Genomic DNA, 54,971 nt, shown 5'->3' on the forward strand with positions numbered 1-54,971 from the left:
CAACCCCGTGGTCGTCGCGGCGATGCTCGAGGAGGGCATCGACATCCGGAGCGAGCAGCCGGCCCTGCTCAGCACCGATGCCGTGCGCGCTGCCGACGTCGTCATCACGATGGGGTGCGGGGACGCCTGCCCGGTGTTCCCGGGCAAACGCTACGAGGACTGGGAGCTCCCCGATCCCGCGGGGCTCGACCTCGACGCCGTCCGGCCGATCCGCGACGACGTGCGCGCACGGGTGCAGGACCTCATCGCCCGGACCGCTCCCTGACGCGGTCGAGCAGGCGGTCGACGAGCTGCTCGCGCCACGGGACCGACGACCAGACGTGGTCCGCACCCTCGACCGCGGTGAACGTCGCCCCGCTGAGCAGTTCGCCGTAGCGCCGGCCGTACTCGACCGGGACGATCTCGTCGGCGGTGCCGTGCAGCACGTCGACCGGCCCGTCGTACCCGCGGGCCTGGGCGTAGACGTCGAGTCCGTCCCGGACCTCGTCGACGAACCCGCGCCCGAGGGCGGTCCCACCGAAGTCGAACCAGCCGCGGTCACGGACGGGTGCGAGCGGCTGCCCCTGGATGGCGTCGTGCACGGCGATGTCGTCCACCACGACCCCGGCCGGCGACCACAGGGTCAGGCTCCGCACCAGGTCGGGGGCCCGGGCCGCCGCCATCGCCGACTCGACGGCGCCCAGGCTGTGGGCGACGACGTCGATCGGTGCCCCCTGGTCGGCCGAGAACGCCCGGATCATCGTGACGACCTGCTCGACCTCGTCGCCGATCGAGATGTCCGCGAACCGTCCGTCGCTCGTGCCGTGCCCGAGACGGTCGTAGGAGCGGACCGTCAGACCGGTGTCGGTCAGGACGGTCGCGGCCTGCACGAAGAGCTGGCGCGGGCCGATCGACGAGTCACCGAACCCGTGCACGAACAGCACCGCGCCGCCGGCAGCCGCGGGCGCCGATGCCGACGCCGACGCCGACGCCGACGCCGGGTGGTACTCCCACCCCCGGAGCGCCCCGCCCCGGTGCTCGAGCCGGATGCTCGTCAGGGCACGCTCCAGCGGACGTTCCGCGGTCATGCTCAGTTGCTCCGGTCGGCGAAACCGGCCGGCAGGTCGGCGGGCGCAGTGTCGACGACGGTCTCGTCGTCCTGGCCGACGAACTCGAACAGGGTGATGTGGGCGAACTCGGGGACGACGTAGATCGGGTAGGTGGGGCCGGCGTCGCGGTACTCGCGCATCCGGTCCAGGTGGTCGTTCTGGAACAGCACGGTCTTGCTGCCGTCCTCCTCGACCCAGTGCGGGAAGAAGATCGTGCCGTGCAGCACGCGCTCCCCCGGCACCACGGTCACGACGACGCTCGTGCCGGTCGGCTCGTTCCACGACACCTTGTAGACGCCGGCGGTGAGCACAACGAGGTCGACCTGCTGGTCCTTGACCCAGCGCCCGCCGACCATGCCGGAGTGGATGCGGTAGTCGATGGTGGTGGCGTTCTTGACGTACATCTCGTACTGCCAGCCATTGGCGTACGTGTAGATGAACCGGTGTCCGACGATGCCGGAGAGGTCCTGCGACGGGACGGGCTGTGCAACTGAGGTGGTGATCGTCATGCACTCATCCTGCGCCAAACATAGTTTTGTTGCAAACCTTTTTCGAGGATCTAAGCTGAGGACATGGGCAGCGAGCACGACACCGCAGGACTCCGGGACATCGCCCGGCGGCTCAGCGACCAGGTCGGCCCGTTCCGCCGCACCCTGCTGAACGCATCACGCCGTGACGGTGCGCTGCCGGAGCTGCCCGATGCCCAGATCGAGGTCCTGCGACGACTCGACGAGGCCGGGTGGCTCACGCCGACGGCGCTCGGCCGGTCCCTCGGCCTCGCCCGCTCCACGGTCAGCAACCTCGTGACCGCGATGGAACGCGGCGGGCTCGTCCACCGGCGGCTCGCCACCGGCGACGGCCGCAGCACCGAGATCGCCCTGACCGAGCTCGCGTCCGAGCGGCTCCGGGTCTACGACGCCTCGGCCGAGCACGTCCTGGTCGGCGCGCTCGAACGCCTGGGCCCGGACGGGGTCGACGCGCTGCGCGCCGCGCTGCCCGTACTCGCCGAGCTCCGTCTGGCCATCGACGAGCCCGGAGCGTAGGGATCGGCTGACAGTGCGCGTGAGCCGTCGCACAGGTCCGGCTCGTCGATCACCAGCGCGAGCGGGTCAGCCTGGCAGCGCGTGCACAGGCCACCCTGGAGGCGCGCACCGCGACTGAGAAGCCGGTCACGGTCGCAGCGCGTGGCGGCTCCACGGCGCGCGTCGGCTTCCAGGGTCCGGTTCCATCGTTCTGCCGTGCAGACGACATCACTTCTCCCCATCATCGCCAAGGCGTGTGCGGTGGCAGCTCCGGTCGCCATCGCCGTGTCGCTCGTGGCCGGTCCGGCCGTGGCGGCACCCCTCCACACCTCCACCTCCGACACCACCGCGACCGCCGCGCACGACACGGTGACCCGTGCGGCGCGGACGACCTCGGGCGGCACGGCCGTCTCACGGCTCGACCGTCGCGCCGAGCAGCGCAACGAGGCCACGGTCCGGCACCTGTTCCGGTGCGCGTTCCGGTCCCCCGGGTCCGCGCAGGCCCGTGCGGCTGCCCGGACCGCCGTCGCGACCGGTGCCGTCGCCCACGGTGCGACGAGCGCCTCGGGTCCGTCCGCGTTGCTCGCCGAGTTCACCGCGGACCGCTCCCGGGTGCCCGGCGCCCACGCCGTGATCAAGCACGTCGCCGGGGACGCGGACCTGTTGGCCGTGCACTGGCAGATCACCGCGAAGCCGACGGACGAACGCACCGGTGACGCCGCCGTCGACCTGTTCCGCATGCGCGACGGGCGCATCAGCGAGTGGTGGGCACTCCGTCAGACGGTGCCGACGGGGACCCCGGCCAGCGGCAACACGAACAGCATGTTCAGCGACCTGTACCCGGCCGCGAAGCGTGACCGTCACCTGACCGAACAGCAGGAGGAGCACAACCGGGTGCTCGCCGTGACCGCGTACGACCGACTGTTCCGCGACCACGACGTGTCCGTGCTGGACGAGGAGTTCGACCCGGCGTACCTGCAGCACAACTCGGTCGCGGCGAACGGCACGGCCGCGCTCAAGCAGTTCTTCGCCGGCAGCGCCGCACAGAGCCTGCCGAAGCAGGAGTCCGTCATCTCGCTCGCCGACGGCGACCTGGTGTGGACGTTCTCGAAGCCGGTCGGGGCGAAGGCCGACGCACCGTTCGGTGCGGCCGACCTGTTCCGGGTCGACGGCAACCTGATCCGCGAGCACTGGGACGTCGTCCCGACGAGCTGAGGCTCGGCCGAAGGAGCCGCGCGTCTCAGGACGCGCGGCTCCGTCGCGCCCGCTCCTTGATCGCCGTGATCACGGCCGTCTTCGCGTCGGCGTAGGCGTTCATGTCGTCCCAGCTCCGGTCGAGCAGCTCCCGCTTCGTCCGTTCGTACAGCGCCCGGTCACCGGCGTCGGCGCGCAGGTGGTCACGGAGGAGCAGGTACTCGTCGACCGCCGCCGCGCCCCGCTCGTAGACGTGCACGTGGACGTCACGAGCCGGCGTCCGGACCAGGCGGTGGCCCGGCTCGCGGACACGGAGCTCGTACCCGGCGGCCAGGAGCTGGTCGAGGTAGGTGGCCTCGGCGGTGACGTCCGGGACGGCGACCACGATGTCGACGATCGGTTTCGCGGCCAGGCCGGGGACGGCCGTGGAGCCGATGTGCTCGACGACCGGGGCGTCCGTGCCGGAGCCGGGGAGGGCCTCCAGGATGCGTCGCCGGTGGTCCGCGAAGACCGCAGCCCACCCGCTGTCGGCGGGGTGCAGGGTCACGGTGACCGGTTCCGGGCCGCCGATGATCTCGACGGTCGTGACGTCCGGGCGGGTGTGGTCCTCGTCGTGGTGGTGCACCCGGACATGATCGCAGCCGGCGGTCGCGGTCACGGTGGCTTTCGCGGTCGCGGTCGCGTCAGAGCTTCGCGGGGAACGCCGATCCGCGACCGATGACGGTGAGGAGCGCCGCGACCGCCCCGAACACGATCATCACCACGGCGAGCACGAGCCCGTCGAAGGCAGTCAGCAGGGCGGCGCCGAACAGGCCGGCCGCGAAGATCGCGATGTTGAACGCGACCGGCAGGAACGCGCTCGCGACGTCGGCGTCCTCGCCGCCGGCGGTCGTCAGGGCGGCCTGCAGCTGCGTCGACGAACCGCCGAAGCCGATCCCCCACAGGCCCGCGGCCACCAGGACCGCGACCGGCGACGTGTGGCCGACGAGGAGCACCACGCCGGCCAGGACGAACAGGCCGACGCTGCCGTGCAGCAGGGGTCGCGGGTGCCGGTCGAGCAGGGCGCCGGTCACGACGACGCCGAGGACGGCGGCGATCCCGTAGACGAGCAGCACCAGCCCGGCGCTCAGGTCGGTGCCGGTCGCCCGCAGGTACGGCGAGATGTACGTGTAGATCGTGTTGTGCGCCACCATCCACGTCGCGATCACGGCGAGGATGACCGCGATGCCGCGGATCCGGAACACCTTCACGACGGACAGCTTCGCGGCGCTCGTCTGCCCCGGGGCATCCGGCACGAACAGCGCGATCAGCGCCAGGACCACCACGCCGACCAGGCTCAGCCCGATGAACGACGACCGCCAGCCCAGGGCGTCGCCGATGAAGGACCCGAGCGGCGTGCCCAGCGCGAACCCCACCGGCGCGCCCGTCGAGACGATCGCGAGCGACACCCCGGCGGAGCGGGCCGGGCTGATCCGCCGGGCGTAGGTGGCGAACATGCCCCAGATCGTCCCCGACATCGCGCCGGCGACGAACCGGGTGACCAGCGCGACCGCGACGTTCGGCGCGAACGCGGTCAGGGTGTTCGCGACGAGCAGCACGGCGATGGCGGCCACGATGAGCGGCTTGCGGCGGAACCCGCGGGTCAGGGCGATCGCCGGGACCGTGGCGATGACCGTGCCCATCGCGTACGCGCTGACGAACAGGCCGACCGTGCCCTCGCTCGTGCCCATCCCGTCGGCGATCGCGGGCAACAGCCCGGCCGGCATCGTCTCCATGGCGACGAGGAGGAACCCGATCGCGGCGAGCAGGGCGAGCGGGAACCAGGGCAGTCGGCCGTCGGTTGCCCGGTCGGTCGTGGGCAGGTCGGAGGTCGTCGTGGTCACGGACCGACGGTAGGGGCATCGTCCGGCGGACAGGGAGGTTCTGCAGGACCCCGTTTCGCCGGAGCCTCACTGGGCGGGTGGCGGTGGGGCTTCGATGGTGGGTGTCCACCAACTCAGGGAGCTCCGATGCACATCCGCACCAGACGCCGTACCGCCGAGGGTCCGCTCGTCGGGCTGGGTCCGCTCGCGTCGGCTCCGGTCGTCGCGCTCGTGGTGGAGGCGCTCGCCGGGTGCAGCGGCGTCGAGCGCGCGGAGTCGCCTGCGCCGTCAGCTGCGACGTCGACGGTGTCTGCGTCTCCTTCAGCAGCTCCGACGATCACCACCCCGACGGAGGCCGACCCCGTGCACATCACCATCGAGCTCGACGGCGAGACCCTGACCGGCCGGTTGACCGACAACGCGACGGCGCGCGCGCTGGCCGCTCAGCTGCCGGCGACGCTGACGTTCGGCGACTACGGCGGCCAGGAGCAGATCGCCCGGCTCCCCACGCCGCTCGACACCACCGGCGCCCCGAGCACGAGCGATGCGCCGGCAGGCACCATCGCGTACTACGCGCCGGACCAGTCGATCGTCCTGTACTACACGGACGTCGGCAGCTTCTCGGGGATCGTGCCGATCGGCACCGTCGACGACGTCGGAGCGGTGCGCGACCTGCCGTCCGGCGCCGCCACCGTCCGAGTGCGCGGCTGACGGGCGTCCGTCCCTTCTTCGCAGCCTCGTCTTCCCCTCCCCTCTCGAACAGGAGCCACACACCATGACCGGGACCAGCACCTTCCTCATCACCGGCACGAGCCGCGGGATGGGCACCGACTTCGCCCGGGCCGCCCTCGACGCCGGGCACCGGGTCGTGGCGACCGGACGCGACCCCGAGCGGGTCCGCGCCGTCCTCGGCGACCACGAGCACCTGCTCGCCGTCGCGCTCGACGTGACCGACCCGGAATCGGTCCGGGCCGCCGTCGACACCGCGACCGACCGGTTCGGCGGCGTCGACGTCCTGGTGAACAACGCCGGGAGCTTCCAGGCCGGGTACTTCGAGGAGATCTCGGCCGAGCAGTTCCGTGCGCAGATGGAGACGAACTTCTTCGGAGCGCTCGCCGTGACGCGCGCCGTGCTCCCGGTCATGCGACGGCAGCGCTCCGGGCACGTCATCAGCATCAGCTCCACCGCGGGCATCGTCGCCGGCGCCGGTGGGAGCGCCTACTCGGCGTCGAAGTTCGCGCTCGAGGGCTGGATGGAGGCCCTGCACGACGAGGTGGCACCCTTCGGCATCCACACCACCGTGGTCGAGCCCGGCTTCTTCCGCACCGACCTGCTGGCCGAGGGCGACTCGACCTTCTGGGGCGACGTCGTGATCGACGACTACGCCCCGCTCTCGGCCGGGTCGAAGGAGTTCTTCCGCGGCATGCGGGGCAACCAGTCCGGCGACCCCGCGAAGCTCGCGCAGGTGCTGCTGACGCTGATCGCGATGCCCGAGCCGCCGCTGCGGTTCGCCGCCGGCGCGGACAGCGTGGCGGGGATCGTGCAGAAGGGACAGCAGCTCGTCGAGCAGGCGCAGGCGTTCCCCGAGCTGTCGACGACGCTCGACCTGGATGCGTGACACCTGCCCCTTGCCAACCTCGGCTACGGGTATTAGCCTTTCAGTTACTACCCGTAGCCGAAGGAGCCACGACATGCTCGAACACCTGGACACCGAGGGCGGCACGATCGCCTACGACCTCTCCGGAGCAGGCCCGCTCGTGGTCCTCGCCCACGGCATGGGCGACAGCCGGCACGCCTACCGTTTCGTCGTGCCGGAGCTCGTCGCGGCCGGCTACCGCGTGGCGAACGTCGACCTCCGCGGCTGCGGCGACTCGAGCACCGGGTGGGCCGGCTACGAGCGCGCCGACATCGCACGCGACCTCGTCGCCGTGGCCCGCCACCTCGGTGGCCCGGCCGTGGTCGTCGGGCAGTCCATCAGCGGCGGTGCGGCGACGATCGCCGCGGCGACCGCCCCGGACCTGGTCGCGGGCATCGTCGAACTGGCGCCGTTCACGCGCAAGCAGTCCGTCGACCTGGGCGGACTGCTGCGCAACCGCCGACACCGCGCCGGCACCGTCCAGCTCGCGCGGGTCATGACGAGCGGCAGCCTGCCCGGCTGGCTCGCGTACCTCGACATCGCGGTGCCCACCAAGCCCGCCGACTGGGCGACCGAACGCAGCCGCATCGAGACGACCCTGCGGCAACCGGAGCGGATGGCGGTCCTCCGCGCCATGACCCGCACGTCACCCGCCGACGCCGGCGAGCAGCTGGGTGCCGTCCGGTGCCCCGTGCTCGTCGTCGAAGGCAGCGCCGATCCGGACTGGGCCGAGCCCCGCGCCGAGGGCGAGCGGATCCTCACCGACCTGCCGGACGGCCTCGGCGAACTCGCCGTGATCGACGGTGCCGGTCACTACCCCCACACCGAGACGCCGGCAGCGCTCCTCGCCCTGCTGCTGCCGTTCCTCGCCCGCACGCTGCCCGTCGCAGGTCCCGTTGCCTAGGGCGGGGCTCGACCCGGCGACCGTCACCGAGGCCGCGGCGACGCTGGCCGACGAGATCGGCCTCGCCCAGCTGAGCATGAGCGTCGTCGCCGATCGCCTCGGGGTGAAGGCACCGTCGCTGTACAAGCACGTCGACGGACTCGGCGACCTCACCCGCAGGATCGCGATCCTCGGCGCGAACGAGCTCGGTGACGCGCTCCGCGACGCCATGCAGGGGCGCAGCGGTCGGAGTGCGCTCGAGGCGGCGGTGCAGACCGTGCGCCGGAGCGTCCAGGAGCACCCGGCGCGGTACCAGGCAGCCGTCAGCGTCCGGCCGACCGGTGCTGATGACCCCCTGGCGGTCGCTCTCGGCCGCACCCTGGCGTCCTTCGCCGCGGCGCTCCGCGACTACCCGCTCGACCCGGACGACGAGATCCACGCGCTCCGGGTGCTCCGCAGCGTCCTGCACGGGTTCGCGACGATCGAGGCGTCCGGTGGGTTCCAGATGGACACGGACGTGGATGCGAGTGCCGCGTGGATGGTCGACTTCCTGGATCGTGGCTTCCGTGCCGCGACGACACGGTGACCGCATCCACGGCGGCGCGCCCGTGGAGGCCCGTCGGTCACGACCCGCTCCGTGGTGGCCTGCGGTTCCTGGCGGAGCTCGTCGCGTGGGTGGGCGCCCCCTGGGCACTGTGGCCCCACTCGCCGGTGCTCGCGATCGCCGCCGTCCTGGTCCTCGTCGTGCCGCCGGCGGTGTTCGGGACCCCTGGTGACCGACCCGGCGGTGACCCGCCGGTCGCGGCGCCGGGAGCGGTCACGATCGCGTCGGTCCTCGCGCACCTCGTGGGGGCGGTCGCTGCGGCCTGGATCCTGTGGCCGACGGCGGTCGCGATCGTCGTCACCGTCCTGTGCGTCGCCGTCGTCGTCTCGGAACAGCCACGGTGGCGCGCACTGGTCGGACACGGGCGCTGAGTCGTTCGTAGGCTGACGCCATGGCAGCAGCAGACGAGACCGGTCCGTTCTGGCACGGCACCGTGGCGGCCCTGCGACCCGGGGAGTTCCTCTCCCCCGGTTTCCGCTCGAACTACCGCCCCGACGTCGTGATGAACCACGTCTACTTCACGGCGACCCGCGACGGAGCCGGGCTCGCGGCCGAACTCGCGGCCGAGCTCGTACCCGGCGACCGTGAGCCGCGCGTGTACCGTGTCGAGCCGACCGGTCCCTTCGAGGACGACCCGAACGTGACCGACAAGAAGTTCCCCGGCAACCCGACCCGGTCGTACCGCAGTGCCCTCCCGCTCCGCGTGGTCGGCGAGGAGACCGGGTGGACACGGCTCACCCCGGAGGCGTTGCGCCGGTGGCGGGAACGGCTCGTCGCGCTCCCGCCCGAGGAACGCGGCGAGATCGTCAACTGACCGACGTCAGGCCGCGATGAGGTTCGGGGCGAACCGGCACCAGTAGTCCGTGATCGGCCCGTCGGACTCGCGGATGCCGACCCCGAAGGACTCGCCGCCCACGACCCACGACCCGAGCACCGGGTGGTTGTGCCCGTTCGACCCCGGGAAGTCCGGGAGCTCGTGGTACTGCTGCCACACCCGTTCGGCCCCGGTGCCGGGGCGCCGGTACTCGCGACCGTTCGTCGTGACCGAGCCGTCGGCTCGGTGCACCGCGATGCCGTCGCCCTCGCGCCCGAACACGGGCTTCACGACGAAGTCGCGCATGCCGTTCGGACCGTCCGCGAAGGCCGGCAGCAGGTTCGGGTGGCCCGGGAACAAGCGCCAGAGCGCGACGAGCAGCAGCTTGTTCGACAGGAACATCTTCCACGCCGGCTCGTACCAGCGGCCGAGCCGCCCGCGGTCGCTGACCAGGAAGGCGCCGAACTCCTCGTCGCCCTGCGCCCGGTCGTCCCCGGAGACGAGGTCCTCCCACGGGTACAGCTTGAAGAGGTTGCGGATCACCGGGTACTGGGTCCCCGGCTCGTCCCCGGGCAGCGTGAACACGCTCCGCGACGAACCGGCCGGCTCCTGGTCGCCGACGAACTGGCGGGCGGTCGCGTGCCAGCCGATGTCCTTCATCTCGATGCCGGTGTGCTCCCACCCGGCCTCCCCCGCCAGGTCGCGCATGTAGGCCACCGTGTCCCAGTCCTCGCCCGCCGTGTCGAGGTCGGAGTGCGCCACGAACAGTCGGCCACCGTCCTCGGCGCGCAGGGACTCGTGCAGCAGTGTCCGCCAGCGCGCCACCATCGCCTCGTGGATGCCGTTCCACTGGTCGGTCTCGGCGGAGAGTTCGCCGGTCGCGAGCCGGTCCTGCATCCAGTGCCACTGCGTGACCGATGCCTCGATCAACCCGGTCGGGGTGTCCCCGTTGTACTCGAGCATCTTGGCGGGTGAACCGTCTCCGGCGTAGGCCAGGTCGAACCGCGCGTACAGGTCGGGCTCATCGTGCTCGAGCGACCAGGCGGCGAGGTCGAACCCTGCTCGCGTCAGGCCCAGCGTGCCGAGGGCACCGGTGGCGAGGTACCGCGCGGCTTCGAGGCACATCCGGTGCAGTTCCTCGGTCTGCCGCTCGAGCGCCTCGACCTCCGGCAGCGTGAAGACGTACGCGGCGGTTTCGTTCCAGTACTCGACGGGCGTGCCGTCGTCGCGAACGGATCGCGAGTAGATCAACCCCGTCTGCTGGATCCGGCGCCGCCAGTCCGGACGCTCGGGGAACTCGATGCGCTCCATCAGCCGCCGAACCCACCGTGTCCGCCGGCTCCGCCGAAGCCGCCCTTGGTGACGGAGCTCCCACGGGACGAGACGCCGGCCTTCGCGGTCTTCCCGGCGGGCAGGGCGCTCGTGCCGCCGGAGACCGCGTCCCCCACGCCGGGGACCCTCGTGGCACGGTTGGCGAAGAGCGGCAGGAAGTACCAGCCGGCGTGCCCGCCGTGGTTGTTGCAGTCGTCGTCCGGCAACCGCTTCTCGGTCGCGTTGTCGCGGCAGATCTTCGCGTAGTCGCTGTCGACGCCGGCTCCCTCGCCGCACCCGGTCAACGAGGCTGCCAGGGCTGCGACCACCCCGATGGAGACGACACGGGAAGCACGGCGACGAACACTCACGAAGGGGAACAGTACCGCTCACCACGAGCTGGTGTCCGCGTCGGCACGTCGGCCAGCGCAGACGATCGTCTGGCGAACCAGTACCGTGTGCGGTGGCGGCACCCGCCGCACACCGTCCACGAGAGGGTCGACCATGTCGCGGAGCACCGATCGGGCCCGGGTGGCACCGATCGCCCTCGCCGTCGGAGTCGCGGCGCTCACCGTCGCCCTCGCGCTGCCCGCACCGGCCGCGCCGGGACCCGAGGCGCTCGGGGTGGGGGCATCCGGCGCGCTCGGCACCGCACTCGGCGCGCCGCCCGCGGCGAACAGCACGCACCGGTTCGCGATCAGGTCTCCACGGACGGTCGGCACGGACCGGGTGGTGCGCGTCCGGTTCGCCGGCTCGGGGAGGCCCGGCGCCGTCGTGGTCGTCCACTACGCCGCCCCGGAGAGCCAGGTCGCGGCCGTCCACGTCGCGGAGGTCGAGCCGGGCAGCAGCACCGTCGGCCCGACCGGCCGGTTCGCCTTCACCGCGGCGTTGCCCGAGCTGCCCCGCGGCGCTGAACGGGCATCCTGGAGCGCCCTGCTGATCGACCCCGCGTCACTGGCCGTCATCGGCCGCGTCGAGGGCGTCCACCTCGTCGAGCAGACGGACCACTGACGCCTGCTCCGTGGCCCCGCTCGATGAGAGGGCGCGCAGGGTGCTGGCCGCCGCACCATCCTGCGGTTACGTTCGCTAGACGAACGTCTGGCCAGCATTCAGCGGCGAGACCTGACCACGAGGAGCCCCCGTGTCGACACCCCACCGCACCCCGTCATCCCGACCCGTGTCCATCGCACTCGGGGCCGCGCTGCTCCTGGCCCTCGGCCTCGCCGGCTGTTCCACGGCCGGGTCCGCGACACCGTCACCCTCACCGTCCCCCGCCGCGCAGGGCGACGCACCCGCGGGGACCGACTCGTCACCCTCGGTCGACGTGACCGTCGCCGCGACGTCGCTCGGCAAGGTCGTCGTGGACGGCAAGGGCATGACCGCCTACTACTTCGACGCCGACGTCAAGGACTCCGGCACGAGCACCTGCACCGGTGGATGCGCGACCGCGTGGCCCGCGATCGAGGCAACCACGACGACGCCGAAGGTGTCCGGCATCACCGGCACGGTCGGCACCATCAAGGGCGTCGACGGCGGACGGCAGATCACCATCGACGGTCGGCCGATCTACACCTTCGTCGGGGACGAGAAGGCCGGCGACGTGACAGGGCAGGGCGACAAGGGTGTCTGGTACGTCGTGAACCCGGACGGGACCGAGCAGAAGAAGTAGGCCGGAGGCCCCGGCGGGACGGCAGACATGCCGGCACCGCCGGGGTCAGTTCTCGGCCAGGCCCGGGTCCCCGCCCACGCGCACGGGCTCCACCCGCTCGAGCAGCGCATGCACGCCGGGCAATCCGAGCCCGGTGAACAGCGCCGCCCACAAGTCACGGAGCTGCCCCTCGGTGTCCCGCGTCAACCGCACGCTCGTCCGGGCCCACATCACCCCGAAGGTGGACGTCAGCACCAGGTCCGCCGCACGTGCCCACTCGGGATCGGAGTCCGGGCCGACACCTCCGCTCGAAGCCGACAGGTGCCGACGGACGTAGTCATCCCAGGTGAAGACCCGCGGGATCACCTCCCCCGCACCACGGAGTTCGTGACTCAGCCGGATGGCCCCGGCCGCCACCGAACACCGCATCGCGTCCGAACAGGCGGACGTCAGCATGACGAGCAGGTGCTCGAGCCCCGCGGGCTGCCTGATCCGCGAGTCGATCGCCGCCCAACGCACCTGCTGCCGCTCGATGACCGCGAAGGCGAGCTCGTGCTTGGACGAGAACACGTGGTAGCCGATCGCCGACTTCGGCCGGTCCATGGCGGCGGCCACCCGCGCGAACGAGGTCCCCGCGTAGCCGTGGCTCGCGAACTCGGACGCCGCGGCCTCGATGATCTGCTCGCGGGTCTTGGTCTTCGCCTGCTGCCGCTGGTTCATCGCACTCCTCGGTCGGGCTTTGGTTCATCATACGAACGTCTGACCAGGCATGGGCAGTGGTCACACCGGGGGCGATGCCTCTGATCTCCTCAGGTTCACCATTTCGCTAGACGATCGTCTGACGCGTTGTTAGCGTTCACGCACACCGAGCCGCCCGGCCGCACCGCCACGAACCGAGGAGTCCCATGCGTTCCACCCCGTCCACCCACCGCACCCCGTCGGTCCGCCGACTGACCGTGCTCGCGACCTGCGTCACCCTCGGCGGTGCGCTCGCCGCAGGCGTCCTGGTCCCCGCGCAGGCCGGAGCCGCCACGATCTCCCACACGACGCACACCACGCACACCTCGGCCCAGCCTGCGGCCGTGGCGTTCACCGCCAAGACCTACGGCGGACCCGACCGGAAGAGCTTCACCGGCATCACCTTCGCCGGGACCGGCAAGCCCGACACCCTGGTCATCGTCTACTACGACGCTCCGGGCAAGCCCCGCGGCCTGTTCGACAAGCACATCGCCGAGGTCACGTCGGGGAACGACTTCGTCAGCGCCAGCGGCCACTACCGCTTCACCGCGGCGTTCCCGGACCTGCCGCGCGGGACGACGACGCTGCACTGGCACGCCCGGCTCGCCGACCCGGACACCCTGTCGGTGATCGGACGCGTCAACGGCACCCGCACGCTCGGCTGACCCTTGACCAGCCACGCGCACCCGGCGCTCGTCCGCGCCCTGGCCGTCGCCGTGTCCCTGGCGGCCGTCGTCGGGGCCACCCTCACCTGGGCTCCTTCCGCCTCGGCCACCACGAGCGACCCCGACCGGGTCGCAGCGCCGATCATCGCCGGCACCGAGGTCGGGGTCCCCGGCGGCACCTGCACGGTCGGTGCCGTGCTGGCCGCGAAGGGGTTCCGCAGCCAGTTCACGCAGTACCAGCGGGCGACCCGGTGGGTCGTGCTCGCGAAGCACTGCGCGCCGCTGCAGGCACCCGTGCAGCTCGGCGGTGCGACCGTCGGCAGCGTGGTCTGGCAGTCCGCGGAGTCGGACCTCGAACTCGCGGTCGTCCCGCCCCTGGCGTGCACCCGGGCCCGGGCGGCGACCGGGTCGTGCGACCCGTCCGTCGCGACCTGGACGCCTCGGGCATCGGGTCGCGTGTTCAACCGGGTCGGCGGGGTCCTGGCACGTCCTGCCGTGACCGGCATCGGCCAACCGGATGCCGCTCCCTTCTGCACCAGCGGGGCGTCGAGCGGGCTGCTGTGTTCCTGGACCTCCACGCGTGTGCCGGCAGCAAGCCGTCCCGGCGCGCAGCACCTCGCCGCCGCGCGCGCCGAGGCCGGTGTCGGCGCCGGCATCGAGCCGGGCGACGCCGGCGGACCGGTGATCAGCACCACGAACCGGCTGTACGGGATCATCTCGGGCAGCACGACGACGAGCACGACGGGCTCGACGGTGCTGCTCTACACGCCCGTCCAGCAGGTGCTGACCGAGCTGTTCCGGTACCGGCTGGCCCCGGCGTCCTGAGGCGCGGGCCGCCGAGTGGGCGACTGAGCGCTGCCTCATGACCCGGACACGCCCCGGCCACCTCGCCGCCACACCGCCGACGACCCGCGCCGCGATCCTGCGGGGAGCCGGACGCCACCACGTCCGGCTCCCCACGACCCCCGGGTCCTGATCAGATCGAGGTTCCCCGTGTCCCCGCTCCGCCACTCCCCACTCACCCGCTCCCCACGCCTCCACTCCCCGCGCACCACCCGCGTCGCCGCGACCGCCCTCGTCGGCTTGGCCGTCGTCGCCTCCGCCGCGTTCTCCGTCACCGCCGCCCGCGCCGACGACACCCTGCAGCCGGCGTTCACCGCCGCCGACCACCCGATCACCGACGTCCCCGGGCTGGTCAACGGCCGTGAGCTCGCCGCGGTCCACGGCCGGGCCGGTCAGACCGTGAACGCCCCGCGGCTGATCCGCTCCGAGTCACTCGACAAGATCACCGCGGCCGGGGCCACGACCCTGGCCGACGAGTACCACGTCGACCTCGTCGTCGACCTGCGCACGCCGTCCCAGATCGCCGCGAAGCCTGACGTCCCGATCCCCGGCGCACGACACGTCGACATCTCGATGTTCGGCGCGGACGGCGACTACAGCGACGACACCGCGATGTACCACGACCTGGTCGACAAGGGCTGGGTCGACCAGGCGACACCCGGGTCGATGATCACCGCGTACCGCCGGGTGCTCCGGATCCTCGCCACGCACACCAGCGGCACGGTCCTGATCCACTGCTCCCACGGCATGGACCGCACCGGCACCGTCGTGGACCTGCTCGACCGGGTGCTCGGCGTCGACAGCGCGGACATCCTGCACGACTACCTGCTCTCGAACACGCAGCTCGGGGTGACCTGGGCCACACCGCAGCTGCTGCAGGGCACCTTCGAGCAGGACATCGCGACCGAGTACGGCGGCATGGGCTCGTACCTGAGCGACACGATCGGCGTGACGAAGCACGAGGCCGCCGCCCTGCGCGAGCGCTTCCTCGTGTCGAACGACCCCACCGCGTCCTCCATCACGGTCGCGGGTGTGCGCGTCCACCTGCCCGCCGCTGCCTCGTCGCAAGGCGCGACGGTCACGGCCCCGGTCCGGACGCTGCGCGCTGCGGACGTCCACGTGCACACCACGAACCCGAACGCGGTCACGAGCGTGCACGTCTCCGGGCGGACCGCGCACATCACCGTGACGGCCCAGGACGGCACCACGACCAAGGGGTACCGCCTGACGGTGCGGCACCCGGCGACGAAGCGCTAGTCCGGCACCGCCGCCGACCGCCCGCGCGCCGCGCCGGCGGTCGGCGTGACCAACTGTTCACCACCACCGTCGTCCGTTCCGGGCATCCCTCCGGCTACCGTGACACTCGTGCAGTCCTCCAGACAACGGCGCCCGCGGTGACCGGACACCCCGCCGTCCCGACCATCCACGACGTCGCCGCCCTGGCCGGTGTGTCGAAGTCGGTCGTCTCCCGAGCCCTCGCCGGCGCGTACGGCGTGGCTCCGTCGACGACCGAGCGGGTCAAGCGCGCCGCCATCGACCTCGGCTACGTGGCGAACGCCAACGCCCGCGGCATGTCGGCACACCGCACGCACACGCTCGGGGTGTTCGTCCGCGATGCCTCCACCCCCTTCTACGGGCACCTGCTGACCGCGTTCCAGCTGCAGGCCGCGGCGCGCGGGTACCGCGTCGTCACCGCCACCGGTGCGGGGTCGTTCCCGGTCAGCGAGGAACGCCGGGCGTTGGAGACCCTGGTCTCCCTGCGCGTCGAGGGGCTCATCGTCTGCAGTGGCGCCCTGCCGATCGCCGACGTCCTGCCGTTCGCCCGGCGCATCCCGACCGTGGTCTCCGGGCGCCCCGAGACGAACGATGCGGTGAGCAGCGCGTACTGCGACGAGCGCGGCGGCGGACGCGGGCTCGCCGACCACGTCGCCGACCTCGGACACCGCCGCGTCGCCGTGCTGACGGTCGCACCGACCGGGTCACTGACGCAGTCGGCACGCACCGACGCGATGGTGCGCCGGCTGCGTGCGCGCGGCGCCGAGGTGCTCCGGATCCGCTCCGAGGACCACGGAGCGGATCCCGAGGACCTCGACTCATTCGTCGAGCAGGTCCTGCGGGCCGGTGGCGTGACGGCGATCATGGCACCGAGCGACCGCTGGGCCGTCGGCGTGCTCGAGTCGATGCGCCGCCGCGGCCTCCGTGCGCCGGACGACCTGTCGGTCACGGGCTACGACGGGGTCGCCCCACTCGCCACCGAGCTGCTCGGCATCACCTCGTGGAGACAGCCGCTCGGCCTGATCGGCCGCCTGTCCGTCGACGACGTGGTCGACCAGATCGACGGCCGGTCGACGGGCGTGACCCACAACGCGGTCGACGGCACCCTGGTACCGGGCCGGACCGCCGCCCGGGTCTGAGCGCCGAGCGGAGCGACGAGAACGGCCGACACGGCGCCGCCGACATCCATCGTTCACCGTCCCGTCACGGACCGACGGGTGAGATCCGGGCCCGTCCGGTCGATCATGGGGAACGTTCCCGATCATCGGGAACGTTCCCGATCATCGGGAACGTTCCCCATCCCCGACCACGGACGGACCCATGCCCCAGAACGTCACCGCCAAGCTGCCGCGCGACCCGAGCGACCCGTACCGCCACGGCATCTACCTGCGCCCGGACGCCCGCACCTGCCGAGCCGTCACGGTCGTCACCGATCAGCTCCGCGCGCAGTACGGCCTGCTGTCGGCCGGCGCCTTCCCGCCGCACGCCACACTCGTCGGCAGCCAGCCGTTCGGCAGCCACGAGGACCAGGTCATCGCGGCCGTCTCGGCGCTGCTCGACGGCCGACCGGGGTTCGACGTCCACAACGCCGGCGTCCGTGAACAGGGCATCGGGTTCGTCTACGACGTCGCGACCCGACCCGACGGCTCCCTCAACGACGACTTCGTCCGGCTCGCCGCCGACATCGAGACCGTGGTCGCCCCGTTCCGGCAGCCGATGCAGGTCCCGCTGGCGAACGACTACGACCCGGAGCAGTACCGCGCGCACCTCTCGCTCGCCTCGCACGACCTGTACGGCCGACCGGACCTGCACGACGAGGTCGGCGCGTTCATCCGCGAGCTCGACGTCGACGTGCCGACCGGGTTCCGCGGCGACACCGTCGTGCTCTACCGCACCGCGAGCCCGGACTGGTCCGGTCGCTGGTGGCAGACGATGACCTGGGAGCACGTCCACACCTGGAAGCTCGCCTGACCGTGGCCGCGACCCTCCGCGACGTCGCCGAGCGGTGTGCCATCTCGCGATCGCTCGTGTCACTCGCCCTGCGGGGCGACGACGGTGTGTCCCGGCCACGTCGGGAACTCGCGGTGCGGACGGCGGACGAGCTGGGCCTCCCGGTCGGTTCGCTCGCCCGGCGGCGCGCGCAGGGCGCGCCGCTCGTCCTCGGGGTGGTCGTCACCGAAGCCGCGAACCCGTTCCACTACGAAGCACTCCGGAGCGCACGCGCGACCGCGCAGACCCTCGGGTTCGCGCTCCGGGTCGTGGACGGGTTCCGTGACCCTGCCCGGTTGGCCGACGGCCTGGAGGCCCTGCACGCCTCCCGCGGATCGGCCGACGGTGTGCTCGGGGTCGCGGTCCTGAGCAGTCGGCTCGCCCCGGCACGGCTCGCTGCGGTCGCGCGCGACCTGCCGGTCGCGGTCCTCGGATCCAGCGGCTCGGCGCTCGCCGGTCTCGGACTCGACACCGTGCGTGCAGACGAGGAGTCGGGCATGCGCGCGCTGGTGCTCCACCTCGCCGCACTCGGGCACCGACGCACGTGCTTCGTGGCGGAGTCCGACCACCCGTCGACGACCCGTCGTGCCGTCGCGCACGCCGCGGTCACCGGGCAGCTCGGCGCACCGGGCGAGCACTGCGTCGACGACGTCGAGGCCCTGGCGGCGGACCCGGCACGGATCGCGCGGCACCTCGGTGACGGGGTCACGGCGTTCGTCGCGACGAACGACGCGACCGCGGCGCGGCTCTTCGCGATCGCCGACGGCGCGGGGCTCGCACTCCCCCGGATGGCGGCGGTGACCGGGTTCGACGGCACCGGTCTCGGCGAACGGCTCGACCTGACGAGTGTCGACCAGCCGCGCGTCCGGATGGGCGCGCGGGCGGTCGAGCTCGTGGTCGAGCGGCTCCGGGGTCGCCGCGGCGACCGGCACGAGGTGCTCACGACGCACCTGCTGCCGCGTGGGTCCACCGCGCGGGCGGTCGCCGGGCACCCGCTCGGCTGACCGCTCGCGACACCCGCGCCGGGTAAGTCGGCGGGGCAGACCGACGGGCGGGCCGACTGGCGGCCCGGTCGGCGGCTCAGTCGGCGGCGGTCGTGGCCGACAGCTCCTGCACCCGGCGCACCAGCTCGGCGTGCGATCCTCCGGCACCGGCGGCGACGTAGTCGTCCGCAAGGTGTGCACGGTCGACGACGTCGCCCCGACGGAAGCCCCGGAACCACCCGCCGGCGCGCTCGAGCACCAGGGCTCCGGCGGCGACGTCCCACGGGTGCGTGGCGAAGCCCATCGTGGCGTCCGACCACCCGGCGGCGACGTGCACCAGGTTGAGGGCACCGCTGCCGAGGCTGTGGTGGTGGCGGTACCGGAGCGTCAGGTCCCGGAGCAGGTCGAACGCCGCGGCCTCGCCGAGCAGGTCGAGGTCCTGCTGCACCGGGAAGCTCGTCAGGACCGTCGCTGCGTCGTCCGGCCCCGACGACGAGTGCATCGGGGCGCCGTCGAGCCAGGCGCCGTCGTCGTCCGCCGCGAACACGTGGTCCGCGACCGGGTCGAAGACCACCCCGGCAACGACCTCGCCGTCGACCTCGGCCGCGATCGAGATGCACCAGTACGCGAGTCCGCGGGCGAAGTTCGCGGTGCCGTCGATCGGGTCCACGATCCACCGCACCACGGGGTCATCGGTGCTGCCGGTGTCCCCGGTGCCGTCGGTGTCCCCGGTGGTGCCGGTACTGCCGGTGGTGCCGGTTTCCTCGCCGAGGACGACGGAGCCGGGCACGGCTGCGGTGAGCACCGCCGTGATCGCCTCTTCCGCCGCACGGTCGTGCAGGGTCACCACGTCGTGCGCGTCGCGCTTCGTGCTGATCGTCATCGGGGCGCGGAACACGGCGAGCAGGTCGGGAGCGACGGTGCGCGCGGCCTCCTCGGCGATCGCCCGGAGTGTCTGGGGAGCAGGAACGGTTCGCATGGTCCCCGGTTCTACGACGTCGAGGCTCCTGGACGGCGAACCACGCCGGTCGACGGACCGAACCCGAGGTGAACACGCGGCGTGCGGCGGTGCACGTCGGCGCCCGATCGGCGGAGGGGTTGAACGCGGCGTGAACGGGTGACGGCGGGTGGTCGACGTGCCTTGACCGGTCTCCGACCCCCGCCGCACAGTGGAGTCGTTCCCGGTTAGGGAACGTTCCCTACTCGGAGGAGTCCGCCCCATGACGGTCCCCGTCAGGTCCGGCCTGGTCGCCGGTCCCCCGCGTGCCGCAGGGTCGCCGCAGTCGCGGCGGCCACCCCGGACGACCCGGACGACCCGGTCCTCGTTGCGCTCGGACCGCCGACTCGGTCTGGTGCTCCTCGCACCGGCGCTGCTCGCGTTCGCGGTCTTCGTCTTCTACCCGCTCGGCCGCGTCCTGGTCCTCAGCACCCAGGGCACCGACATCTTCGGTCAGCCGGCGGGCTCGGTGGGGCTGCAGAACTACGTCCGCACGTTCACCGACCCCGCGTTCGGACGGACGATGCTGACCACCGCGGTCTTCTGCGTCGGCGTGGTCGTCGGCCGGATCGTGTTCGGTCTGCTCGTGGTGATCCCCCTGACCGTGAAGCTCCGCGGCCTGCCGGTCTTCCGCGCACTCCTGACGGCGCCCATGGTCGTGTCCGTGTCAGCGGGGTCCGTCGCGTTCGCGGCGATGCTCGCACCCGGCAACGGGCTGCTGAACACGGTGATCACCCAGTTCGGCGGCGCGCCCGTCCCGTTCCTGACGAGCACGCAGTGGGCCCTGGCGAGCGTCATCGTCGTGACGATCTGGGGGTCGCTCGGGTTCACCGTGCTGCTCCTGCTCGGAGCGTTCGGCGCCATCGACCAGGACGTCATCGAGGCGGCGCACCTGGACGGTGCCGGGCCCGTGCGGACACTCTGGTCGATCTCCCTGCCGCTCGTCACGCCGACGCTCTTCTTCGTCGTCGTGACCGGCACCGTCGAGGCACTCACGACCTTCGGGCAGATCCAGATCCTCACCGGCGGCGGTCCGGCCGACTCGTCGAAGACCCTCGTCTACGCGATCTACCAGCAGGCGTTCGGGTCCGGCAGCGCGAACTTCGGCCTCGCCGCCGCACTCGGGGTCGTGCTGTTCCTGCTGGTCCTCGGGCTGTCGCTGGTGCAGTTCGGCGTGCTCGAGAAGCGGGTGAACTACTGATGCGCCCCGTCACCGCACGCCGGCTCCGGAGCCTCTTCGTCTACGCCTGGCTCGTCATCGCTGTCGTCGTCGTCTGCTTCCCGCTCTACTACGTCTTCGAGGGCGCGCTCACCCCGACCCGGTACCTGGACCAGGGCCTCGCCGGTCTCGTGCCGATCCACCTGACACTCGACAACATCGTCCGGGCCACGCAGGTCGTCCCGCTCGGGCAGCAGTTCCTGAACAGCGTCGTCGTCACCCTCGCCCAGACGGTGCTGCAGGTCGTCATCGGCATCATCACCGCCTACGCCCTGGTGTTCTGTCGGCTCCGGGGCACCCGCGCCCTGTTCCTCGTCCTGCTCGCCAGCATGATGATCCCCGGCGAGACAACGCTGATCGCGAACTACCTGACCGTCTCGTCGTGGCACCTCATCGACACGCTCCTGGTCGTCTTCCTGCCGTTCGTAGCCTCGGCGCTGACGATCTTCCTGTTCCGCCAGGCGTTCCTGAGCTTCCCGGACGAGCTGCGCGAAGCCGCGGTGCTCGACGGTGCCGGACACTTCCGGTTCGTCCGGTCCATGCTCCTGCCGCTCACCCGCCCGACGCTCGTCTCGGTCACCCTGGTGAGTGCGACGGCCGCCTGGAACGGGTTCTTCTGGCCGCTCCTCGTCACCAACTCGCCGGAGCACCGCACCGTGCAGGTCGGCATCGCCCAGCTGTCCGACGCCGAGGCCGCCGACATCGGCGTGGTCCTCGCCGGCGCCGCCATGGTGACCCTCCCCGTCCTGGTGCTCGTCCTCGTCGCCCAGCGGTTCCTCGCCGGCGGCCTGACCGCCGGGGCACTCAAGTGACGACACGTTCGCTCCCCTCCCCGACCCCCGCCCGCCCCACACCCGAAGGACGCACCATGCCCGCACGTCGTTCCACCGCCCTCACCGCACTCGCCACCGGGGCCGTCGCGGTCCTCGCCCTGACCGGGTGCTCAACGTCGAGCTCCGCATCGGACAGCTCCGGCCCCGTCACCGTCGACTTCTGGCACGCCATGTCCGGGCCGCCCGCGACCGAGCTCGACGCGCTCGTCGCCCGCTTCAACAAGGAGAACGACCAGCACATCACCGTCAAGTCGTCGTTCCAGGGCGACTACGCGGCCGTCCAGACGAAGTACACGGCGGCGGTGCAGTCCGGCTCGACGCCGGACCTGCTCATGATGAACGACGTGTCGACCGGATTCATGATCGACTCCGGCCAGACGGTGTCCCCCGCGACGATCAGCAGCTCGAAGTCAGGCACCGACACGATCGCGCCGGCCGCCGCGACCTACTACAGCGACGGCAAGCAACTCGCGGCGATGCCGTTCTCCGTCTCGATGCCCGTGCTCTACCTGAACAAGGCGCTCGTCGCGAAGGCCGGCCTCGACGCCACGAAACCGCCGAAGACGCTGGCGCAGGTCGCGACCTGGGCCGAGAAGATCCACGCCGCGACCGGTGGCTACGGCATGAGCATGAACATGGGCGATTCGTGGATGCTCGAGGAGCTCACCGCCTCGGGCGGTCAGGCGTTCTGCACGCCGGAGAACGGGCGGAAGGGCAAGCCGGTCACCGGCGTCTCGCTCACCTCGGACACCCAGGTGCAGTTCATGACCACGCTGCAGAAGCTCTACCAGGACGGCGCCGCCCTGAACCCCGGTACGGACTCGACCGTGCAGAACTCGGCGTTCTCGAGCGACAAGGTCGGGATGCTGCTGACCTCCTCCGGCGCCTACACGACGGTCGACCCGGACGGCTCGAAGTCCGTCGTCGCCCGGTTCCCCACCACGTCGGCCTCCGACGACGCCGGGCAGGTCATCGGCGGCAACGCGCTGTGGATCTCCGGCAAGGGCCACTCGTCCGCCGAGCAGCAGGCGTCGTACACGTTCGCCAAGTGGCTCCAGACGCCGGACGTGCAGGCCGAGTGGGCGAAGGCGACCGGCTACGTCGCGATGAACACCGACGCCCAGGACACCACCGTGGGCAAGCGTTCCCTGTCCGACCCGAACATCGCCACGATGTACCAGCAGCTCGCCGACGACCCCACGAGCGTCGCCGCTGCCGGCTGCATCACCGGCGCGTTCCCGACGGTGCGCGCCACCGTCATCGGCGCCTTCAACCGGATCGTCGAGGGTGCCGACGTCGAATCGACCATGAAGGACGCCGAACAGCAGGCCGGCAAGCAGATCGAGTCCTACAACGAGGCCGCTGGCAAGTGAGCACCGTCGGCGTGTGAGCGCCCCGCGAGGCTGACCAAGGGTTCATGGAGCGCGACCGCCGTTCGCCATACGGTTGTCTGATGAAGCGGGCAGGCGGCCCGCGCGGACGATCGGAGCCCTGTGGTGTCTGCTGCGAACGGCCGGCCTGGCTACGGGGCTCCAGAGCCCCTGCGCATCGTGTTCTCGTTCCCACGGGGGCGGGGACACCTCGCGCCGATGCTGCCACTCGCCCGCGCGGCCAGCGCAGCCGGACACCGGACCGCACTGAGCGGCGCACGCGAGGCGGTCCTCGAACAGACCGGGTTCTCGCACCGGCAGCCGCGGGACGTGGAGCTGCCGGCGAGCAGGCCGGGCACCGGCACCCTGACCCCGATCGATCCGAGTGCGGTGCTCACCCGCGTCCCCCAGGTCTTCCTGGGGGACGCGGCCGCCGGGGCCGTCGTCGACGTCGGACGACTGATCACTCGGTGGTCGGCTGACCTCGTGGTCTGCGGGGAGTTCGACTTCGGTGCCATGACCGCCGCCGAACGTGCCGGGGTGCCGTGCGTGGTGGTCCTGGCCTTCGCCTCGGCCGGTGGGACCTGGCGCGACGCGGTGCGGGAGCCGCTCGAGGCGCTCCGCCGACGCGCGGGACTCGGGCCCGACCCGCAGCAGCAGATGCTCGGCGGCGCGCTCACCGTGGTTCCGTTCCCCGCGTCGATGCGATCCGGGCGCGAGCTGCGTGGTCCGGTGATCCGGATGCGACCGGACACCTGGTCGTCACACTCGTCGGATGCCGCGGCGTGGCTGGCCGCCGGCGACGAACCCCGCGTCTACGTCACGCTCGGCACCGAGTTCAACACGAAGTCCGGCGACCTGTTCGCTCGGCTCATCGACGCGCTCGCGGCCCTGCCGGCGCGGATCCTCCTGACGACCGGACCCTGGGTCGACCCGACGACCTTCCCGGTGCCGGAGGGCCCGGGAGCGATCCGGATCGAGCAGTACGTCCCGCAGGACTCGGTGCTCGGGCTCGTGGACCTCGTGGTGAACCACGGCGGGTCCGGATCGGTGACCGGGGCGCTCGCGCACGGGGTACCCCTGCTGGTCCTGCCGCTCGGCGCGGACCAGCTGCCGAACGGCAGCTGCGTCGAGACCCTGGGCGCCGGACTCGTCCTCGACGCCGCGACGGCGACCGCGGAGGACATCCGCACCACCGCGTCGCGACTCCTGACCGAGCCCGAGTTCCGCTCCGCGGCCGGACGGATCCGGTCCGAGGTCGCGACAGGCGAACCCCGGCCGTCGTCCTGGCCGCCATCGAGCGCCTGGTCGGCTGGACACCGGCCCGCGGTGACGAGCATGCTCGAACATCGTCCGCCACACCCGATTCTGCACGGCGACGTCCGCCGACGAGCTGATCTCAAGCGGCCCGTCAGGGGCAGGACGAGCCGCGAGGGAGCCCACCCCCTCGCGGCTGCCACTCGGTCCAGCTGCCGACGGGTCGGTTCAGAGTCGCGTCAACAGGGCTTCAGCGTTGCCGTGCGCGATCTTCCGCTTGTCGGCCGGGCTGAGGGGTGCGTTCTCGATGAAGCTCGTGTGCGTTGCGGAGTCGCCGAACGGGTAGTCGACAGCGAACAGGATCCGGTCGATGCCGAACACCTCGAGCGCGCACAGGAGCGGCGGAACCGTCGTGTAGGCGGAGATGGTGATGTGGAGGTGATCGCGTACCTGTTCCGCGACGGTCCCGGTCAGTCCCTTGATACGCGGGGTGAGCCACTCGTCCGCGCGCGCGAGGGAGAACGGCAGGTTCTCGCCCATGTGGCCCACGACCATCTGCAGGTCCGGGAACCGCTCGAAGACCAGGTTCGAGACCATCCGGAGGATGTGCATACCGTTCTCCGCGTGCCATCCCCATCCACCCGTGGAGAGCATGGTCGCCACATACGGGTCGAGGCCCGAATAGTAGGCCTTGAAGACCTCGATGGGCGGGAAGCCGGGGTGGAGGTAGATCGGGACGCCGAGACGTTCGACTTCGGCGAGGATCGGCCGCATGGAGGGGTCGTCGAGGAAGACGCCGTTGGTCTGCCCGTGGATCATCGTGCCGACGGCGCCCTGCTCCTCGACGGCGCGACGGAGCTCTGCGACGGCGGCCTTCGGGTCGGAGATCGGGAGGGTGGCGAAGAACTTGAACCGGTCAGGGTGGTTGTCGACCACCTTCGCCATGGTGTTGTTGAGGCGCCGGGAGAGCTCGGTCGACTGGTGTGGGGGCAGGACCTGCACGAACTGTGCGACGGAGGAGAGCACCTGGACGTCGATGCCGGCGGTGTCCATCCGCTGGATGCGGGCTTCGCCGCCGTCGGTCAGGTCGTTGAGGCCGTCGAGGTACGGCTGATCCATCATTGCGTGACCGTCGGCGCCGGCGGCGTCGAAGATCTCAGTGGGCATCATGTGTTCTTCGAGTCCGATGAACTTCATGGTCGGGTTCCTTCGTGGTGCGGTGGTGCAGTTGCGCCGCTTCTGGGCGCGGGGAGGACCGGGCTCGGTGGCCCGGTACGGCGGTCCGTGAAGCAGTGACCGGTCATTGTCGACGCAAGAGCGTCGAGTCAGGGGTGGTTCATCGGCGGATCGTGACCCGGTGAGGCATCAGCGTCATCAATCGATGTTCGAGGATCCGCCGACTCGGCGGACCACGGCGACGATCTCGACGGCCGCCAGGCGCGCTCCGGCTTCGTCGTGCGCTTCGATGCTGTCGACGAGCCGATCATGGAGCGCAGCATGCTCATCAGCGATTCGATCGTCGGCCTCGAGCCCCCCGACGACCTCACTGACGGCTGCCCCGAGATGTTCATGGAGATCTGCGAGAAGTCCATTACCGCTGATCCGGGCAACCTCTCGGTGGAATCGTCTGTCCGCAGCGGCGATGCGTTCCATGTCAACCCGCTCACCAGTCGCTACGGCCAGGAGTGCGCGAAGCGTGGCGATGTCCTCCGGGACAGCACGTCGGGCGGCGAGGGCCGCAGCGTGTTCCTCGAGGACCGCGCGGAGTTCCATCACCTCGTCCGGCGTTGACGTCGCAGAACGCCGGGAGATGGCCGACCGCAGCTCGCTGGTCGCGATCACGTAGGTTCCATCCCCCACCCTCGCCTCGAGGAGACCGGTGTGGACGAGTCCACGAAGCGCCTCGCGTACGGTGTTCCGGCTCACACCGAGCTGCTCGACGAGGTCGTGCTCCGCAGGGACGCGTGTCCCAACCGGCCACACACCATCGGTGATGGATGCACGGAGTCGATCAGCGGCCTGTTCCGCAAGCGTTCCGGATCGTGGGAGCCGGCTGAGTGGCGACATGAGTCCTCCAAATGTCCAACAATTGGTAGGTTACGCCCCGTCGCTTGCCCAGCAAGGTTGCTGAACGGACCCGAAGTGCGGAGTCAGATCGCGGTCAGGACCGCCACGGACGCGGACCGAGACCGCCGCAGGGCCCCGGTCGCTGTCCTCACCACCGTCGAGTATCTGGCGGGCCATGCGTCGAGCATGCCCAGACGGGCGGAGGTCAAAGGTCCCAACGGCCCACCTGCCAGGCGACCCCACCACGGCGCGTACCTTCAGCGCACCAGGCAGATCGTGCGGAAGTCGACGTCCGGACCGGGCCGTGTGTACGACGAGCCGCTCTCGAGCCAGTCGGCGGTCGGCGCGATCTGGTCGGGGACCATGTCCTCTTCCGACCGCGCGTCGATGCCCTCGGACGCCCAGTACTCCCGGACTCCGTCCACGTCGCGGTTCGCACCCTCGATCACGGTGTGGTCCTCGGGCAGGAGCTCGTTGCCCTGGTCGTCGGTGTACCCCCCCGGGTCGTACCAGTACATCCACCGCACGCCCTGGTGGGCGTTCGACAGCTGGCAGTCCTCGCTGTACGCACCACCGGCTCGCTCGCCATCGCGGTAGGCGGACTTCCGGTCGCCGCCGAGGATCCGCACCGTGCGGTCCCCGATCCGCTCGAGCGTGGCCCGGGCGTCACCGTGGGCGAAGTGCCGCTCGGCGGCGGTCGCCGGCTGCGCCCACTGCTGGGCGTCGGCGGCCATGCTCCGCACCTGTGACGTCAGGACCAGGCCGTTCCACGGCACGGCGATGACCAGCACGACGATCGCCGCGACGACGGCGACCAGTGAGTGGCGCGGTTCACGCCGGCGAGCCCGGACCTGCACGACGAGCACCACCACGGGGATCCCCACGGCGAGCACGGCGCCGATGACCAGCCGCGTCAGCACGCCCCCTGCTCCGAGCCGGTCGTCCATCGACCCGAAGTCGCGCGCCAGGTACGCCCCGATCTGGACCGCCCAGCTCACGACGAGCAGCACCGGCAGCACGAGCGCGATGGCGATCGCGTTGCCCCGCCCCGTCGTCGGGCCCGTCCCCTGGTCACGCCAGTCCTGCTGTTCCGTGCCCATGCCCGCCCCCGCCCCCGTGGTGTCGGGACCATCCTGCCAGCAGAACGCGCCCCGGGCCCCGCGGGCGACGCCGCCGCCCCACCCCCGAAGCGGTGGTGCCCCAGCGGCCCCTGTTCCTGCCAAGATGACCGACGTGACCACGACCACGCCCCGCGCCGATCCCGACGCCGCTGCCGACGGCTTCGAAGGCGGCTGGTTCCGCATCGACGGCGACCTGGAGCACCTGGACGACGTGGTGTGGCGACCCGCCACGGACGCGGACGACACAGCGACCACTCCCGGCCCTGCCGCCGTCATCGTCGGTGGCGAGCCGCGCGAGCACGTCGGTTCGACGCTGCCGTTGGCGCAGCTGGCGGAAATCGACGTGGCACGTCAACGCACCGTGCGGAAGCTCTGGCTCAGCCCGATCACCATCGTGGTGTGCCTGCTCGTCGTGACCGCGCTCGAGGTCTCGGGGCTGCCGTGGCGGACGGACCTCGGTCGGCAGCTCCTGGTCGGAGTCGGCACGGCCCTGCCGGTCGACGCGCTCTGCACCGCGATCTGGTGGCGGATCACGCGTGATCCCTCGGGCGCCGTCGTCCGCAAGATGGGCGGACACCGGACCCGCCAGCAGTACGACCAGCAGCGCGCCGTCCTCGAACGCTGACCGCGCCGCGAGCGCGCCCCGACCCCTCAGCGGACCGGCGCCGACACCACCACTCCGCCCGCTGCGGGCGACGGCTCCGACGACGGCCGCTCCCCTCGCCCGGGCCGCAGCACCGCGTCCACCCGCTCACGGTCAAGCTCGCCCTGCCACCGCGCCACCACGAGCGTCGCGACGCAGTTGCCGAGCAGGTTGACGCTCACCCGCATCGCGTCCATGATCCGGTCGGCACCGAGCAGCAGCGCGACGCCCGCGACCGGGAACAGCCCGAGGCTCGTCGCCGTCGCGGACAGCGCCAGGAACGACGAGCCCGGCACCCCGGCCATGCCCTTCGACGTCAGCAGCAGCACCCCGAGTGCGGCGACCTGCTGCTCGAGCGTCAGCGGCACCCCGAACGCCTGGGTCAGGAACAGCAGCGAGATCGACAGGTAGATCGCCGCCCCGTCGAGGTTGAACGAGTACCCCGTCGGCACGACGAGCCCGGCGACGCTCCGTGAGACGCCGACCTCGGTGAGCCGGGTGATCATCCGCGGCAGCACGGCCTCGGTCGACGCGGTGCCCAGGGCCAGCCCGAACTCGGCGCGGGTGTGCCAGACGAACCGCCAGATCGGCACCCCGGACAGCAGCCGCCCGCCCACGAGCAGCGCCACGATGAACACCGCCGCTGCGCCGTAGCAGGCAGCGATCAGCAGCCCGTACGACCCCAGGGTGTCGATGCCGTACTGCCCGACCACGTACGCCATCGCCCCGAACGCACCGAGCGGCGACAGACGCATCACCCAGCCCAGGATGCGGTAGACGACCTCGAGGCACAGGTCGAGGCCCCGCACGAGCGGCCGCGCACGGTCACTGCCGATCGCGGCGATCGCCGCGCCGACGAACACCGCGAAGACGAGCACCTGCAGGATGTCGTTCGTCGCGAACGCGTTCACGACGCTCGACGGGATGAGGTCGAGGATGAAGGTCCCCGCGTCCGGAGCCGTGCCGCCGGCGGTCTTCGCCGCCACGGCGGAGGCGTCGAGCGACGACGGGTCGATCCGCAGGCCGGCCCCGGGGCGCACGAGGTTGCCGACCAGCAGGCCGAACACGAGCGCGCACGACGACGCGAGCAGGAAGTAGACCATCGCCTTGCCGGCGATCCGTCCCACGGAGCGCAGGTCGCCGACGTGCACGATGCCCGTCACCACGACGATGAACACGAGCGGCGCGATCACCATCTCGATCAGCCGGATGAACCCCTGCCCGACGACGTTCAGCACCGGCGCCGCCGCGGGGAAGCAGATTCCGACGGCGATGCCGAGGGCCACCCCGATCGCGATCTGCACGAACAGCGAGTGGTACCAGCGGGCGGGGGCACGATCCGTGGTGGTGACGTCCATGCATCCACCCCACCGCGCGCGTGTTTCGACGACGTTGCGAGTCTGTTCCCACCTGCCGCGCCGCACGCCCACCGAAACAGGGCCGCACGCCCACCGGAACAGGGCCGCACGCCCACCGGAACAGGGCCGCTCGCCCACCGGAACAGGGGCCGCCGTCCGGGTCAGCTGCCGCCGACGACCGTCAGGGTCGGGCGGTGCCGAGCACCGGACTCGTCCTGGCTCGTCAGCACGCTCCACGACCGGACGACACCGGCCGACGGACCGACCAGGGTGTGGTCGATGGGCATCGCCAGCCGCGGATCGAGCCACGTCGGCCACGTGCCGAGCGCCGCGGCGTGCACGGTCGACGCGGCGTCCCGGCACGAACCGAGACCCCCACCGTCGAAGCTGTCGACCGATCCGTTGAAGTCCCCCGACACGACCACGTCAGCGCCGCGGCCGCACTGCTCGCCGATCCAGCGCAGGTCGGTCCGCCAGCCCGCCAGGCCCCGCCCGATCGGCTGCGGCGCGTGCACGGCGACGATCGTCGGGATCGACGGCCCGGACACCGTCATCGTCTTCACCGGATCGACGCCGGGCGACATCGAGGCGCCGGACGCGCGGTCGGCCCCGACGAGCACCGCCACCTGCGTGCCGGCACCACCCATGAACACCCGCACCGGCCGACCGTGCTGCCCCATCGACCGCGCCACCGCGGTGGCGGACCGTCGGTCGCCCGCGTCGGGGAGCACGACGACGTCCGCCCGTGCGGTCAGTGCCGCGCGGGCGATGCCCTGCGGGCCGACGAGTCCTCCGTTGGTGTTCCACTCGAACACCCGGAGTGCACCCCGGGCACCGTCGACCGGCCGCACGTCCCATCCCCGCACGCCGAGCACCGCCGTGTTCGCCACGGCGACGACGAGCAGGACCGCCCCGAGCGACGCAGCGACCAGCCGCACGGCTCGCGTACGTCGCAGGACGATGGCGACGAGCACCAGGGCGAGACCGGTAGCGACCAGTCCCGCGGTCACGAGGGACCGGGCCGGCAGCACGGCGGCGAGCACCGGAGCCCGCCCGACACCGAGCCAGGGAGCGGCGACGAAGGCGATACCGACCAGCAGGGTCGCGACCACCACGGTGGTCGCGACAGCAGCCGCACGACGAGACACCCCTGGATCCTCGCGCACGGCCACCCGCGGCTGCCGGTGAACAGAGACCGCCTGCTGAGGATCCTGCTGGGCCACAGCAGTGGCAGCAACGTGGGGCGCCCACGCCGTGGGTCGGCCGGCACCGGACTGGAGGCCCGGTGCCAGCTGGCACCGGGCCTCCAGTCCGTCACCGCGCACGTCGCGGGCCGCGCGCGCGACCGCGGGCAGCTAGCTGCCGTTCGCCTCGACCACGCGCCACACGAGCATGCCGACCGTCACGAGGGTGCCGAGCACCGAGACGATCGCCGCGACGACGCCGAGCCGGCGTCCGCGACCGGGCCGCACGATCGCGACAACCGCGAGCAGATCGTTCGTCGACTCGCTCGTGCCCCACGCTGGGAGCGGAGGCGGGAGGATCAGGTCGGAGTGCCGAGCTGGTAGCCAGTGCCGCGGATCGTCGTGATGAGGTCCCGGTCGGTCTTCCGCCGGATGTAGTGCACGTACGTGTCGACGGTGTTCTCCTGCTCGCCGTTCTCGAACACGGCGGAGAGCAGGTGCTTCCGCGAGAACGCGCGCGCTGGCTCCGCCGCGAGGAACCGGAGGAGGGCGCTCTCCTTCTCGGTGAGCAGGATCCGCCCGGAGTACGGCGAGTGGATGCTGTGGTCGTCGGCGTAGAAGGTCCAGCCTCCGATCTCCACCCCCGTCCCGGTGCCGGTGTAGTCCCGGGTGAGGGCTCGGAGTCTGGCGGCGAGTTCGTCGAACTCGAACGGCTTCACGAGGTAGTCGTTCGCTCCGGCGTCCAGACCGGAAACGCGGTCGCGGAGTTCGCCGAGTGCGGTGAGCATGAGGACCGGGGTACTGATCCGTCGGCTCCGGATCGCGCCGACGAACTCGGTGCCGTCCATGCCGGGGAGCCGGCGATCGACGACCATGACGTCGAAGTACTGCTCCACCGCCGCGACGAGCGCCTGCTCACCGTCCGGCGCGAGGACCACGTCCCAGTCGTCGCGGAGCACCTCGGCGACGAGCGGCCCGAGCCTGGGGTCGTCCTCGACGAGGAGCAGCCGCTGTCCCATGGCGTTCATCCTTCCGCGATCGTCCGTGTCGTGGTCGGGATGTCCGTCGGTGTGCGGTGTGTCGGGATCCGGAGGGCGAAGACCGTTCCCTGATCGCCGGTGGACTCGACGGTGACGGCTCCTCCGGCGCGGACCGCGATCTCCCGGACCAGCGCGAGCCCGATGCCGTACCCCGTGCGCGTCGCGGCGCGTTCCGGGCCGGGCCCGGTGCCGTGCGCGAAACGTTCGAACACCCGCGCCGGCGCGATCCCGATGATGCCCGTGCCGTCGTCCTGCACGCGGACGCACACTCGGTCGGGCTCCGATGTGGTGGTCACGGTGACGGTGCCGCCCGGTGGGGTGTGGCCGATGGCGTTGTCGGTGAGGGCGACGAGACACCGGTGCAGCTGTGTCGGCGTCAGGGCCACGGTGGCGCTGTGGTCGGCCACGCGGAGGCGCACCTGCCGTTCGGCGGCCAGCACGCTCATGTCGCGGCGGAGCACCGCCAACCCGTCCTCCAGACGTGTGACGCCCGGTTCGGTGGGTGTCCCGGCAGCGGCTCCGAGGAGGTCGTCGACGATGTCGATCAGGATCCGCGTGTCGCCGGTGACCTCGTCCACGATGCCGCGGCGCGGATCGTCGGCGGGTGTCTGCATGCGGAGTCGTTGCACGCGGGCATGGAGGACGGCGAGCGGTGTGCGCAGTTCGTGACTGGCGTCCGCGACGAAGGTCCGCTGCACACGCAGCGCCTCGGTCAGCGGGCGGACCGCGCGGCGCGCGATCAACCAGGACGCGACTCCCGCGAAGACGATCGCGAGCCCGCCGACCCCTGCGATCGCGACCGTGAGATCGACGGTGTCCAAGGTGATGTGCACGTCGAACGGGCCGGCCTGCTCCCGCTGCTGGCCGGGGGTGAGCTGCCAGACCACGTACGCGACGACCAGGGCGATGATCCCGACGACCAACGCGGCTGACACTGCCGCGACGCGCACGGCGATCCCGATGACCGAGCGTCGAGAGGCGAGGCGATCCGCGTCCTGGTCCGGCTCGCGACGGAGCGACCAACGTGCAACGGCATCGACGAGTCGATGCCATGTGGTGCCGATCATGCGGTCGCTCCGTCCCTTCCCGCGAAGCCGACCAGATCGGTCCACCGGGATTTCTTGGTGAAGTCTTGCAGGCCCCTTCGTACCGTCGTCAAACCGAACCGGGCAGCAGGCCCACGGCACGACGAGGAGCACGCCATGACCCATCTGACCGCCAGGCCCCGCCCGCTGCGCAACAAGGTCCCCGACCCGACCCCGTCGTTCTGGATCATCAAGGTCCTCGCCACGACCGTCGGTGAAACCGCAGCCGATCTGCTCAGCGACACCCTCGGGTTCGGTCTCCCGCTGACGACGGCCGTGATGGCCGCAGTGCTCGTCGTGTTCCTGGTGCTGCAGTTCCGGACGCGGGCCTACCGGCCGGTCACCTACTGGGTCACGGTCGTGCTGATCAGCATCGTCGGGACCTGCATCACCGACAACCTCACCGACGGGCTCGGCGTTCCGCTGGGTGTGAGCACGACCGTGTTCGCGGTCGCTCTCGCCGTGGTGTTCATCGCCTGGTACCGGACCGAGCGCACGCTCTCGATCCACGAGATCGACACCACCAGGCGGGAAGCGTTCTACTGGCTGGCGATCCTGTTCACCTTCGCGCTCGGCACCGCGGCCGGTGACCTCATCGCCGAGCAGACCGGCCTCGGCTACCTGCCGTCCCTGCTGTTGTTCGCCGCAGCGATCGCCGCAGTCACTGCCGTCTGGTTCATCGGCCGTCGCGGTGCCGTCACCTGCTTCTGGATCGCGTACATCCTCACCCGTCCGCTCGGTGCGTCGACCGGGGACCTGCTCTCCCAGCCGACACACGACGGCGGGCTCGGCATCGGGACCATCACCACGAGCATCGTCTTCCTCGCCGTCATCGCAGCGCTCATCGCATGGATCTCCGTCGGTCGCCACGAACGCGTGCAGACCGGCGCCCACGAGCAGCTGTCGTCGTGATCGCCCGGTCCCACTGACCGAGTCCCCTTCGCCCGCACCCAGCCGGAAAGGCCACGATGCTCACCGTCCCGCTCGCCGTCCACCTGTTCGACGCCGGATCCGTCCTGCACGCGTTCGGCCCCGCCGTCCTTTCGGGGATCGCAGTCCTCATCTTCATCGAGTCCGGGGTGCTGTTCCCGTTCCTGCCCGGTGATTCGCTCCTGGTCACCGCAGCGATCACGAGCGCTGCACTGGGCATCGCGCCATGGCAGGTCGCGGTCGTCGCGTCGATCGCTGCCGTCGCCGGGGACCAGGTCGGCTACTGGATCGGTCGACGCTTCGGCCGCCGGCTCTTCCGTGCGGGTGCACAGGTACTCACGACCGCTCGGTTGGACGAGGCCGAAGCGTTCTTCACCCGGTGGGGCGGGCTCTCCCTGGTCCTCGGTCGGTTCGTTCCGGTGGTCCGGACCTACGTCCCGCTCGCGGCGGGAACAGCGGACATGCACTACCGCAGGTTCATCCTGTGGAACGTCGTCGGTGCGGTGGGCTGGGCCTGCGGACTCACGGTGGTCGGGGTGCTGCTCGGCGGGATCCCGTTCGTGGCGCACAACATCGACGTCCTCATGATCGTCGTCGTCATCGTCTCGATCCTGCCCATCCTGATCGGGGTGGTCCGAAAGCGAGCGAGCAGCCGGACCGACCGGAGCCGCCCGGACGAGCAGCCCGTGGCGAGCGACCGATGAGCGTGACCAGCACCCGGACACTTCCGAACCAGGTCGCGGAACCGTCCGCGTCGTTCTGGGTGATCAAGATCCTCACCACTGGGATGGGTGAGGCGCTGTCGGATCGGCTCGTGACCCGCTTCGCCCCGGCCCCCACGGTCCTGATCACCGGGGTCGTGTTCGTCGTGGTGCTCGCTGTCCAGTTCCGGTCTCGCCGGTTCTCGCCGTGGAAGTACTGGTCGGCGGTGGCGATGGTCGCAGTCTTCGGCACGATGATCGCCGATGTCGCGCACGTGGTGGCAGGGATTCCCTACCTCGTCTCCACACCGGTGTTCCTCGCAGTCCTCGTCATCGTGTTCGCCGCGTGGCGACGAACCGAGGGGACCCTCGACGTGCACACCGTCACCACCACCCGACGTCAGGGGTTCTACTGGGCAACCGTGATCGTGACGTTCGCCATGGGCACTGCGGCGGGTGACCTCATCGCCTCGACGCTGCACCTCGGGTACCTGCTCGGTGCCGGCGTCTTCCTGGGCGGGATGGCGGTGGTCGTCGCGCTGCGGCGGACGAGGACCCTCGGCCCGGTCGCGGCGTTCTGGACCGCGTACGTCCTGACCAGACCGCTCGGCGCATCGGTCGCGGACTGGCTGGCCGTCTCCCCGCTCCGAGGTGGACTCGGCTACGGCACCGGCATGGTCAGCGTGATCGCGATGCTCGTGATCCTCGTCGTCATCGCGATCACGAGCGACCGCCGACGTTCTGGTCCACGCACGGCAACTGACGGCTGACACCGTTCCGGCCGTACAGTGCACCAGATGAGCGAGCAGCTGACATGACCGAAGACGTCCTGGTGCGCACGGTGCTCGGCGTCCTTGCGCTCGTCGCGACGGCGACCGTCGTCCTGCTCGCTGCTCGCGCGTCGGCACCCTGGGCTCCGGCAGCGGCGATCGCGCGAGGTGTCCTGCAGCTCGCTGCCGTCAGCCTCGTGCTCACCGGTGTCATCCGATCGCCAGTCCTGATCGGCCTTGCGCTCGGAGTGATGTTCATCGTGGCGACCTGCACGTCGGCTCGTCGGCTCGGGGACCTCCGGACGATGGTGCTGCCGGTCGCCGGAGCGATGGCATCCGGCATCCTGGTCAGCGCGGTCGTCGTCTTCGGGAGCGGAGCCATCGCACTCTCGCCCCGCTACGCACTCGCGCTGGGCGGCATCGTCATCGGCAACGCGATGTCGATCGCGACCATCGCCGGTCGTCGCTTCCGCGAACTCGTCGACGATCGGTGGGACGAGGTCGAGGGGTGGCTCGCGCTCGGAGCGACACCCGGCCGCGCCACCGCGGACCTGGTCCGACGCGCCGTGAGTGCCGCCCTGGTGCCGACGGTCGACCAGACGAGGACGACCGGGCTCGTCACCCTGCCCGGCGCATTCGTGGGGGCCGTGTTCGGTGGCGTGTCCCCGCTCGAGGCCGGGCGCTTCCAGATCGTGGTGCTCGCCGCGATCATGGCGACCGGCAGCATCACCGCCGTGCTGCTGACCCGTTGGCTCGCCCCGGTACGGACCAGGCCGGCCGTCGAGACGACCCGCTGACCGCTTCGCGAGGCCGGCAGCGTGCGCCGGTCCGGAGCGCGAGCGGTACTGCAGCGGGAGCGCCCCGACTACTGCGGACGCAGTACGTCAGCCATGCGCCGACGTGTGTGCCGTCCTGTGCTCGAGGACTCTCACCCACTCCCAGTCCGTGCCGCGCCACGCGCCTGCTCGCCGCGCCTACGCTCCGAACGTCCGGCCATCCCCCGACGGAAGCGGCCCCGTGTCCTCGTACCTGCTCTGCGCCCCGCCCGTCTACGGTCACCTCGCGCCCCTCGTCGACGTGGGACGCGACCTCGCCGAGCGCGGCCACGAGATCACCGTGCTGACGGGGTCCAAGTACCGCGACCTCGTCGTCGGCGCCGGGCTCCGCTTCGTGGCCCTGCCGGCCGATGCCGACTTCGACGACGCCGAGCTGCAGGACCGGCTCGCCGACGCCACGGCGGCCCGCGGGGTGGCCGTCGTCCGCGAGGGCATCATCGCGATGTTCGTGCGGCCGATCCCCTCCCAGTACCGCGCGCTGACGGCCCTGCTGGCAGCGAGTCGGTTCGACGCGGTGCTCGGCGAGGCGACGTTCACCGGGCTCGCCCCGTACCTCGCGCTGCCGCCGGGCGACCGCCTGCCCGTGCTCGGGATCGCGACCACCCCGGTGACGCTCACCAGCGTCGACGCCGCACCCTTCGGCACCGCACTCGCGCCGGGTCGCGGACCGCTGGCGCGCGCACGCAACCGACTGCTCACGGCGGCGATCCACCCCGTCCTCACCCGGCCGCTGCAGCAGGCCGTCGACGTCGTGCTCGCCGAGGTGGGGGCGCCGCCGTCGCGGACCGGGACCTTCGACTTCGCCTACCGTTGCTTCGACACCCTGTTCCAGCTGAGCGTCGCGGAGCTCGAGTACCCGCGCCGCGAGCTCCCCGACTCGGTCCGGTTCGTCGGGCCGGTCGTGGCTCGCGCGGCGCCGACGCCCGCGGCCGACCTGCCCGCGTGGTGGGACGACCTGGACACCGACACCCCGGTGGTGCTCGTGACCCAGGGCACGATCGACACCGTCGACCTCGGCCGGCTCATCGCGCCGACGCTCCGCGCGCTGGCGGACGAGGACGTCCTGGTGGTCGCGACCACCGGTGGCCGCCCGGTCGACCAGGTCGAACGCGCGCTCGGCACGGCGCTGCCCGCGAACGCCCGGGTGGCGACCTTCCTGCCCTACGACCAGCTCCTGCCGCGGTGCAGCGTCGTCGTCACGAACGGCGGGTTCGGCGGGGTGCAGCGTGCCCTCGCGCACGGCGTGCCGCTCGTGGTCGCCGGCTCGACCGAGGACAAGCCGGAGGTCGCCGCCCGGGTCGCGTGGGCCGGTTGCGGGCGGAACCTGCGCTCCGGGACGCCGCGGCCGGCGGCGATCCGTCAGGCGGTCCGCGAGGTCCTCGGCTCGCCGACCCACCGCGCCCGCAGCCGTCAGGTCGCGGCGTCGATCGCGACCCTGCCCGACCCCGTGGACGTCATCGAGGCCGGGCTGGCGGCGGCCGTCGCCGCCGCCGCGGACGGCTCACAGCGACGCTGATCCCGCCTGCCGGCCCACGCTGTGCGGTCGAGTGGAGACGGACGGGAGGCACGGTGCCAGCTGACCCCGGGCCTCCCGTCCGGCTCATCCCACGTCGTCGTGCCCGGTGCCGGTCAGCGGTGTCGGTGTCGGTGCTGTTGCGGACGCCGTCCGGATCCGGAGCGGCACCGTCCCGGCGACGTACCGGTCGTCGCCCGCCTCGAGCGGGCGGCCGTCCTCGGCGGTGCTGGACCGGCGCACCTGCAGGAGCGCCGCGCCGGGCCGGACCCCGAGGAGCGCGGCGTCGGCGTCGTCCGCCAGCAGCGCGTCCACGGTGGTGACGGCGGAGCCCACCCGGATGCCGAACCGGGCCTCCAGGGTCGCCGACACCGACGTCTGCCCGCCCGGGATCGTCCGGATGACGGCGGCGACCCACGGCGCGTAGGCGGTGCGCTCGAGCATGACGTCGACACCGTCGAGGGAGCGCACCCGCACGACGTGCAGGACGGGCTCGTCGTGCGCAGCGCGGAAGAGACGGCGCTCACGCACGGTGGCCGGCCGTTCCTCGACCGCCACGACCCGACCGCCGGGCTCGTGCCCCCGCGCCCTGGCCAGCTGACCGAAGGACTCGAGCGCGCCGGCGTCGTGGCCGAGCGACGTGGTGCGGACGCGCCAGCGGGACCCGGCCCGTGCCGTCAGGACCCGGCGGTCGCGGAGCACCCCGAGCGCGTTCCGCACGGTGCCCCGCGCGACGGCGTAGTCGGCCGCCAGGTCGTGCTCGGCCGGCAGGACACCGGTGTCGTCGAACTCACCGCGGAGCACCCGGTCGGCGAGGTCCTCGGCGAGGTCCCGGAACAGTCGTCGCACCCGCTGATCCTCCTCTGCCCCGCGACGAGCTGTCCACGTGCGAGGCAGCGTCGGTGCTGAAGATCCCGGAAGGACGGCACCGAACAGTCGGGCACCCGGACACCTCCGTCCCGTTTCCACCGGACGCGTTCACCCGCCTGCCACGACCAGGCCAGACCCGGTTCAGCGCACCTGGTTGTCATGCTGACGGGCGTTCTCCCACCGGGCGCCCGCACTCCCCACGATCAGGAAGGCCCCCGATGAGCACGAGGAAGCCCGAACACGGCGCACCCGACGTCGACCTGGACGCCGCACCACCGCTGACCCCGGACGCCGCGTACACCGCCGCGGTCCGACCCGGAGTCAGTCGACGGACCGTCCTGATCGGCGGCGCGGCCGCGATCATGGCCGGCGTCGCCGCCGGCTCCGCCTTCGGTCCGGGCGCGGCCGACCGTGCCAGCGCCGCGACCGCCCGTGCCGTCCCCACCGGCACGATCGCCGATGTCGAGCACGTCGTCGTGCTCATGCAGGAGAACCGGTCGTTCGACCACTACTACGGCACGATGCCCGGGGTCCGCGGGTTCTCGGACAAGCAGGCGCTCGAGCTGCCGACCGGACACGACGTCTTCCACCAGCCGTCGGCTGCCCGCACCGACGGTGGCGCGATGCTGCCGTTCCGGCTCGACACCACCCGGTTCAACGCGCAGAACGCCGACGGCCTCGACCACTCCTGGGGCGGTGGGCACACCGCGTGGAACGGCGGTGCCTGGAACCGGTGGGTCGACGCGAAGAGCGCCCAGACGATGGGCTACTTCACGAGCGAGGACATCCCCTACCAGCGCGCACTCGCCGGTGCGTTCACGGTCTGCGACGACTACCACTGCTCGCTCAACGGTCCGACCACGCCGAACCGCCTGTACCAGTGGTCCGGCACCATCGACCCCCGCGGTGCCCAGGGCGGACCGGCGACCGACAACCCGGCCGATTACGAACCGGTGTTCGCCTGGACCACCTACGCCGAACGACTGCAGGCGGCCGGGGTCACCTGGAAGACCTACGCCAACGACGAGGTCGGTGACAGCTCCGCCGACCCGTACGTCGGCGACTACGGCGACAACCCGCTCTGGCTGTTCGAGCAGTACCACCGTGCGCTCGCGTCCTCCGACCTCGCCCAGCAGGAGCTCGCCGCGCGTGCCGGGCTGCACGACGGGTGGAAGCCGAACTCGGGCAAGGGCCTCGACGTCACCCACCTGCTCAGCCAGTTCGGGCAGGACTGCGCGACCAACAGCCTGCCCACCGTGTCGTACGTCATCGCCCCCTACGGCTGGAGCGAGCACCCGGCGGCCAGCCCGGACTACGGCGCCCACTACACGAACGCCGTCGTGCAGGCGCTCTTCAGCAACCCGGACACCTGGGCCTCGACCGTCCTGCTCGTCAACTACGACGAGAACGACGGGTACTTCGACCACGTCGTCCCCCCGTTCGCCGAACCCGGCACCCCCGACGAGTACGTCGACGGACTGCCCATCGGCATGGGTGCCCGCGTGCCGATGACCGTGGTGTCGCCGTGGAGCCGTGGCGGGTGGGTCAACTCGCAGGTGGCGGACCACACGTCCGTGATCCAGTTCCTCGAGCACGTCACGGGGGTCCGCGAGCCGAACATCTCCGACTGGCGACGGACCGTCTCCGGAGACCTGACGAGCTGCTTCGACTTCACCGCGCCGGACCCGAGCATCCCCGGCCCAGACGTCGTCCCCGGCATCGAGCAGACCCGTGCGCTGGTGGCGGCCGCCGACGCCGACCAGGCGAAGCCGCCCATCGAGGAACCGGCGATCGGTGCGCAGACCCTGCCCGTCCAGGAGCCCGGCACCGTCCGCCGCCGGAGCTTGCCCTACCGGCAGCACGCCGACGCGACCGTCGACCACCGCACCGGCCGGGTCACCGTGACGCTCGCGAACGACGGCCGTCAGGGGGTCAACTTCCTGGTCTACCCGAACACCGCGATGCCGTTCGCCGCCCGCCCGAAGACCGTCCCCGTCGGCGCCACCGCCGACTGGGCATGGGACACCACGACGACCGCCGGTGCCTACGACGTCAGCGTCTACGGACCCGACCGGTTCCTCCGTCGCTTCGCCGGCACCGTCGCCGTCGGTGGTCGGGCGACCGGCGGCGTGCCGCACGTCTCGGTCGTCCGGGACACCCGCGGCCGGCGCACCCTGCAGCTCCTGCTCGAGAACACCGGCGGGGCCGAGCTCCGCTTCGTGCTCGTGGCCAACGACTTCGTCGAGCACCGCGAGACCGCACACGTTCGCGGCTCCGGACACAAGACGATGCACTGGCCGCTCGACGAGTGGGGGTACTACGACGTGGTCGTCACCGCGGACGGTGTGCCCGGGTTCCGGTACCGCTTCGCCGGACGCGCGGAGCGCTGACCGGGGCCGACCCGCGTGGGTCGGCAGGGGCGGTCAGGCCGCGTCCACGACGAACGGGAGGCCCGGTGCCAGCTGGCACCGGGCCTCCCGTCCCGTCTCGTGACCGTCTCACGTCCGTCCCGCGTGCAGTCTCACGCGTCGGCGTCGGCGTCGGCTCGCGCAGCCTGCCGGGCCAGCGCCCCGTCGAGGAAGCGTTCGACGAACGGCAACGCCACCACGATCGCACCGACGACGGCCGCGACGGGGACGATCACCGTCCAGCCGCGCAGGATCGAGTAGATGGTGGCACCGAGGACGACCCACACCACGACCGTGAGCGGGCGCACCGGACCGGCGCTGGCGGGCAGGTTGACCGCCTCGACGGCCGCGGGCATCGCTCGCCGTCCGAGCAGTGTCAGCATGACCCCGATGACGATGAACCCCGTCGCCCGGACGGTGCCGACCCACGCGACGTCGCTCGCCGGATCCGCCAGCACACGCTGGATGAACACCACCGCCGACAGGACCCCGACGGCGAACAGGGTGACGATCACGAGGACGGTCAGGAGACGGACGGAGCGGCGCACGAGGACTCAGCATAGGGACCCGTCCCGGCGGCCCGACGCGGCGCCCCCGTCGCACCGGCTCGCTAGGCGACGACCACCTGCGCGTTGACCAGGATGTCGTGCAGGTCGGGACGGAGCGCATCCTGCGAGGTCGTCCGGACCTTCACGATGAGCGCCACTCCGGGCTTCGCGAAGGCACGCGCGACCGTTGCCGACCAGGACCCGTCCGTGTTGTGCCCGGCGATCGACAGGAACTGCGCCGTGCCGCCCGTGATCGTCGGCAGGAGCTGCTCCTCGAGCCGGTCGGCCGGCAGCCCCGCAGCCGTGAACAGCTGCTCGGTGGCGGCACGGTCCCCGATCGTCGGGTCGAGGTCGGTCAGCCGCTGCTGCGTGATCGTCGCCACGGAGCCGTCCGTGTTCGTGTACTCCCGCGACCCGGTGGTCTGGTCCTCGCCGGTCTGCTCCCAGCCGTCGAGTGCCGAGACCTGGAGCCCGAACGCGGGCAGCGTGCTCGCCGAGAGCGCGTCGCCGTCCTCGAACGTGAGGTCCTTCGTGGCCGAGTCGACGGTGGCCGGCGCGGTCGGTGCGGTCGGTGCGGTCGGCGTATCCGTCGGTGCCGGTGTCGGTGCCGATGACCGCGGTGTGGCCCGCTCCGCTCCCGGTGCCGTGGTGCCGGTTCCGGCGCAGCCGGAGAGTGCGAGCACGACGATCACGGTCGCCGTCCCCGCGGTGGTGATCCTGGATGTGATGGACATGTGGTTCCCCCTCGGATCCCGCCGTGCGCCCCGTGCACCGGTGGGTCCGACTGGAGCCTACGGGTCCCGGCGGCGGCGGCGCGCGCCCGGGTCACACGTCCGGGGTCTGTCCGGACCCGCCGAGCGATCTCCGGAGCACGACGATGTGCAGCCCCGCGACGCGAGCGACGTGCACCGGGCGCGGGCGTCGGGCCCGCTACGAGTCGTCGCCTGCGTTCCGAGCACGCTTCCGCGCCTGCGCCCGGGCGTAGGACACCGAGCCGATCTGCACGGCGACGAGGATGATCCAGAGGACCGCCATCTGCGTGTGGAACCGGGACGGTTCGACGACGGCCAGGACGAGCCAGACCAGCGCGATGACCGCCCACACCCACACGAGCCACGGCAAGGGCTTGCCGATCAGCCGTTCGAGCAGACTGCGTCGCTGCATCTCGGTCATGGCGCTGACGCTACCGGACGCCAGGGTGATCGCCGAGGACCCGGGGCGACGATCGGTTGGATCCTTCCGGATCTGGTGGCTGCCGTTCCGGGAAGCGGGTCGAAGCGGTCAACCCGCCGGCAGCTCGCGGCGTCAGGGTCAGCTCTGCACCGTGCACGGTCGCGATCATCGCCACGAGCGGCAGGCCGAGTCCGTGCCCGCTCCCGTTCGTCCGCGTGCGGTGGCGGCGGCGGAACGGCTCCGTCAGCTCGTGCGCTTCGTCGGCCGGCACCACCTCGCCGTCGTTCTCGACCCGGAGCTCGGACGACCGATCGTCGAGGACCACCCGCAGGCTCCCGCCGGAGACGTTGTGGACCACGGCGTTGCGGATCAGGTTGCCGACGAGTTGCCCGAGCAGCGGTCGGTTGCCCAGCACGACGACGTCGTCGAGCTGGACCGACACGACGATCCGCCGGGCGAGTCGTTCCGCGTCCACTGCCAGCAGCGCGGCCGCGACCTCGTCGCGGAGCGACACCGGGCGCGCGTCGATGGGTTCGTCCCCCCGTGCCAGGTCGAGCAGCGCCGTCGTCATCCGGATCATCTGGTCCGTGGTGACGAGCAGTCGTTCGAGGGTCTGCGTCCGGTCCGGACCGTCGGGTGTGCGGAGGGCGACCTGGAGCATCGTCTTCATCGTGGCGAGCGGGGTCCGGAGCTCGTGCGAGGCGTTCGCCGCGAACCGCGACCGACTGACGAAGGCGGTCTCCAGGCGGTCGAGCATCCGGTTCAGCGTCGCACCGACGTCGCGGATCTCGTCCGGTGGCCCGGAGACGTCCACGCGGGCGTCCAGCGTCCCGGCACCGAGCCGGTCGGCGGTCGTGATGATGTCGCGCAGCGGGCGGAGGAGTCTGCCCGCGACGAGCCAGCTGACGACACCACCGATGCCCCCGACCACGAGCAGCGCCGGGACCGAGACGATGACGAAGAGGCGGAGGACGTCGTCGCGGCCGGTGATCTCGTACACGTCGTGCGTCGACCCGTAGGGGAACGGGCCTGCCGTGAACGCGTAGCCGGGCACGATGGCGAGGACCGCGAAGACGACCGCGAGCATGACGGCGCCGGTGAGCAGGATCAGGGCCGTGTAGGTCAGGGTGAGCCGCGCCCGGATCGACAGACGGTGCAGCGCGGGGATCCTCATGCTTCGTGACCCTCGCGTGCAGGACCCTGCGCGATCGCGTACCCGACACCGGGCAGCGTGCGAATGGCGTCGGGACTGCCGAGCTTCTTCCGCAGGGTCGAGATGGTCAGCCGGACCGCGTTGGTGAACGGGTCAGCATGCTCGTCCCACACCTGTTCGAGCAGTTGCTCGGCACTCACGACGCCGCCGTCGGCACGCAGCAGGACCTCGAGGACCGCGAACTCCTTCCGCCCCAGACGCAGGTAGCGTCCGTCGCGGTAGGCCTCACGTCGGAAGGGGTCGAGCCGGAGGCCAGCCGTCTCGAGGACCGGCGCGACCGCGCGACGTGCTCGCCGGTTGAGCGCGCGGAGCCGTGCCACGAGCTCCTCGAAGTCGAAGGGCTTGCCCAGGTAGTCGTCGGCCCCGAGCTGGAGGCCGTGGACCCGCTCCGCGAGTGTCGTCGACGCCGTCAACATGAGGACGCTCGGCGCTTCCGGGTCAGCGACGATCCGGGCACAGACCTCGTCGCCGTGCAGACCGGGGATGTCCCGGTCGAGCACGACCACGTCGTACGCATGGACGGCCAGCTGATCGAGCGCGGTGAAGCCGTCGCCCACCGTGTCGGCGGCGATCGCTTCGAGCCGCAGACCCGTGCGGATCGCCTCCGCCAGGAACGGCTCGTCCTCCACCACCAGTACCCGCACGTCGCTCCTCGCTGCTCCGGCCGATCCGGACCCGGTCAGCACAGCAGATCGGATGTATGCGGAGCGTATGCGCTCGACCAGACGCTCGGCTGACGTGCCGACTGTTCCGATGAGGGCATGTCCAGAACCGACCCCGCGCTCGAGACCCCTGTCCTGCCGTCGTTGACCGGCCTGCGCTGGGTCGCTGCGTTCGGGGTCTTCGCCTACCACGTGCGGAACCTCGGGTACTTCGACGGGAACGCGCAGACGACCCTGAGCGCTGTGGTCGGCAGCGGGGACACCGGCGTCTCGCTGTTCTTCATGCTCTCCGGCTTCGTGCTGGCCTGGTCGGACCGCACGGACGGGGACCGCGCAGGACCGCTACGAGCAGCGCTGCACTTCTGGTGCCGCCGTGCCGCGCGGATCTGGCCGCTGCACCTGGTCGCCGTCCTCGCCGCGATCGTCGTGGGAGCGACACTGATGCCGAGCATCCGGACGACGTCGCCGGCAGCCCTCGTGGCGAACGTCCTGCTCGTCAACGCCTGGCACGCCCCGTGGTGGCAAGCCGGGAACCCGGTGTCGTGGTCCCTGGCCTGCGAAGCGTTCTTCTACCTGACGTTCCCGTTCCTCATCCGGCCGCTCCGACGCGCTCACCCTGCCGTGCTCGCGGCCCTCGCCGTGCTCGCAGCCGTCCTCGTCCTGGCCGCACCGGTGCTCGTGCCGCACCTCCCGGGTTCTCCCGTCCCGGCGAGCTGGCCCCCGGCACGGTTCCCCGAGTTCCTGCTCGGCGTCCTGACCGCTGCCCTGGTGCGCTCGGGGGCCTGGCGTGGACCACGACTCACGGTCCCCGTCCTGCTGACGGTCGCAGGACTCCTCGCCGCAGACCTGCATCCCACCTCGGGCTTCGCGCTGACCGGCTGCACGGTCGTGGGGTTCTCCCTGCTCCTGCCCGCGCTCGCCAGGGCGGACGCCGAAGGACGCTCCACCGGCCTGTCGTCTCCGCTGCTGGTGCGCCTGGGGACCAGGTCGTTCGCGTTCTACCTCGTCCATCTCCTGACGATCGACGCCGTGCTGCGCTTCCGGCCCCAGGGTCCCGCCGGAGGCCTGACCAGCGCCCTCCTGACCCTGCTCGCGTTGGTGGTCGCGCTGGCCGTCGCGACCGTGCTGCACGACGCGGTCGAGGTGCCGGCGCGCCGGCTCCTGCTGCACGGCCTCAGGAACGGCGCGGCACGCGCTGGCCTCAGCTCCCCAAGCGTCCCCACCAGCATCGCCACGACCCCGTCGAGACCGTGACCGCTCGTGCCTGGATCAGGTCTGGGTGGTGTCGGAACGGACGAGCGAACGTGCTGCACGCGACGATACGGTCCCCTGCATCGACGTGCCGACGAGGACGGCTGCGAGGGCGTCCATGGCTGGTGCGAGTTCGACACCTTCCAGCTGCACACGGAGCCAGACCCGGAACTGTTCCTTCGCCGCAGTGGCCGCCGCGGCGAGCTGCCGTCCCGCAGGCGTGCAACTGAGCTGGATCCGGCGCCGATCATCCGCACTTTCCTGACGATCGACCATCCCCGCCGTGACCATGCGGTCGACGAGCCTGCTCGGGTGCCCGCCTTCGAAGAGCACCAGCCCGCCGAGCTCTCCCAACGACATCGGTCCGTGCTGATCGAGGAGTTGCAGGACCTCCGCCTGGCTGGGCGTCACGCCGAGCGGTTTGAGGAGCTCGGTCAGGCGCCTGTCCGACTCCCGCGAGACAGCCTTCGTCAGCAATCCCAGTCGTTCGAGGTCATCCATCCCCCAATCCTCCCACAGCAGGCATATGCTGTAGCACATGATGACATCGCATATGAATAGCCCTCGCCTCGCCATCACCGGCGCGAACAGTCGCACCGGTCAGCAGATGCTCGCCGAACTGCACGGAGACGCCATCGCGCTCGTTCGCCGGAGTGGCCGGGTCGATGCCGCCACGGTGATCACGGACTGGACGACGTCGACTGCCGCCGAGACCGCCCTCGGCCAGGTCGACGCCGTTGCGCACCTCGCCGGCAACTTCGGCGCGCCGCACTGGGAGGACTACCTCGCCGGCACGGTCGAGACCACCCGCCTGGTCGCCGATTCGGTCAGCGAAGGCACCCGCATCGTCTACCTCTCCCAACTCGGCGCGGACTCCTCCGCCGAGAACTGGTACGAGCGCGCCAAGGGCATGGCAGAAGAGATCCTCGCCCCGATGAACGCCACCGTGTTCCGCATCAGCGCGATCGTCGGCGGCCGAGACAACCCGCAGCCGTTCGACTTCATGGTGCGTGGCGGCACGGACGGCGATCCGGTCCCGATCGCCGGGGACGGCTCCCAGGTCTTCCGTCCGATCCACATCGACGACGTCGTCAAGGCGATCCTGCTCGCGACCCGGCCTGGTGCGCCGAGTGGCGTGTTCGACCTCGTCGGACCCCAGCAGCACACGATGCAGGAATGGGTCGACATCGCCCACGGCGGCCCGACTCCCACGACCCGGCGGGACGATCTCCCGCCAGCGATCGACGACCTCCTCGCCAACCCGGTCACTCCTGGCGATCCCACCGCGCTGCTGGCTGCCTTCCCGGAGCTCCAGCTGACCGACTGGCGTCCCTGAGCGCGGATCACACCGGCGTCGTCAGGCACATGACCGAGCGTTCAGCACGATGCTGGGGCCACGATGGCGTCCCGCTACCGTGATCCCATGACGCGTCGAACAGCTGCACGCCGGTGGGCGATCGCCCTCATCGCGCTGAGCGCTGTTGCACTCGTGATCTGCGTCGGAGCGACCGTCGAGGCCGGCCAGGTTGCGCCGGTGTTCTTCTGGCCCACACCGGAAGGCACCGACGTGGTCCTGACGAAACGGCAGTACGAGTCGGCGCTCGCTGCGCGGCAGGTGGGCAGGCTTGCCGCAGCCGCAGCGGTCGTCCTCGCTCTCGCCGCGGTCACCCTTACCCACCGGGCACGCCGAGCCTCTCGCGTTCGATGAGGATCGCCGATCGAGACACGGCCCTCCCGTGGTGACGGCCACGCGTCGAGCCTCGCCCGGCGGCTCGCTGCGACACTGCGGAGCAACTCAACGCTGGGCCGCAGGCCGCACGACGATCTCGTTCACGTCGACATCGGGTCGCTCGGCCACCGCGTAGGAGACGGCGCGGGCTATCGCGTCGGCGGAGATCGACTCGGCACGGTAGACGACCATCGCTGCGGCGGCGGCGGCGTCGGTGATCGTTGCGGCGAGCTCGGACTCGGTGACTCCTGGCGACACGGTGGTGACACGGATTCCACGCGGTGACTCTTGGCGGAGCCCCTCGGTGATCGCCCGTGCTGCGAACTTCGTGCCGCAGTAGACGGCAGCCGTGGGCGAGACGTCGTAGGCGCCGACGGACGCGATCGTCACGACGTGGCCCGTGCCCTGCGCGAGCATGGTGGGCAGTGTCGCCGCGACGCTGTGGAGGAGGCCGCGGACGTTGACGTCGATCATCCTGTCCCACTCGTCGACGAGACCTGCGGCAAGGGGCGACAGCGGCATCACGCCGGCGTTCGCGACGAGCACGTCGATCCGGCCGAAGCGTGCCCGGGCGGCAGCCGCGAAATCCTGCACCGAGACGAGGGCGGTGACGTCGAGCGGCACTGTCATCGCCGTGCCACCCGCCGCCTCGATCTCGCTGACGAGCTCGTCGAGCCGGTCGGTGCGCCGGGCCCCGAGCACGACGGGGTGGCCGGCCGCGGCGAGACGGATGGCCGTCGCGCGCCCGATGCCGCTCGAGGCGCCCGTCACCAGGACGACCTTCCGTCGGTGCAGCACCATGCCCGCGTGGTGCAGGACGTCGTCCCTGAAGTCGCCGTCCGCGGTGAAGCCGGTGTCGTCTCGGTAGTCGATGTGGTCGCCGTCGACCTCGTAGGCGCCTACGTAGGCCGCCTCATGGTCACCTCGGGCCTCCACGTAGCGGCCGTCGGGCCGCAGCTCGTGGCGGATGCGGCCATCGGCGGTGACCCAGAGGCCGAGGTAGGGGTGAACGGGCTGGGATGCGCTGCTGGTGTCCATGCTCCCAGCCTCGACGCCGCGCAGTCCCGGACCATCGCCCTGTCCTGCCGGGGTGCGGCAGGACCAGGGAGCCGGAACTCCTGCCACCTACCCTGGTCCCGTGCCCGCCGACGACCTCACCCTCGCCGCGTATCTGCGCGCCGTCCGCGGCCGCCTCGCCCCGGAGTCGCTCGGACTGCCAGGCGGAGGTGTCCGCCGGGTTCCCGGGCTCCGCCGCGAGGAACTCGCGGTGCTGGGTGGCGTCAGCGTCGACTACTACACACGCCTCGAGCAAGGGCGGGAGGTGAGCCCCGGCGCCGCCGTGCTCGAGGGCATCGCCGACGGGCTCGAGCTCGAGGGCGACGAGCGCGCCCACCTGTTCGCGTTGGCAGGACTGGTTGCTTCCCCGCGAGTCCCCCGCGTGGCGACGTCGGTGACGCCGGCTCTCGGGCAGCTGCTGGACTCGTGGTCGACACACCCCGCCTTCGTGATCGACCCCGCGCACGAGATCCTCGCCGCGAACGCCCTGGCCCGTGCGGTGTACGCACCCTTCGGACGGTTCGACAACCTCGTGCGGATGACCTTCCTCGACCCGACGGCGCGGCACTTCCACGCCGACTGGGCCCGCGCCGCCGACGCAACCGTCGCGAGCCTGCGGGCGGCGACCGCGGAGTTCGGGAGCGACCCGCGCCTCCTCCGTCTCATCGAGGAAGTGAACGACGCCAGCCCGGAGTTCGCCGAACGGTGGAGCACGCAACGGGTACGGCGCAAGACGACCACCGCGAAGCAGTTCGAGCACGGGGAGGTCGGGCGGCTGGAGTTCGACGCCCACACCTTCGCCGTCGAAGGGTCACCCGGCCTGCAGCTCGTCGTCTACGGCTGCGAGGCCGGCTCTGCAACGGCGCGCGCGCTGATCCTGCTCTCCATGGGCGCGGCGAGCGAATCGACGATCAGCGAGTAGTGCTCCCGTCAATCGGGGCGCTCACCTGCGCGGGCGACCGTTCGGTACCGCCCGGGCGGGAGCGACCGTTCACGACTGAACGCTCGGCTGAACGCGTAGACGGAGGTGTACCCGACGTCGGCGGCGATCTTCTGGAGGCCGTCGTCGGTGTCACGGAGTCGACGCGCTGCGAGGTCCATCCTCCAGCGGGTGAGGTACTCCCCCGGCGTGGTGCCTGCGAACGTCCGGAAGCGGCGCACCAGCGTCTGCTTCGACGTCGCGATGTCACGTGCGAGCGCCTCGGTCGTCCAGGGGTGACCGGGAGCCTCGTGGATCCTCGTGACAGCCCGCATCAGGAGCGGGTCGCGGAGGACTCCCCACCACGAGGCGCCGGGTTCTGGCGAGGAGGCGAGCCAGGTCCGCAGGATCGCGACGAGGAGGACGTCGACGAGACGATCGAGGACGAGGTGGGTCGCGAGGCCGGGACGAGCGAGTTCGTGCCCGATGAGTCGGACGATGTCCGCGAGGCTCGCGTCGAGCTGCTGTGCTCGGAGGTGGATCACCGGAGGAAGCAGGGCGAAGACCGGTGTGGATCCAGCGGGGTCGTGCGAGTACGAAGCGCCCAGGATCTGCGTCTGCTCGTCCCCGTCACCCAGGCGCAGGAGGCCACCACCCCGGCGTGCCTCGTCGGCGGCCGCGACGTCGCAGGAGTGGATGCCGACGCCGGGCGCACTGGAGAGCGCATGGGCGGCGCCGGTGGTGAGGACGACGACGTCGCCCGTCGTCATGAGCCTCGGAGCCCCGCCCTCGACCGTCAGGTAGGCGACACCGGCAGTGACCGCGTAGACGACGGCGTCGCGATCCCGGACCCACTCCACGCCCCAGTCTCCGGCGGCCGCGATCCGGGCGCCGGCACTCCCTCGGACTCCGGAGACGTCGAGCACTTCGGAGAGGACGTCCACTTCGACGAATGTACGCCGGACTTCCCGGATGGACCAGTGAACGATTCCGGATGGTCCTCGCGGACATGAACCTGGTCCTCAGGGTCATTGAACGTCCCACCGGCCGCTCCTAGCGTTGGCGACGTCCGGAGCACTCGTTCGGGACGGCAACGACACGAAGGAAGCAGTCACCATGAGCACGACCGAAGACACCGTCCCCGATGGCCTGATGCCCCCCGACGTCCTGGCCTCGACGACCCCGGTGGCCGTCTACGGGTTCGCCCGCGCCCGGGCCGGCAAGGAGCAGGAACTCGAAGACGCGATCCGCGCGATCATCCCCGCGGTGCGATCCGAGCACGGCTACGAGCAGTACTCGGTGCACACCACGAAGGAGCAGCCCGGGGCGTTCGCGTTCTACGAGCGGTGGTCCTCCGGGGCGGACATCGCGCGCCACGTGCAGCAGCCGCACATGCAGGACTACTTCGGCAAGCTCGCGGACCTCGTCGAAGGCGACCTCGAAGCCGAATGGCTGTCGCCCCTCAGCGACTGACTGATCGCTGGCCGGTCCTGGTGGGAGACCGGCCAGCGGCGGCTCGGTGGGCCCTGCCGGGATCGAACCGACGACATCCACGGTGTAAACGTGGCGCTCTACCAGCTGAGCTAAAGGCCCTCACCACGATCCTAGGGTGTCAGCGCTCGATCGTCGTCGAACCAGGCGCGCACGTCACGACGCCCCGCACCGGGGTCGGTCGCAGCGGATCACGAGTCCATTCGCGTCCTCGTCCCGGTCCTCCGGAACGCCACCGGACAGCACGATGGGGGTGTCGTCGGCGCTGAGGCCGATCGCCAGCGTGCTGGTGCTCGACCGTTCGTCCTGCACCGGCGGGAACCGGGCGATCGTCGTCTGCTCGGAGTTGGTGCACCGCGCGTCACGGCACGAGAGCAGTCCCAGAGTGCCGCGTTCCTCGTCACGGACCGCGACGAGTGGCCGCCCCGATCGGTCGATGACGAACGCCGGAAGGAGGCTCGTCGGCCCCTTCGGCGTGATGTCCGTGTGCGACGAAGACGAGCACGACGCATCCGCGCAGAACGTCAGCCGTTGGGTCGAGACACCGTTCGACCGCGCGAGAACGACCGGGTTCCCGTCGCCGCCGATCGCCACCCGCGCGTCGTACGCCTCATCCCACTCCCAGACCGGCTCCCCCGGCGGGATCGCGTGCGACAGGTCGCGGACGACGGGCTGGCCACCGTCCGGACCGAACGACACCAGCCGCAGCGCGGAGAAGGTCGAGTCCTGGTAAGTCTCGGACACCAGCGAGACCACGGCCGTGCCGTCCGTTGCGACGGCGACGTCCACGCCCTGGTGGTCCAGCGGCGGGATCCACGGCATCGCCACCTGCCGAACCGTGTGTTCGACGCAGGACACGTCCTCGCAGAACACGGCGACCAGGTGCGAGCGTCCTTCCGGTTCACCGCCGCGGGCGATCCCGACCACGACCGGCCGGTCGCCGGAACCCGCGATGGCGACGTCCGTCATCCAGTAGCTGACGTGATCCCGGTCTCCGTCGACGATGTCGACGGCAGTGACCGTGGTGCGGCGCCCTTCCGGGCGATCGACGGCCGGCGCCTCGTCGGCGGAGTCGCGCTTCTCCGCCCGCCTCCCCGCGGGCCAGGCGGCACCGTCCGACTTCGGCGCCGCATCGAGTTGGTCCGGCCGGGAGTGCACGACTTCGAGCTCGTACTGCTGCGCTTCCTCGCCGTCGAACCGCACCTTCCACTGGGCGGTGAGCAGCCCGCCGTCACCCGCGCTGCCGACCGCGGATCCGAGTGTCCGGCTGGGCATCTCCATGGCCCCGTCACAGGACGCCTGTCGACACATCCGAAGGCTGCTCGGAGGCGTGTACGGCGCACTCACGACAGCGGTCTGCCCCGTGACGTCGGCGACGTCTCCACCGGAGATGGCGCGCGCAGCGACCGACGCGGCGTCGTACTGCACGGCGCCGAGCGGGTTGCTCGAGACGACCACCGCGAACACCACCGCCGGGACGAGCACCGCCGTCGCTCCGACGAGGCCGGGCCTCGCCCGTCGTCCCCCGGCCACCGAGTCCGCCGCCAGCGGTGACCGAAGCCGACCGCCTTCGTTCCGTGTTGCAGCCCCACGCACCGCGATCGCGACGATGACCAGCACCAGACCGGTCACGGCGACGCAGCACCAGGCAACGACCACGCTGCTCCGGAGCACGGACGGCGGCAACAGGCGCAGCAGCACCAGGACGCCGACCCCGAGCACCGTCATCAGAGTCGCTCCCCCGACGAGCGCGCGACGCGGCGTCGCCGTCGCCTCGTGCCCACCACGGACGACGACCCGACCAGATCCCCAGGCGCGACGGAACGCCGATCGACGGGGCACACCGGCCACGAGCAACGCCCAGCCGAGCAGCAGGGGCGCCGCGATGACGGCACCGACCAGCAGCAGCACGACGATCACGAGGGCGCCCCATCCACCTGCCCGCCACGACACAGCGGTGGCTGTCCCCGCCGCCACCGCCACCAACGCGACGAGAGCGGCCTCGACGACGAGCCACCGGTGGTGGACCGACCACCGCCAGGCGTCGCGCGGCCCCGCCACCGCGTCGTCTGCGGCCGCGAGCATGACCACGGTGGTTGCGGTCACCCCGAAACCGAGCCCGAGCGCCGCGATGACCGTGCCCACGGCGAGCAGGGCCACGGGTACCCCGGCCCCGTCGAGCGCCACGAACGCACCGTTCACCAGGGCGACTCGACCACCAGGGACGCCGAGCAGCAGCACCACCCCGGCCAGCAGCAGCCCGGCAGCGAACGGCACGACGAAGGCGAGCACCGCGCGGCCCCCGCTCCACGCGATCAACGGCACGGGTGGCGGACCGTACTGCCGCCGCACCGTGGTCTCGGTCCGTCCCGCGCTGGCGACACCCGTCCCCGGTCGTGCACCATCCATCTGCTCGTCCCCCTCCGACAGCGTCCGCCCATGCTGTCAGGTTCGACGCCGGACGTCCAGAAGGTGACATTTCAGCCGCATGCCCTCGCAGTGGCGGGAGTGGCCGACGCGAATGGTTTAGCCCGAGGCTTACTTTCGACGATATGAAGCTCTACGCTTAACCCATGCAGTCCGAGCCCGTGATCGCCGTGATCGTCGACCTGGTCGACTCCCGCACGCTCGAGGACCGCTCCGCAGCCCAGCAGGACGTCGAGCACGCCTTCGACAGTACCGCGGACGTCACCGCGCTCGACCCCCTCCGTGCCACGGTGGGCGACGAGTTCCAGGTCATCTACGGCACGCTCACCGACGCCCTCGTGGCGACGACGGCCGCGACCCTCGCACTCCCGGCGACCGTGCAGATCCGCCTCGGCCTCGGCCGAGGGCAGGTCCGGACGATCGGCACCGGCGGCGCCGGCCCGCTGCAGGACGGCCCGGGCTGGTGGTCGGCGCGGGACGCCATCAACGAGACCCACCGGCGCGAGGACGGCCGGACCGCGTTCCTGCGGTCCTGGTACCACGACGCCGACGACCGCCACGGAACGACGGAGCGACTCGTGAACGCCTACTTCCTCAGCCGCGACCACGTCGTCTCGCGACTCGCACCCCGCGCCCGCCGGATCGCACTCGGTCTGGTGCAGGGCCGGACGCAGGCACAGATCGCCGCGGACGAGGGGATCACCCCGTCGGCGGTGTCCCAGTCCGTGCAGAAGTCGGGCGTCGCCGCCCTGGTCGAGGGCCTGCGTGTCCTCGGGGACGGGGGCCGCTGATGCTCGCCGGAGTCCTCCTGACCCTCGTCGGGCTCGCCGACGTCGTCCGCGCACGGACCGGGACCGACGCGGCACCGCGGCGCGTGCTGACCACCACGGTGATCGTCCTGCTCTGGGCCGCCGTGGCGACTGTGGCGGTGCTCGGCCTCGGCCTCGCCGTCTGGTCGGTGCTGGTCGCGGTCGTCCTCGCGGCCCTGTGGGTCGCGACGACGATCCCGGTGCGGTCCGGCGGTGCACCCGGCGGTCGCGATCGGGCACTCCCCTGGCTCCGACGCTCGGGATCCTGGCCGGCCGTCCTGCTCGCGGTCGCCGTCGCCGTGCTGCTGCTCTGGGTACCGGCTGCCGACGCGTCCGGCTTCGTGGTCGACTGGCACCGTGACGCCGGCCCGGCGTTCGTCGGAGCGGTGCCGCTCGCGGCGCTCGTCGCCGGCATCGGGGCCGCACTGTTCCTGGTCGACTCGGCCAACGTGGTCGTCGCCCAGGCGCTGCCCCCGGGGCTGTCGCCCGACGCACGGCTCGGTGCAGTGGCGGCCGAACCGACCCGCCGGAAGCGCTTCGACCGGCGCCGCACCACCCGGGTACCCGGGGCAGACACGGACACGGACGGCACGGTCACCCTCAAGGGCGGACGCATGATCGGCCCGATCGAGCGTCTGCTCTTGGCCGGGTTCTCGTTGGCCGGCGCCTTCCCCGTCGTGGCGGCGCTGATCGCCGCGAAGGGGATCGTCCGCTTCCCCGAGATCCGCCGCGAGACGACCGGGTACCAGGCCGAGTACTTCCTGATCGGCAGCCTGGTGAGCTGGGCGATGGCGTTCGCCGCCGCCGGCATGTGCTGGTTGCTGGCACTGGGCTGACGAACGCACCCCGCCCCCGATCACCGCAGGTACGCTCTCCCCGTGAACGGTGTCGGAGTCGGTGTCCTCGACGAAGCCGGGCGGCTCCGCCTGCTCGGTG

Annotated in this window: 60 protein-coding genes, 1 tRNA gene and 1 pseudogene (2 of these 62 cut by a window edge); 36 read left to right on the forward strand and 26 right to left on the reverse strand. The window is 71.6% G+C overall.

What is annotated here, in order from left to right:
• Positions 1-265: the 3' portion of an arsenate reductase ArsC gene (locus tag ABRP24_RS11160; protein ID WP_301601279.1), read on the forward strand. The gene continues 128 nt to the left of window position 1, outside the view; only the last 265 of its 393 coding nucleotides appear in the window; the start codon falls outside the window, past its left edge; the stop codon is at positions 263-265.
• Here ABRP24_RS11160 and ABRP24_RS11165 read toward each other — a convergent pair.
• On the reverse strand, positions 243-1,067 hold the full coding sequence (locus ABRP24_RS11165; protein WP_349848217.1) for an alpha/beta fold hydrolase: 825 nt from the start codon (positions 1,065-1,067) through the stop codon (positions 243-245). The genes ABRP24_RS11160 and ABRP24_RS11165 overlap by 23 nt on opposite strands.
• Before the next feature lie 2 nt (positions 1,068-1,069).
• A complete protein-coding gene (locus ABRP24_RS11170; protein ID WP_017885669.1) occupies positions 1,070-1,597 on the reverse strand; it encodes a phenolic acid decarboxylase in 528 nt (175 codons plus the stop codon).
• Between the two features lie 63 nt (positions 1,598-1,660).
• On the opposite strand from ABRP24_RS11170, the gene ABRP24_RS11175 reads away from it, so the two are divergent.
• Positions 1,661-2,131: a MarR family winged helix-turn-helix transcriptional regulator gene (locus ABRP24_RS11175; RefSeq protein ID WP_017885670.1), complete on the forward strand. Its 471-nt coding sequence runs from the start codon at positions 1,661-1,663 to the stop codon at positions 2,129-2,131.
• 240 nt (positions 2,132-2,371) lie between these two features.
• Positions 2,372-3,325 (forward strand): nuclear transport factor 2 family protein, encoded by a 954-nt coding sequence (locus ABRP24_RS11180; RefSeq protein WP_349848220.1) that lies wholly within the window; start codon positions 2,372-2,374, stop codon positions 3,323-3,325.
• Between the two features lie 25 nt (positions 3,326-3,350).
• Here ABRP24_RS11180 and ABRP24_RS11185 read toward each other — a convergent pair whose 3' ends face one another.
• Positions 3,351-3,929, reverse strand: coding sequence for a GrpB family protein (locus ABRP24_RS11185; protein ID WP_301624588.1), 579 nt, complete (start codon positions 3,927-3,929; stop codon positions 3,351-3,353).
• A gap of 58 nt (positions 3,930-3,987) precedes the next feature.
• Complete coding sequence (locus tag ABRP24_RS11190) at positions 3,988-5,187, reverse strand: MFS transporter (RefSeq protein WP_349848222.1); 1,200 nt, start codon at positions 5,185-5,187, stop codon at positions 3,988-3,990.
• A 126-nt stretch (positions 5,188-5,313) separates the two neighbouring features.
• Here ABRP24_RS11190 and ABRP24_RS11195 point away from each other — a divergent pair, with 126 nt between their 5' ends.
• The 6 genes from ABRP24_RS11195 to arr all read left to right on the forward strand — a co-directional run bounded on the left by ABRP24_RS11195 (position 5,314) and on the right by arr (position 9,103).
• Positions 5,314-5,877: a cyclophilin-like fold protein gene (locus tag ABRP24_RS11195; protein ID WP_349848224.1), complete on the forward strand. Its 564-nt coding sequence runs from the start codon at positions 5,314-5,316 to the stop codon at positions 5,875-5,877.
• Positions 5,878-5,941: 64 nt separating this feature from the next.
• Positions 5,942-6,784: an SDR family NAD(P)-dependent oxidoreductase gene (locus tag ABRP24_RS11200; RefSeq protein WP_349848226.1), complete on the forward strand. Its 843-nt coding sequence runs from the start codon at positions 5,942-5,944 to the stop codon at positions 6,782-6,784.
• Between the two features lie 73 nt (positions 6,785-6,857).
• The gene (locus tag ABRP24_RS11205) at positions 6,858-7,706 is read left to right on the forward strand and encodes an alpha/beta hydrolase (RefSeq protein WP_349848228.1); all 849 of its coding nucleotides are present in this window, start codon (positions 6,858-6,860) and stop codon (positions 7,704-7,706) included.
• A complete protein-coding gene (locus ABRP24_RS11210) occupies positions 7,699-8,271 on the forward strand; it encodes a TetR/AcrR family transcriptional regulator (protein ID WP_214527781.1) in 573 nt (190 codons plus the stop codon). The genes ABRP24_RS11205 and ABRP24_RS11210 overlap by 8 nt, the downstream gene beginning before the upstream one ends.
• Positions 8,268-8,660, forward strand: a complete 393-nt coding sequence (locus ABRP24_RS11215; protein WP_349848231.1) for a hypothetical protein — start codon at positions 8,268-8,270, stop codon at positions 8,658-8,660. The genes ABRP24_RS11210 and ABRP24_RS11215 overlap by 4 nt, the downstream gene beginning before the upstream one ends.
• A 20-nt stretch (positions 8,661-8,680) precedes the next feature.
• Positions 8,681-9,103 carry an NAD(+)--rifampin ADP-ribosyltransferase gene (gene arr, locus ABRP24_RS11220; protein ID WP_232749472.1) on the forward strand — a complete coding sequence of 141 codons (423 nt, stop codon included), beginning with the start codon at positions 8,681-8,683 and terminating at the stop codon, positions 9,101-9,103.
• Positions 9,104-9,109: 6 nt separating this feature from the next.
• Here arr and ABRP24_RS11225 read toward each other — a convergent pair whose 3' ends face one another.
• The gene (locus ABRP24_RS11225) at positions 9,110-10,414 is read right to left on the reverse strand and encodes a glutathionylspermidine synthase family protein (RefSeq protein WP_349848233.1); all 1,305 of its coding nucleotides are present in this window, start codon (positions 10,412-10,414) and stop codon (positions 9,110-9,112) included.
• Entirely contained in the window at positions 10,414-10,785 is a 372-nt protein-coding gene (locus ABRP24_RS11230; protein ID WP_152377983.1) for a tRNA-dihydrouridine synthase, read from the reverse strand. The genes ABRP24_RS11225 and ABRP24_RS11230 overlap by 1 nt, the downstream gene beginning before the upstream one ends.
• Before the next feature lie 133 nt (positions 10,786-10,918).
• Here ABRP24_RS11230 and ABRP24_RS11235 point away from each other — a divergent pair, with 133 nt between their 5' ends.
• Positions 10,919-11,425: a hypothetical protein gene (locus tag ABRP24_RS11235; protein WP_349848235.1), complete on the forward strand. Its 507-nt coding sequence runs from the start codon at positions 10,919-10,921 to the stop codon at positions 11,423-11,425.
• Positions 11,426-11,555: 130 nt separating this feature from the next.
• On the forward strand, positions 11,556-12,083 hold the full coding sequence (locus tag ABRP24_RS11240; protein ID WP_349848237.1) for a hypothetical protein: 528 nt from the start codon (positions 11,556-11,558) through the stop codon (positions 12,081-12,083).
• A 45-nt stretch (positions 12,084-12,128) separates the two neighbouring features.
• Here the strand turns inward: ABRP24_RS11240 and ABRP24_RS11245 are convergent, their stop codons facing one another.
• A complete protein-coding gene (locus ABRP24_RS11245; protein WP_349848239.1) occupies positions 12,129-12,782 on the reverse strand; it encodes a TetR family transcriptional regulator in 654 nt (217 codons plus the stop codon).
• A 185-nt stretch (positions 12,783-12,967) separates the two neighbouring features.
• On the opposite strand from ABRP24_RS11245, the gene ABRP24_RS11250 reads away from it, so the two are divergent.
• The 6 genes from ABRP24_RS11250 to ABRP24_RS11275 all read left to right on the forward strand — a co-directional run bounded on the left by ABRP24_RS11250 (position 12,968) and on the right by ABRP24_RS11275 (position 18,576).
• Positions 12,968-13,465, forward strand: coding sequence for a hypothetical protein (locus ABRP24_RS11250; protein ID WP_349848241.1), 498 nt, complete (start codon positions 12,968-12,970; stop codon positions 13,463-13,465).
• Positions 13,466-13,468: 3 nt separating this feature from the next.
• Entirely contained in the window at positions 13,469-14,290 is an 822-nt protein-coding gene (locus tag ABRP24_RS11255; RefSeq protein WP_349848243.1) for a trypsin-like serine protease, read from the forward strand.
• A gap of 168 nt (positions 14,291-14,458) precedes the next feature.
• Positions 14,459-15,565, forward strand: a complete 1,107-nt coding sequence (locus tag ABRP24_RS11260) for a tyrosine-protein phosphatase (protein ID WP_349848245.1) — start codon at positions 14,459-14,461, stop codon at positions 15,563-15,565.
• Between the two features lie 137 nt (positions 15,566-15,702).
• Positions 15,703-16,722, forward strand: coding sequence for a LacI family DNA-binding transcriptional regulator (locus tag ABRP24_RS11265; RefSeq protein ID WP_349848247.1), 1,020 nt, complete (start codon positions 15,703-15,705; stop codon positions 16,720-16,722).
• A gap of 181 nt (positions 16,723-16,903) precedes the next feature.
• Positions 16,904-17,554, forward strand: coding sequence for a heme utilization protein (locus ABRP24_RS11270; RefSeq protein WP_349848249.1), 651 nt, complete (start codon positions 16,904-16,906; stop codon positions 17,552-17,554).
• Positions 17,555-17,556: 2 nt separating this feature from the next.
• Positions 17,557-18,576, forward strand: coding sequence for a LacI family DNA-binding transcriptional regulator (locus ABRP24_RS11275; protein WP_349848251.1), 1,020 nt, complete (start codon positions 17,557-17,559; stop codon positions 18,574-18,576).
• A 76-nt stretch (positions 18,577-18,652) separates the two neighbouring features.
• On the opposite strand, the gene ABRP24_RS11280 is transcribed toward ABRP24_RS11275, so the two are convergent.
• The gene (locus ABRP24_RS11280; protein WP_349848253.1) at positions 18,653-19,534 is read right to left on the reverse strand and encodes an inositol monophosphatase; all 882 of its coding nucleotides are present in this window, start codon (positions 19,532-19,534) and stop codon (positions 18,653-18,655) included.
• Positions 19,535-19,775: 241 nt separating this feature from the next.
• Here ABRP24_RS11280 and ABRP24_RS11285 point away from each other — a divergent pair, with 241 nt between their 5' ends.
• The 4 genes and pseudogenes from ABRP24_RS11285 to ABRP24_RS11300 all read left to right on the forward strand — a co-directional run.
• Positions 19,776-20,753, forward strand: a complete 978-nt coding sequence (locus tag ABRP24_RS11285; protein ID WP_071244396.1) for a carbohydrate ABC transporter permease — start codon at positions 19,776-19,778, stop codon at positions 20,751-20,753.
• A complete protein-coding gene (locus ABRP24_RS11290) occupies positions 20,753-21,583 on the forward strand; it encodes a carbohydrate ABC transporter permease (protein ID WP_214586008.1) in 831 nt (276 codons plus the stop codon). The genes ABRP24_RS11285 and ABRP24_RS11290 overlap by 1 nt, the downstream gene beginning before the upstream one ends.
• A 56-nt stretch (positions 21,584-21,639) precedes the next feature.
• Positions 21,640-22,977, forward strand: coding sequence for an ABC transporter substrate-binding protein (locus tag ABRP24_RS11295; RefSeq protein WP_349848255.1), 1,338 nt, complete (start codon positions 21,640-21,642; stop codon positions 22,975-22,977).
• Positions 22,978-23,715: 738 nt separating this feature from the next.
• Positions 23,716-24,243: pseudogene (locus tag ABRP24_RS11300) on the forward strand (glycosyltransferase); the annotation flags it as partial.
• Between the two features lie 216 nt (positions 24,244-24,459).
• Here ABRP24_RS11300 and ABRP24_RS11305 read toward each other — a convergent pair.
• The 3 genes from ABRP24_RS11305 to ABRP24_RS11315 all read right to left on the reverse strand — a co-directional run bounded on the left by ABRP24_RS11305 (position 24,460) and on the right by ABRP24_RS11315 (position 27,398).
• Positions 24,460-25,428 carry an amidohydrolase family protein gene (locus ABRP24_RS11305; protein WP_232749457.1) on the reverse strand — a complete coding sequence of 323 codons (969 nt, stop codon included), beginning with the start codon at positions 25,426-25,428 and terminating at the stop codon, positions 24,460-24,462.
• A 177-nt stretch (positions 25,429-25,605) separates the two neighbouring features.
• Positions 25,606-26,298: a FadR/GntR family transcriptional regulator gene (locus ABRP24_RS11310; RefSeq protein WP_301582565.1), complete on the reverse strand. Its 693-nt coding sequence runs from the start codon at positions 26,296-26,298 to the stop codon at positions 25,606-25,608.
• Between the two features lie 257 nt (positions 26,299-26,555).
• Positions 26,556-27,398: a hypothetical protein gene (locus tag ABRP24_RS11315; protein ID WP_349848258.1), complete on the reverse strand. Its 843-nt coding sequence runs from the start codon at positions 27,396-27,398 to the stop codon at positions 26,556-26,558.
• A 133-nt stretch (positions 27,399-27,531) separates the two neighbouring features.
• Between ABRP24_RS11315 and ABRP24_RS11320 the strand changes: the two genes are divergently transcribed.
• Complete coding sequence (locus tag ABRP24_RS11320) at positions 27,532-28,044, forward strand: hypothetical protein (RefSeq protein WP_173033453.1); 513 nt, start codon at positions 27,532-27,534, stop codon at positions 28,042-28,044.
• A 26-nt stretch (positions 28,045-28,070) separates the two neighbouring features.
• On the opposite strand, the gene ABRP24_RS11325 is transcribed toward ABRP24_RS11320, so the two are convergent.
• The 4 genes from ABRP24_RS11325 to ABRP24_RS11340 all read right to left on the reverse strand — a co-directional run bounded on the left by ABRP24_RS11325 (position 28,071) and on the right by ABRP24_RS11340 (position 32,711).
• Positions 28,071-29,420, reverse strand: a complete 1,350-nt coding sequence (locus ABRP24_RS11325) for a cation:dicarboxylate symporter family transporter (protein ID WP_349848260.1) — start codon at positions 29,418-29,420, stop codon at positions 28,071-28,073.
• Between the two features lie 161 nt (positions 29,421-29,581).
• Positions 29,582-30,568, reverse strand: a complete 987-nt coding sequence (locus ABRP24_RS11330; RefSeq protein WP_349848262.1) for an endonuclease/exonuclease/phosphatase family protein — start codon at positions 30,566-30,568, stop codon at positions 29,582-29,584.
• 395 nt (positions 30,569-30,963) lie between these two features.
• Positions 30,964-31,623 (reverse strand): response regulator transcription factor, encoded by a 660-nt coding sequence (locus tag ABRP24_RS11335; protein ID WP_349848264.1) that lies wholly within the window; start codon positions 31,621-31,623, stop codon positions 30,964-30,966.
• 5 nt (positions 31,624-31,628) lie between these two features.
• Positions 31,629-32,711, reverse strand: coding sequence for a HAMP domain-containing sensor histidine kinase (locus ABRP24_RS11340; protein WP_349848266.1), 1,083 nt, complete (start codon positions 32,709-32,711; stop codon positions 31,629-31,631).
• A gap of 135 nt (positions 32,712-32,846) precedes the next feature.
• Here ABRP24_RS11340 and ABRP24_RS11345 point away from each other — a divergent pair, with 135 nt between their 5' ends.
• The 5 genes from ABRP24_RS11345 to ABRP24_RS11365 all read left to right on the forward strand — a co-directional run bounded on the left by ABRP24_RS11345 (position 32,847) and on the right by ABRP24_RS11365 (position 37,482).
• On the forward strand, positions 32,847-33,641 hold the full coding sequence (locus ABRP24_RS11345) for a hypothetical protein (RefSeq protein WP_349848268.1): 795 nt from the start codon (positions 32,847-32,849) through the stop codon (positions 33,639-33,641).
• Positions 33,642-33,697: 56 nt separating this feature from the next.
• Positions 33,698-34,363: a DedA family protein gene (locus tag ABRP24_RS11350; RefSeq protein WP_349848270.1), complete on the forward strand. Its 666-nt coding sequence runs from the start codon at positions 33,698-33,700 to the stop codon at positions 34,361-34,363.
• Positions 34,360-35,130, forward strand: coding sequence for a hypothetical protein (locus ABRP24_RS11355; protein WP_349848272.1), 771 nt, complete (start codon positions 34,360-34,362; stop codon positions 35,128-35,130). Before ABRP24_RS11350 ends, ABRP24_RS11355 begins: the two co-directional genes overlap by 4 nt.
• A 44-nt stretch (positions 35,131-35,174) precedes the next feature.
• Positions 35,175-35,927, forward strand: a complete 753-nt coding sequence (locus ABRP24_RS11360; RefSeq protein ID WP_027465364.1) for an ABC transporter permease — start codon at positions 35,175-35,177, stop codon at positions 35,925-35,927.
• A 220-nt stretch (positions 35,928-36,147) separates the two neighbouring features.
• Entirely contained in the window at positions 36,148-37,482 is a 1,335-nt protein-coding gene (locus tag ABRP24_RS11365) for a nucleotide disphospho-sugar-binding domain-containing protein (RefSeq protein ID WP_349848274.1), read from the forward strand.
• Between the two features lie 84 nt (positions 37,483-37,566).
• Here ABRP24_RS11365 and ABRP24_RS11370 read toward each other — a convergent pair whose 3' ends face one another.
• Positions 37,567-38,328, reverse strand: a complete 762-nt coding sequence (locus ABRP24_RS11370; protein WP_301566690.1) for a GntR family transcriptional regulator — start codon at positions 38,326-38,328, stop codon at positions 37,567-37,569.
• Positions 38,329-38,567: 239 nt separating this feature from the next.
• Here ABRP24_RS11370 and ABRP24_RS11375 point away from each other — a divergent pair, with 239 nt between their 5' ends.
• Positions 38,568-40,739: a phosphocholine-specific phospholipase C gene (locus ABRP24_RS11375; RefSeq protein WP_349848276.1), complete on the forward strand. Its 2,172-nt coding sequence runs from the start codon at positions 38,568-38,570 to the stop codon at positions 40,737-40,739.
• 131 nt (positions 40,740-40,870) lie between these two features.
• Here ABRP24_RS11375 and ABRP24_RS11380 read toward each other — a convergent pair whose 3' ends face one another.
• The 5 genes from ABRP24_RS11380 to ABRP24_RS11400 all read right to left on the reverse strand — a co-directional run bounded on the left by ABRP24_RS11380 (position 40,871) and on the right by ABRP24_RS11400 (position 44,335).
• Positions 40,871-41,305, reverse strand: coding sequence for a hypothetical protein (locus tag ABRP24_RS11380; RefSeq protein ID WP_349848278.1), 435 nt, complete (start codon positions 41,303-41,305; stop codon positions 40,871-40,873).
• Between the two features lie 62 nt (positions 41,306-41,367).
• Positions 41,368-42,039 carry a hypothetical protein gene (locus tag ABRP24_RS11385; RefSeq protein WP_349848280.1) on the reverse strand — a complete coding sequence of 224 codons (672 nt, stop codon included), beginning with the start codon at positions 42,037-42,039 and terminating at the stop codon, positions 41,368-41,370.
• Between the two features lie 196 nt (positions 42,040-42,235).
• Positions 42,236-42,478 (reverse strand): hypothetical protein, encoded by a 243-nt coding sequence (locus ABRP24_RS11390; RefSeq protein WP_176708647.1) that lies wholly within the window; start codon positions 42,476-42,478, stop codon positions 42,236-42,238.
• A 10-nt stretch (positions 42,479-42,488) separates the two neighbouring features.
• On the reverse strand, positions 42,489-43,652 hold the full coding sequence (locus tag ABRP24_RS11395; RefSeq protein ID WP_232749445.1) for a HAMP domain-containing sensor histidine kinase: 1,164 nt from the start codon (positions 43,650-43,652) through the stop codon (positions 42,489-42,491).
• Positions 43,649-44,335 carry a response regulator transcription factor gene (locus ABRP24_RS11400; protein WP_349848282.1) on the reverse strand — a complete coding sequence of 229 codons (687 nt, stop codon included), beginning with the start codon at positions 44,333-44,335 and terminating at the stop codon, positions 43,649-43,651. The genes ABRP24_RS11395 and ABRP24_RS11400 overlap by 4 nt, the downstream gene beginning before the upstream one ends.
• Before the next feature lie 117 nt (positions 44,336-44,452).
• Between ABRP24_RS11400 and ABRP24_RS11405 the strand changes: the two genes are divergently transcribed.
• Positions 44,453-45,607: an acyltransferase gene (locus ABRP24_RS11405; protein WP_349848284.1), complete on the forward strand. Its 1,155-nt coding sequence runs from the start codon at positions 44,453-44,455 to the stop codon at positions 45,605-45,607.
• A 15-nt stretch (positions 45,608-45,622) separates the two neighbouring features.
• On the opposite strand, the gene ABRP24_RS11410 is transcribed toward ABRP24_RS11405, so the two are convergent.
• Entirely contained in the window at positions 45,623-46,105 is a 483-nt protein-coding gene (locus ABRP24_RS11410) for a MarR family transcriptional regulator (protein ID WP_349848286.1), read from the reverse strand.
• Between the two features lie 52 nt (positions 46,106-46,157).
• Between ABRP24_RS11410 and ABRP24_RS11415 the strand changes: the two genes are divergently transcribed.
• Positions 46,158-46,940 carry an NAD-dependent epimerase/dehydratase family protein gene (locus tag ABRP24_RS11415; protein ID WP_371836752.1) on the forward strand — a complete coding sequence of 261 codons (783 nt, stop codon included), beginning with the start codon at positions 46,158-46,160 and terminating at the stop codon, positions 46,938-46,940.
• A gap of 87 nt (positions 46,941-47,027) precedes the next feature.
• Positions 47,028-47,312, forward strand: a complete 285-nt coding sequence (locus ABRP24_RS11420; protein WP_176708644.1) for a hypothetical protein — start codon at positions 47,028-47,030, stop codon at positions 47,310-47,312.
• Positions 47,313-47,399: 87 nt separating this feature from the next.
• Here ABRP24_RS11420 and ABRP24_RS11425 read toward each other — a convergent pair whose 3' ends face one another.
• Positions 47,400-48,371, reverse strand: a complete 972-nt coding sequence (locus ABRP24_RS11425; protein ID WP_349848290.1) for an SDR family NAD(P)-dependent oxidoreductase — start codon at positions 48,369-48,371, stop codon at positions 47,400-47,402.
• Positions 48,372-48,471: 100 nt separating this feature from the next.
• Here ABRP24_RS11425 and ABRP24_RS11430 point away from each other — a divergent pair, with 100 nt between their 5' ends.
• Complete coding sequence (locus ABRP24_RS11430; RefSeq protein ID WP_349848292.1) at positions 48,472-49,311, forward strand: helix-turn-helix transcriptional regulator; 840 nt, start codon at positions 48,472-48,474, stop codon at positions 49,309-49,311.
• Between the two features lie 8 nt (positions 49,312-49,319).
• Here the strand turns inward: ABRP24_RS11430 and ABRP24_RS11435 are convergent, their stop codons facing one another.
• The gene (locus tag ABRP24_RS11435) at positions 49,320-50,252 is read right to left on the reverse strand and encodes an AraC family transcriptional regulator (RefSeq protein WP_301603455.1); all 933 of its coding nucleotides are present in this window, start codon (positions 50,250-50,252) and stop codon (positions 49,320-49,322) included.
• Positions 50,253-50,424: 172 nt separating this feature from the next.
• Between ABRP24_RS11435 and ABRP24_RS11440 the strand changes: the two genes are divergently transcribed.
• Entirely contained in the window at positions 50,425-50,781 is a 357-nt protein-coding gene (locus tag ABRP24_RS11440; protein ID WP_051596779.1) for a putative quinol monooxygenase, read from the forward strand.
• Between the two features lie 47 nt (positions 50,782-50,828).
• Here ABRP24_RS11440 and ABRP24_RS11445 read toward each other — a convergent pair.
• Positions 50,829-50,901 (reverse strand) — tRNA-Val (locus ABRP24_RS11445).
• Positions 50,902-50,955: 54 nt separating this feature from the next.
• Positions 50,956-53,124, reverse strand: a complete 2,169-nt coding sequence (locus ABRP24_RS11450; RefSeq protein WP_349848294.1) for a hypothetical protein — start codon at positions 53,122-53,124, stop codon at positions 50,956-50,958.
• Positions 53,125-53,372: 248 nt separating this feature from the next.
• Between ABRP24_RS11450 and ABRP24_RS11455 the strand changes: the two genes are divergently transcribed.
• The 3 genes in view from ABRP24_RS11455 to ABRP24_RS11465 are tightly spaced (at most 42 nt apart) and all read left to right on the forward strand, a layout consistent with a single transcriptional unit that may run on beyond the window.
• A complete protein-coding gene (locus tag ABRP24_RS11455) occupies positions 53,373-54,017 on the forward strand; it encodes a SatD family protein (RefSeq protein ID WP_301582540.1) in 645 nt (214 codons plus the stop codon).
• On the forward strand, positions 54,017-54,871 hold the full coding sequence (locus ABRP24_RS11460; RefSeq protein ID WP_349848296.1) for a hypothetical protein: 855 nt from the start codon (positions 54,017-54,019) through the stop codon (positions 54,869-54,871). Before ABRP24_RS11455 ends, ABRP24_RS11460 begins: the two co-directional genes overlap by 1 nt.
• Before the next feature lie 42 nt (positions 54,872-54,913).
• Positions 54,914-54,971, forward strand: partial view of a hypothetical protein gene (locus tag ABRP24_RS11465; protein WP_071248010.1) — the 5' portion only. It continues 476 nt past the right edge of the window; 58 of the gene's 534 nt are visible here — the first part of the coding sequence; its start codon is at positions 54,914-54,916; its stop codon lies beyond the right edge, outside the window.

Origin of the sequence: Curtobacterium sp. WHRI 8282 (genome assembly GCF_040223925.2) — a bacterium.
Taxonomy (GTDB): Bacteria; Actinomycetota; Actinomycetes; order Actinomycetales; family Microbacteriaceae; genus Curtobacterium; species Curtobacterium flaccumfaciens.

Excerpts from the sequence above, each read along its gene's own strand:
- ABRP24_RS11165 (WP_349848217.1), bottom strand. The coding sequence starts at position 1,067 with ATGACCGCGGAACGTCCGCTGGAGCGTGCCCTGACGAGCATCCGGCTC.
- ABRP24_RS11170 (WP_017885669.1), bottom strand. The coding sequence starts at position 1,597 with ATGACGATCACCACCTCAGTTGCACAGCCCGTCCCGTCGCAGGACCTC.
- ABRP24_RS11175 (WP_017885670.1), top strand. The coding sequence starts at position 1,661 with ATGGGCAGCGAGCACGACACCGCAGGACTCCGGGACATCGCCCGGCGG.
- ABRP24_RS11195 (WP_349848224.1), top strand. The coding sequence starts at position 5,314 with ATGCACATCCGCACCAGACGCCGTACCGCCGAGGGTCCGCTCGTCGGG.
- ABRP24_RS11200 (WP_349848226.1), top strand. The coding sequence starts at position 5,942 with ATGACCGGGACCAGCACCTTCCTCATCACCGGCACGAGCCGCGGGATG.
- ABRP24_RS11205 (WP_349848228.1), top strand. The coding sequence starts at position 6,858 with ATGCTCGAACACCTGGACACCGAGGGCGGCACGATCGCCTACGACCTC.
- arr (WP_232749472.1), top strand. The coding sequence starts at position 8,681 with ATGGCAGCAGCAGACGAGACCGGTCCGTTCTGGCACGGCACCGTGGCG.
- ABRP24_RS11225 (WP_349848233.1), bottom strand. The coding sequence starts at position 10,414 with ATGGAGCGCATCGAGTTCCCCGAGCGTCCGGACTGGCGGCGCCGGATC.
- ABRP24_RS11235 (WP_349848235.1), top strand. The coding sequence starts at position 10,919 with ATGTCGCGGAGCACCGATCGGGCCCGGGTGGCACCGATCGCCCTCGCC.
- ABRP24_RS11245 (WP_349848239.1), bottom strand. The coding sequence starts at position 12,782 with ATGAACCAGCGGCAGCAGGCGAAGACCAAGACCCGCGAGCAGATCATC.
- ABRP24_RS11250 (WP_349848241.1), top strand. The coding sequence starts at position 12,968 with ATGCGTTCCACCCCGTCCACCCACCGCACCCCGTCGGTCCGCCGACTG.
- ABRP24_RS11270 (WP_349848249.1), top strand. The coding sequence starts at position 16,904 with ATGCCCCAGAACGTCACCGCCAAGCTGCCGCGCGACCCGAGCGACCCG.
- ABRP24_RS11280 (WP_349848253.1), bottom strand. The coding sequence starts at position 19,534 with ATGCGAACCGTTCCTGCTCCCCAGACACTCCGGGCGATCGCCGAGGAG.
- ABRP24_RS11285 (WP_071244396.1), top strand. The coding sequence starts at position 19,776 with ATGACGGTCCCCGTCAGGTCCGGCCTGGTCGCCGGTCCCCCGCGTGCC.
- ABRP24_RS11290 (WP_214586008.1), top strand. The coding sequence starts at position 20,753 with ATGCGCCCCGTCACCGCACGCCGGCTCCGGAGCCTCTTCGTCTACGCC.
- ABRP24_RS11295 (WP_349848255.1), top strand. The coding sequence starts at position 21,640 with ATGCCCGCACGTCGTTCCACCGCCCTCACCGCACTCGCCACCGGGGCC.
- ABRP24_RS11305 (WP_232749457.1), bottom strand. The coding sequence starts at position 25,428 with ATGAAGTTCATCGGACTCGAAGAACACATGATGCCCACTGAGATCTTC.
- ABRP24_RS11310 (WP_301582565.1), bottom strand. The coding sequence starts at position 26,298 with ATGTCGCCACTCAGCCGGCTCCCACGATCCGGAACGCTTGCGGAACAG.
- ABRP24_RS11315 (WP_349848258.1), bottom strand. The coding sequence starts at position 27,398 with ATGGGCACGGAACAGCAGGACTGGCGTGACCAGGGGACGGGCCCGACG.
- ABRP24_RS11325 (WP_349848260.1), bottom strand. The coding sequence starts at position 29,420 with ATGGACGTCACCACCACGGATCGTGCCCCCGCCCGCTGGTACCACTCG.
- ABRP24_RS11335 (WP_349848264.1), bottom strand. The coding sequence starts at position 31,623 with ATGGGACAGCGGCTGCTCCTCGTCGAGGACGACCCCAGGCTCGGGCCG.
- ABRP24_RS11340 (WP_349848266.1), bottom strand. The coding sequence starts at position 32,711 with ATGATCGGCACCACATGGCATCGACTCGTCGATGCCGTTGCACGTTGG.
- ABRP24_RS11345 (WP_349848268.1), top strand. The coding sequence starts at position 32,847 with ATGACCCATCTGACCGCCAGGCCCCGCCCGCTGCGCAACAAGGTCCCC.
- ABRP24_RS11350 (WP_349848270.1), top strand. The coding sequence starts at position 33,698 with ATGCTCACCGTCCCGCTCGCCGTCCACCTGTTCGACGCCGGATCCGTC.
- ABRP24_RS11355 (WP_349848272.1), top strand. The coding sequence starts at position 34,360 with ATGAGCGTGACCAGCACCCGGACACTTCCGAACCAGGTCGCGGAACCG.
- ABRP24_RS11360 (WP_027465364.1), top strand. The coding sequence starts at position 35,175 with ATGACCGAAGACGTCCTGGTGCGCACGGTGCTCGGCGTCCTTGCGCTC.
- ABRP24_RS11375 (WP_349848276.1), top strand. The coding sequence starts at position 38,568 with ATGAGCACGAGGAAGCCCGAACACGGCGCACCCGACGTCGACCTGGAC.
- ABRP24_RS11385 (WP_349848280.1), bottom strand. The coding sequence starts at position 42,039 with ATGTCCATCACATCCAGGATCACCACCGCGGGGACGGCGACCGTGATC.
- ABRP24_RS11390 (WP_176708647.1), bottom strand. The coding sequence starts at position 42,478 with ATGACCGAGATGCAGCGACGCAGTCTGCTCGAACGGCTGATCGGCAAG.
- ABRP24_RS11395 (WP_232749445.1), bottom strand. The coding sequence starts at position 43,652 with ATGAGGATCCCCGCGCTGCACCGTCTGTCGATCCGGGCGCGGCTCACC.
- ABRP24_RS11405 (WP_349848284.1), top strand. The coding sequence starts at position 44,453 with ATGTCCAGAACCGACCCCGCGCTCGAGACCCCTGTCCTGCCGTCGTTG.
- ABRP24_RS11410 (WP_349848286.1), bottom strand. The coding sequence starts at position 46,105 with ATGGATGACCTCGAACGACTGGGATTGCTGACGAAGGCTGTCTCGCGG.
- ABRP24_RS11415 (WP_371836752.1), top strand. The coding sequence starts at position 46,158 with ATGAATAGCCCTCGCCTCGCCATCACCGGCGCGAACAGTCGCACCGGT.
- ABRP24_RS11420 (WP_176708644.1), top strand. The coding sequence starts at position 47,028 with ATGACGCGTCGAACAGCTGCACGCCGGTGGGCGATCGCCCTCATCGCG.
- ABRP24_RS11425 (WP_349848290.1), bottom strand. The coding sequence starts at position 48,371 with ATGGACACCAGCAGCGCATCCCAGCCCGTTCACCCCTACCTCGGCCTC.
- ABRP24_RS11440 (WP_051596779.1), top strand. The coding sequence starts at position 50,425 with ATGAGCACGACCGAAGACACCGTCCCCGATGGCCTGATGCCCCCCGAC.
- ABRP24_RS11455 (WP_301582540.1), top strand. The coding sequence starts at position 53,373 with ATGCAGTCCGAGCCCGTGATCGCCGTGATCGTCGACCTGGTCGACTCC.
- ABRP24_RS11460 (WP_349848296.1), top strand. The coding sequence starts at position 54,017 with ATGCTCGCCGGAGTCCTCCTGACCCTCGTCGGGCTCGCCGACGTCGTC.